Source organism: Mesorhizobium sp. IMUNJ 23033, assembly GCF_044778005.1.
Classification (GTDB): Bacteria; Pseudomonadota; Alphaproteobacteria; order Rhizobiales; family Rhizobiaceae; genus Mesorhizobium; species Mesorhizobium amorphae_A.
The window spans coordinates 111,174-158,569 of record NZ_JBJACT010000018.1 but is presented as its reverse complement, the minus strand read 5'-3'; the positions used below and the strand labels follow the sequence as shown (position 1 = coordinate 158,569).

Sequence of the window (47,396 nt, the reverse complement as noted above, 5' to 3'; positions counted from 1 at the left end):
TCCTGAACAGTACCCGGGCTGCAGTCCCAATAGGTGAGAAGGCCTACATGCGGAACAGTTGCGGCCAGCCCTTGGCTGGCCGCAAACGGTCCAACGAACAGTGCCAGCAGGTAGGCAAGAGCGAAATGCCTTTGACGCATTGGATCCACCCGATCGGTTTCGGATCGGCAGCCGATGTCAGGACCCTTCCCAAATGATGCGAATTTCACGCTTCGCCGGGGCTGCTCATCCAAAAAAAGTCGTTACCTACATCCAGCACTTGGTACCCAAATATAGCGCTATTTGATCCACTCAGAAAGCGACACCACTAGCTGCTGGGCGGAAAGCGCGAAAGAGACGCACATGACCCCGTTTCGACCGCGCGAAGGTCAGAAAATGGCGTCGAGAACCGTCATTCGCGGATATCGCATCAAACGACCGTTGTTGGCGCTAGCCCGCTCGTGGCGTCGCCACCGACGATGTCCGCTCATAGTGATGGACGGAGCCACCGTGAACGACCGACAAGAGGCGCAAAGCGGTCATCATCGCCTGAGCCCTTCATTGGCAGCTTCGGGTCACGACGAGAAGTCCGCGGTGACGGCGCCGGCATTCTCCTCAGGTCTCGATCCGACGGGGTCGCGGGTGCAACAAGCTGTTGCACAACTCTGCTATCCATAACGCCCATGCCTGACCCGAACTACCTCACCCCTGAAGAAGTCATCGCTCGCTATCGCGGACAGGTAAGCGAAGGGACTCTTCGCAACTGGCGTTGCATGCGGATCGGGCCATCGTTCCTCAAGATCGGCAAAGCAATCCTCTATCCGAGCGGCGAGTTGGATCGCTGGGACAAATCGATCCTCGTCGTCTGCAGGCCCACATGCGAACCGCCGCGGGAACAGGCGGCACCGCCAGAGTAGCAGAGAGGCAGTTCAGTCGTTCCGAGGTCGCTGGCTAGATAGATAAGCGTTCGGAATCCGTGGTTGATCGGGACGTCAGAGTACTGAGCAAATGCGATCATGCCCAAGCGTGGAAGATCACCAGTGGTCACTCGACACACGCCCCAGTTAACGGCCCCACCTCTTCAGCATGGGCATGCAAGCATTTGATAGATATGACGAATCTGATCATAGTATTTTGATGCACAACCACCCGTCGGGCGACCCGACGCCGTCGCGCGCCGACATCGAGATGACCAAGCTGATCATCGACACCGCCAAACCGCTCGGCATCGCCGTCCACGACCACATCATCATCGGCAAGAAAGGCAACGCCTCGATGAAGGGCCTGCTGCTGATTTGATCCCGAGACTGGACGCGGCAAAGTCGACATTTTCGCCTCATCCACAACCGGCTCTAGAATTTCGATCGCAAATCAAGCTATGATGCCCGTGGCATTTCCCCGGACGGCTTCGCGCCCCTGGAATGCCGGGAGGAACGGGACATGGCCGTAGCGCTTGTACTCGTTTTAGTCGTTGTGGGCTCAGTCTTGTTCCACTTGCTGAGCCCATGGTGGTGGACGCCGATTGCCTCGAACTGGGACTACATCGACCACACCATCATCATAACTTTCTGGATCACCGGCGTCGTCTTCGCCGCCGTCGTTCTATTCATGGCCTATTGCGTGTTCCGCTTCCGTCATCGGGAAGGCAACCGCGCAGCTTACGAGCCCGAGAACAAGCGGCTCGAATCGTGGCTGACGATCGTCACCGCGGTCGGGGTGACGGCCCTGCTCGTCCCCGGCCTGTTCGTCTGGAGCCGTTTCGTTAACGTTCCTAGCGACGCGACCGAGGTCGAAGTCGTCGGTCAGCAATGGCAGTGGAGCTTCCGCCTGCCCGGCAAGGACGGCAAGCTCGGCACATCCGACACCAGCAACGTCAGCGCTGAAAATCCGCTCGGCGTCATCGCCAGCGATCCCAATGGCCAGGATGATGTCGTGGTCGAGGCGGCCGATCTGCACCTGCCGGTCGGCAAGCCTGTCAAGATGCTGTTGCGCTCGATCGATGTGCTGCATGATTTCTACGTACCGGAATTCCGCGCCAAGATGGACATGATCCCCGGCTCGGTCACCTATTTCTGGTTCACCCCGACCAGGACTGGAACCTTCCAGGTCCTGTGCGCCGAGCTTTGCGGCCAAGGGCATCCTTTGATGAATGGCGTAGTCATGGTCGATACGCAGGAAGATTATGTCGCCTGGCTCGGCGAGCAGCAGACTTTCGCGCAATTGTCGGCGCCCCAGCAGACAGGATCGGCAGATCCGGCGCCGGCAGGAACCGTCGCGCCGGGTTCGAAGATTTCGGCAAAGCTCGAAACGGTCGAGGCCCGCTGAAAGGACACGGAGGTGTTCCTATGGTCGATATCACGCCTGCAGATGCAGTCCCGCCTGCCGAAGTCGGGGAAATGGAGCTTTACCACCCGCACAGCTGGTGGACGAAGTACGTTTTCTCACAGGACGCCAAGGTCATCGCCATCCAGTATTCGGCGACAGCGACGGCAATCGGCATGGTGGCGCTGGTGCTGTCGTGGCTGATGCGGCTGCAGCTTGGCTTCCCCGGCACCTTCGACTTCATCACCCCGGAAGCCTATTACCAGTTCATCACCATGCACGGCATGATCATGGTGATCTACCTGCTCACGGCGCTCTTCCTGGGCGGCTTCGGCAATTACCTGATCCCGCTGATGGTCGGCGCTCGCGACATGGTTTTTCCCTATGTCAACATGCTGAGCTACTGGATTTACCTGCTCGCCGTTCTGGTTCTGGTATCGAGTTTCTTTGCGCCGGGCGGACCGACGGGTGCCGGCTGGACGCTTTACCCGCCGCAAGCCATCATGACCGGCACGCCAGGCGGCCAGGACTGGGGCATCATCCTGATGCTGGTCTCGCTGATCCTGTTCATCATCGGCTTCACCATGGGCGGCCTGAACTATGTCGTGACGGTGCTGCAGGCCCGCACGCGCGGCATGACGCTGATGCGCCTGCCACTGACGGTCTGGGGCATCTTCACCGCCACCGTCATGGCGCTGCTCGCCTTCCCGGCGCTGTTCGTCGCCTGCGTGATGATGTTGTTCGACCGTGCGCTCGGCACCTCCTTCTTCATGCCGGCGATCGTCGAGATGGGCGAACAGCTGCAGCATAGCGGCGGCAGCCCGATCCTGTTCCAGCATCTGTTCTGGTTCTTCGGTCACCCCGAGGTCTACATCGTTGCACTGCCGGCCTTCGGCATAGTGTCCGACCTGATCAGTACCCATGCGCGCAAGAACATCTTCGGCTACCGGATGATGGTCTGGGCGATCGTCGGCATCGGCGCGCTGAGCTTCGTGGTCTGGGCGCACCACATGTATGTCAGCGGCATGCACCCTTATTTCGGGTTCTTCTTCGCCACCACGACATTGATCATCGCCGTGCCGACCGCCATCAAGGTCTACAATTGGGTGCTGACACTGTGGCGCGGCGACATCCATCTCACCATACCGATGCTCTTTGCCCTGGCCTTCATCGTCACCTTCGTCAATGGCGGGTTGACCGGCCTGTTTCTCGGCAACGTCGTCGTCGACGTTCCATTGTCGGACACGATGTTTGTCGTCGCCCATTTCCATATGGTCATGGGCGTCGCCCCGATCCTCGTGATTTTCGGCGCGATCTACCACTGGTACCCGAAGGTCACCGGTCGGATGCTGAACGAGGCGCTCGGCCAGTTCCATTTCTGGGTCACGTTCCTCGGCGCTTATCTGATTTTCTTCCCCATGCACTATCTTGGCCTGGTGGGCCTGCCACGGCGCTACGCCGAACTGACCGACATGACGATAATGACGGAATCGGCCCACCACCTGAACTCGTTCATCAGCATCATGGCCTTTATCGTCGGCTTTGCTCAGTTGGTGTTCCTGTTCAACCTGATCTGGAGCATCCGCCATGGCCGCGAGGCCGGCGGCAATCCCTGGCGCGCAACGACGCTGGAATGGCAGACATCCGAAACACCGCCGGTCCACGGCAATTTCGGCAAGGACCTGCCGATCGTCTATCGCTGGGCCTATGATTACAGTGTGCCGGGCGCCAAAGAGGATTTCATTCCGCAGAACGTGCCGGGCTCCTTCGGCACCTCCAAGGAGCCGGCATGAGCGTCATCCTGGTCTTCCTGCTCGTGGTCGTCGGCTTTGTCGGATGGTGGCTTTCCCATCAAAGGCTGATGTCGAAGCCATGGCTGGAGCAAAGCATGGCCGGGGATTTTGTCGCCCTCGACCGCTCGGCGCTGCCGACGGCAAAGATCGGCCTCGGTGTCTTCCTCGCCGTTGTCGGCTGTCTGTTTGCACTGTTCACCAGCGCCTACTTCATGCGCATGGCGCTGTCGGACTGGCAGCCGCTGCCGCTGCCGCGCCTGCTCTGGCTCAACACCGGCGTGCTGGTGCTCAGCAGCGTCGCGCTGCAATGCGCCTCGGTCGCGGCCCGCAGAGGTCAACTGGACACGGTCAAGCTCGGCCTCGTCACCGCCGGGATCACGGCGCTCGCCTTCCTTGTCGGGCAGCTCGTGGCATGGCGGGAACTGAGCACCGACGGCTATCTGCTGAGCTCCAATCCGGCCAACAGCTTTTTCTACCTGATAACCGGCATGCATGGCCTGCATATACTGGGAGGGCTGGTCGGTCTCGGTAGAACGACCGCGGGCGCCTGGAACGGAGCCCGGCCGGAGCGGCTGCGCCTCGGCGTCGAACTGTGCGCCATGTATTGGCATTTCCTGCTTTTCGTCTGGCTCGCCATCTTCGCGCTGCTGGCCGGCTGGGCCGCCACGTTCATCGACATTTGCCGACAATTGCTGACCTAAGGGATCAAGCAGATGGCAGAAACGACACTGACGCATATCGGCCAAACGGAGCCCCGGCCTGCGGGCTGGCAAGGCATTGCCGCCGACTGGTCCTCGGATCAGCGGGCGTTCAAGAATGTGTCCTGGGGCAAGGCCATGATGTGGATCTTCCTGCTCAGCGACACCTTCATCTTCGGCTGCTTCCTGCTCTCCTACATGACCGCGCGCATGTCGACGCGTGTGCCGTGGCCCAATCCGAGCGAGGTCTTTGCGCTGCACATAGGCGGCTCGAATGTTCCGCTGATCCTGATCGCCATCATGACCTTCGTGCTGATCTCGAGCAGCGGGACGATGGCCATGGCGGTCAATTTCGGCTATCGCCGCGACCGTCGCAAAACCGCAATCCTGATGCTTCTGACCGCGCTGTTGGGCGCGACCTTTGTCGGCATGCAAGCCTTCGAATGGACCAAGCTGATCACCGAAGGGGTCCGGCCCTGGGGCAATCCGTGGGGCGCAGCGCAGTTCGGCTCGACCTTTTTTATGATCACCGGCTTCCACGGCACGCATGTGACGATCGGGGTGATCTTCCTGATCATCGTGGCGCGCAAGGTCTGGCGCGGCGACTATGACATAGGACGGCCCGGCTTCTTCACCAGCCGCAAGGGTCACTACGAGAGCGTCGAGATCATGGGACTCTACTGGCACTTCGTCGACCTGGTCTGGGTGTTCATTTTCGCTTTCTTCTATCTTTGGTGAGAGGAAAATATGGCTGAAGCAACCGCAAACGGCCTCGGACAACACCACCTGAACGCGGGGCATGCGCATGGCGCAGCCGCTGCCGGCGTTGCCCCTGCCGAGGTCCATCAGGAACACCCGATCAAGCTCTATCTGGTGGTCTGGGCGTGGCTGTTCGTCCTCAGCGCCTGCTCCTACATGGTCGATTATTTTGGCCTTCACGGCTATCTCAGATGGTCGCTGATCCTGATCTTCATGATGCTCAAGGCAGGGCTGATCGTCGCCGTCTTCATGCATATGGCCTGGGAACGGCTGGCGCTGGCCTATGCGATCATCCTGCCGCCGATACTGGTGCTGGTGTTCGTGGCCATGATGGTCCTCGAAGCCGACTACACGCTTCTCACCCGGGTGACGTTTTTCGGAGCCGGACCCTGAAATCTAGAGCTCGGTGAGATCCAGCAGCCGCGACTTCAGTTGTGCGCGGATGCTGCTTGCCGTCCGGTTACCTTGAAACAACCGGCGGCTGGTCCATTTTCCAGGTATCGGAAGCGATATCGGGAGAATGACTGCTCTCGTTCCCCGCGCGCATCGCGAACTCCGGCAAGGGAGGCCCAAGATGACGATCGCCAACAGACTGAAGGACTATATCGACGGCAAGGGAATTTCCTACGACACCGTCGCGCATCACCGCACATCCACAACCAGGCAGTCCGCCATAGCTGCGCATGTGCCGGGCAGCATCATGGCCAAATCGGTGGTCGTTCACCACGAACTTGGCTATGCGCTGGCCGTGGTTCCAAGCACCCACAGGATCGAACTCGGCGCGTTGCAGGACGTCATGGACAGGCGTCTTGGTCTCGCCTCCGAAGACGAGGTGGTTTCGCTTTTCGCCGATTGCGACATCGGCGCCGTTCCGCCGATCGGCGCGGCCTACGATGTGCCCGTCATCGTCGATGAGAGCCTTGGTGCCGCCGACGATGTCTATTTCGAGGGCGGCGACCACAGGACGCTGGTGCATGTCAGCGGCAAGGATTTCCGCGACCTGACCGTGGACGCACGCCAAGCCCGCTTCAGCCATCCGGCTTACTGAAAGCTATCGCCCGCCAGCCAGCACCGGCCTTCTCGCCGGTGCTGGCTGGCGGGACGTCCTCAATCGGCAGGTCTGGCAGGCGGCGACGAATCCACCACCTTGCGATAGACATGCCAGGTGGCATGGCCAAGGACCGGCAGCACGACGGCCAGCCCCGCAAACACCGGCAGCGAGCCGATGATCAGCGCGACGGCGACAATCAGCCCCCACACAGCCATGACGATCGGGTTGGCCAGCACCACGCGAACCGAGGTGTGGATGGCTTCGTAGGCGCCGACGTCACGGTCGAGCAGCAGCGGGAAAGCAACCACCGTTGTGCACAACACGACCACGGCAAACGCGAAGCCGATGGCGTGCCCCAGGATGATCAGCGTCCAGCCGCGTCCGGTGGCGAATATTTCGTTGATGAAGCTGGATATCGATTCAGGCGGCGCCGGGCCGAACAGCTGTTGGTAGAACAGCTGCGCGGTCAAAAGCCAGGCGATGAAGATCGAAAACAGCATGATCCCGACCGCCGCGATGGCCGGCAGCGCCGGAGAATTCCTGACCTCGAAGGCGTGTCTCCACGAAGTATCGAGCCCGGCTTCCCGCCTGCGGCTGATCTCATAGAGGCCGATCGCCGCGAACGGGCCGATGAGCGCAAAGCCGGACACCAGCGGAAACAGCAGCGGCAACGCATTGGCGCCCGATGTCCAGGCGGCGAGCACGACGCCCACCAGCGGATAGATCAGGCAGAGAAAAACGATGTGCGACGGTTTGATCATGAAATCATCGACGCCACGCCTGAGCGCATCAAAAAGGTCGGAAACACCGATTTTTCGAATCTTGGTATGTTCCAGCGTTTCGCTGGCGCCTGCTATCACGTGAAAACTTGTCATGCCCGTTCCTCCAGACCAGGTCCGGTAAGGTCGCGGTTTCACGGTGCATCGTTCAGCGTGACTGGCCACGCGAACCGCAACCTGCACCGCAAACAACATACTCTCCTACAGGGGATTTGTCGCCCTTTGTTGAAGATGGCTGGGACGGCCACGCTAGCTCTGGAGGCTCTTCTTCGATATTCTATGCCGGTGAACGGTGAAGGTCATGTCATGGACACAAGGACTGTTCTCATACTGGGCCTCGGCATAGTGATTCTGTTGCTGCTGGGATTCTGCGCTCTGCCGATGTGACGTGAGCCGAATGCACGATCTTCATGCAGCAAGTGCCCGACCGGCACTACCGCTCGTGCCGTCAACCGCCGGCTGAAACAAGCGCGCGCGTCGCGATCGTGTCGGCAAGCAGCATCGCGAAGATCGCAAAGAGATAGAGGATCGAATAGGCAAATAGCGTCTTGGCGGGCCTCATCTCCTGGCCGGGAGCCGCCAGAACCTTCCACGCCTGCCAGATGAAGCCGGCGCCCAATGCGGCCGAAGCGATCCCGAAATAAAGGCTGGCGAAACCGAAGGGCCACGGCAGCACGCCGATCGGCGCCAGAACGAGCGAATAGACGAAGATCTGCTTTCGCGTCGACGCTTCGCCGGCAACGTTCGGCATCATGGGTATGCCCGCGGCGGCGTAGTCGCCGACTTTGAACAGCGCGAGCGCCCAGAAATGCGGCGGCGTCCAGAGGAAGATGATCAGGAACAGGATCAGGCTTTCGATGCCGACGGCGCCGGTGGCCGCCGCCCAGCCGATGACAGGAGGAAGTGCGCCCGCGGCGCCGCCTATGACGATGTTCTGCGGCGTCGAGCGTTTCAGCCACATCGTATAGATCACGACATAGAAGAAGATGGTGAAGGCCAGCAGCGACGCGGCAAGCCATCCCACCAGCACGCCGAGCGTTATGACCGACAGCGCCGAAAGCACCAGGCCGAAGCCAAGCGCTTCGCCTGGCCTAACACGGCCGGACGGCACCGGCCGCTTTGCGGTGCGCGACATCAACGCATCGATATCCGCGTCGTACCACATGTTGAGCGCCCCGGCGGCGCCGGCTCCAACCGCGATGGCGCTTATTGCGATCACCGCGATGACCGGGTTCATCATGACCGGCGCCACCATCAGGCCGACGAAAGCGGTGAAAACGGCAAGCGCCATGACGCGTGGTTTCAAAAGCGCGAAGAAATCCCCGGCCGTCGCTTCCGAGAGGTGGATGCCGGTATCCTCGATGTGGCTTTCCCGGGTCGACATGTCTGCCGGTGAAAGATCGGGGTTACGGGGAGAATTGCTTCAGATAGGCGATGACGTTGGCGACCTCCTCGTCCTTCTTGAGGCCGGGGAACGCCATCTTGGTGCCTTTGACCAGAGCCTTGGGATCGTGAAGGTAGGCCGCCAGCGTCGGTTCGTCCCATTTGACGCCGGATGTGCCGGCCGCGACCATGGCTTCGGAGTATTTGAAGTCCGGATGCGTGCCGGCAGTGCGGCCAATCACGCCGTGCAACGACGGACCAATCTTGTTCTTGTCCTCGTCCGCGACGTGGCAGGCCTTGCATTTCGTGAAGACTTTCTCGCCCGCCGCGACGTCCTGTGCCTGCGACTGGCTTGCGAAGAAGGTTGCGACGAAAACCACGACTAGAAACCCGACTGCGCGCATTAGCATTTCCTCCCTGATCGTCCTCCGACGATCTGCGCGTGCCAGTTCTTTCGCCGGCATGCACCTAGTTCGGCGGAGCGGAGTATCCGCGTCCCCCCTGTGGAATTGCGGCACCTACATACCACGGAATCTTCCCAGCAGGTAGAGAACTCAATCAATGGTTGGGGATACACGGTCAAGGCGGATCGGTGTTGCATATCCCGGCAATCTGGTCGACCGCCTCGCCAAGCCCGGCAAGGTCGAAGTCGGCCTCGCCCCTCCCCGCCAGCAGGCCGAACCGCCAGGAAAGCAGGAGCCGGTTTGCCGACACCAGCCGCTTCACACCGTCGGCGCCGTCCCTGACCAGCATCCTGCCGCGCGTGCCGACGGACCAGCTTTCATCGAATTTGCCGCCATCGTCGAGCGTGATCGACATGGTGATCTTGCGGCTGGCCGAGACGGCATCGTTGAGCTGCAGCCATTCGCTCCAGCGCGGTTCACCGCTGGCTCGACAGGCAATGGTCAGGACCGGGCTGTAGCTGAGCGCGCCGCCGCCGGTGATGAGCTTGTTGCTGGCATGGAGCGAGGCGGTCGCCACGCCGTCGCCGCCGGTGTCGAAACGCCAGTTGTCGAGGCCGGCCTCGGCCGTGTCGCACAGCGAAGCAAGAAGAACGAGCGCCGCAGCCACCACGCCGCCGATTTCGACGAACAGCCTCAACGATGCCTCCAACACCCACGGTTTGCAACAGAAGCGCAGATAATGATCAAGGTTTCCTATCGCCAGCCGGATGCCACCATTCGAGGGCGCCCCTGTTGCGCCGTGGCCACAGGGCGCAACAACGAAAAAGGCCGCCCGAAGGCGGCCTTTCGCGATTTGATCGGCGTGCCGAACTACTCGGCGTCCTTGGCCGCCTTTTTCTTCGGCGCGGCCTTCTTCTTGGGCTCTTCCGCGTCGGCGGCCGGCTCAGCCTTCTTTGCAGCGGCCTTCTTCGCCGGCTTGGCCTTGGCCGTCTCGGCCTCCTCGTCGTCGGCCATCAGCTCTTCCTTGCTGACCTTGACGTCGGTCACCGAGATCTGGCCGAGCAGATGGTCGACGACCTTCTCCTCGAACATCGGCGCACGCAGCGTGTTCAGCGCCTCGGGGTTGCTGCGGTAGAATTCGAAGGCTTCCTGCTGCTGGTTCGCCGGATAGCGGCGCACCTGCTCGAACAGGCCGCGCTGCAATTCCTCGTCCGAAACCGTGACGCCGGCCTTCTCGCCGATCTCGGCCAGGACCAGGCCGAGGCGCACCCGGCGCTCGGCAAGCCGCATATACTCGGCGCGCGCCTCTTCTTCCGTCGTCTCTTCGTCGGCGAAGGTGCGGCCGGCGGCTTCGAGATCGCGATTGACCTGGCTCCAGATGTTGTTGAACTCGGCCTCGACCAGCTTCGAGGGCGCCTCGAACGAATAGGAAGCATCTAGCTGATCGAGCAACTGGCGCTTGACCTTCTGGCGCGTCATCGAACCGAACTGGTTCTCGATCTGGCCGCGCACCACTTCGCGCAGGCGCTCCAGCGATTCCAGGCCGAGGTTCTTGGCCGTCTCGTCATTGATCTCCAGCGCGCCGGGCTGGGCCACTTCCTTGACGGTGACGTCGAAGGTGGCTTCCTTGCCGGCCAGATGCGCCGCCTGGTAATTCTCGGGGAAGGTCACGGTGACGAGCTTCGCGTCGCCGGCCTTGGCGCCGATCAGCTGGTCCTCGAAGCCCGGGATGAATTCCTTGGAGCCGAGCACCAGCGGCTGGTCGTTGCCGGCGCCGCCAGCGAAGGCCTCGCCGCCGATCTTGCCGACATAGTCAATGCTGACGCGGTCGCCCTCGGCGGCCTTGCCGGTTTTCGGCTCGTAGCTGCGTGCCGATTCGGCGATGCGCTTGACCTGCTCGTCGATCTCGGTGTCCGGAACGTCGAACACCTGGCGCGTCACCTTGATGTCGGAGAAATCCTTGATCTCGATCGCCGGGATGATCTCGTAGTTGAGGCGGAACTCGAAGTCGGCACCGCCGGCCAGGATCTTCTCGGCCTCTTTCTCGTCCTCGGTCATGATCACTTCGGGCTGCATGGCGGCCTTTTCGCCGCGCCCGGTGATGATCGAACGGGTCGAATCATTGAGGATCTCGTTGACCACCTCGGCCATGAACGACTTGCCGTAGACCTTGCGCAGGTGCTGCACCGGCACCTTGCCGGGACGGAAGCCGTTGATGCGAACCTTGTTGCGGGCGTCCGACAGCCGCGCCATCAACTTGGCTTCCATGTCACCGGCCGGCACGGTGATCTTGATCTCGCGCTTGAGACCGGAGTTGAGCGTTTCGGTGACCTGCATCGTAAAACCTTTGTTTTCACCAATGAGACTGCCACGGCCTCTGCCGTTCACAGCCTGCCGGTATAATCCTGCCGGAAATGGCTTTTGGTACGGAACCTGGCGATTTGACCGTGGTCAAATCCTCCCAAACTGCGCTCCAAAATGTGAATAAGTCTTTGTTTTTCCTACTTCTTATCACATTCTGCAGAAGCGGATCGTCGCATCCCGTCACATTCGACACGCCTTTTGTCACAGGCGAGGCTAATTTTCAACTCTCTTCGCGTTTCCGTGTTTGACCGACATTTTGGCTCTGACATTGACAGAATGATGGCTACATGGGATTGCCGGGCGACGCGGATGTGGCGGAATTGGTAGACGCCCTGGATTTAGGTTCCAGTGCCGAAAGGCGTGGGGGTTCGAGTCCCTTCATCCGCACCAAAAACAGAGCATTGGCTCGCCAAATGAAAACCCCCCTACGACTAGGCGACGCGCAAAACAGTGTCGACATTGATGTCGTGCCGGCGCCGTCAGTTCAATTGTCATACTTCACTCGAGTTCCAGACGAACGGTCACGGAGACTGGCGAAGAGCGACGAGCATGCGGCGCGACTGGCCGTGTCTAATAAAGCGGTTCCTCGAACAACGTCTTGTCGCCGTCCATCAGCGCCTTGATCTGCGGAGTGCCGTTGGCAGCGATTGCGACCCGGACGGCGAAAGGCCGCACCCGCATGTCGTTCTGGATTGCTATGCCCTCGCCTTCCGGCAGATAGAAGCGCTCTATGCCGTAGTCCGGCGCGATCGACCCTCCCTCTTCGCGCAAACTCCAACCCTCGCCAACATGTCCGACAATATCGGCTTCATCGGAGGCGGCAGCCGTCGGCGCCTGGCCAAACCAGGCCGCTGTCGGCTGCCAATAGCCGTCGGCGCCCTTTTTCAGCCTGACCACGATCGAGGTGTCGTCGCTCGAGAGTTTGTCGGCGGGGATGTCGGCGATCATTTTCACCGGAATACGCGATATCTCGTAGCCAAGGCGAATATAGTCGCCGCGCAAGAGGTCGCGCGGATCGATCGGCTCGACCTTCAAGAGCACTTCCTTGCCGTCGCGCAGGATCGCTGCCCTACCGGCGATGACCCAGCTCAAAAAGCCGATCTGGACGAGCGCCAGCACCAGCGCCGAGATGATTAGTCTTTTCCCGGTCATCACGCTGCCATTCCTTCGGCGCGCGGCGCCTTCATGCGTTTCTCGATGCGGATGATGACAAGCGCCAGGATGCCGAGAAGCACGGCAGCGGCCAGGAAGAAGCCTGCGGTGTCGAGCATCGACTGCAGCATCACCACATAGATGATGGCGAGTTCGAAGGCGAAGCCGGCATAGGCAACCCAGCGCAGGCCTCGGCTCTCGCGGCCGCCCAGCATGATCGCCGCGACGATACCCGCCAGTGCAACCGCCGAGGCAATGGCGAAGCCGCTGTTGTAGCTGGCATCGCCGGCGAGCTCCATCTGGAGCATCGCCAGTCCTGTGAGGAAGCCGATCAAGGCGTGCAAGGGCAACCGGCCGCCGAGTTGGACAATCCGGTCGACGGGCTCGGCGGCAAAGACCGCCACTGCAAAGAGCAGCGCCGAGACGATCGCCAACGGGATGGCGACCTGCAGCGTGTCATAGTCAATCACGAACAGCACGAGATAGCAGAGGACCGACAGGATGATCAGGTGCCGCGCCGCCTGACTGCGGGTCCAGAACGAAATGGCGAACAGCACGATGGCCATGACGACGAAGAAATGCGGAAATTCCGTACGCTTGAAATAGTCGAATCCTTTGACGAACAGCCAGGCATCGGCGATGCCGACGGAAGCGACGGTCAGCGGGTTCGAGCGCAATGCCACCGCCGCCAGCGCCGTGCCGGCACCCCAGGTGATCAGCGCCGACGCCTCGTCGCCGGTCAGATGGTACATCTGGCCGATCAGCGCGATCGACCCGCCGAACGCCGCCGCCGCGATGATCCAGAATGCCTCACCGATCGCCGCGTGGTCGCGGGTCTTCAGCAGCGCACCACCGACATATCCGGCAAGGATGATGGCGAAGAGTGCGGCGACCCGCGCCAGCCGCGGAATGGCCTCCCAGTTGGCGGCGACGAAGATCAGGATGGCGGCGCCAAACAACATGGCCGCCATCATCGCCAGGATCGAACCGAAGCTCAGCGACTTCCGTTCATTGGCTTCGACGTCGCGCCTCAGCGCATCGGCCGTCAGCCCGTCGATCAGCCCAGCCTCGAGCCATCTCGCAATGTCCGATTTGGCCCGCGACGCATAGCTCGCCATGTCTTTTCCCCCAGCTTGGTCTTTTTTTCAGCCGAGCCGGCCAAGCCGTTGACGCTACGGCATTTTCCGATTCGGGTTTGTTTGTGTTCAAGAGGTGAACGCGCGTTAATGGTGCATTGCACAATTTGCATTGCTGCCATGCAGCGATAGCGCTTTTAAATCGATATGACCCCACCTATCTTAACGGCATACAGAAAGACGGAATGATCCGAAAGAAAGACGAAACGAGACTACCATGAACCTGATCCGCAACTATCGCAACTGGCGCCGCTACCGGAACACCGTGTCCGAGCTGAGCCGCCTGTCGAACCGTGAACTGAACGACCTCGGCATCGGCCGCAGCGACATCCACTACGTCGCCCGCAAGGCGGTCTAATCCTCTTCGGGCCGCAAATGGTCCGAACCAGTTTGAAAAGAGAACGACAATGAACCTGATCCGTAACTATCGTAACTGGCGCGTTTACCGCGACACCGTTAACGAGCTGGGTCGCCTTTCGAACCGCCAGCTCCATGATCTCGGCATCATCCGCGACGAGATCAAGCACGTCGCCCGCAAGGCGCTCTGAAGTTAAGGAATTTCGCCAGGGTCGACCTCCTCCCCGACCCTGACGGATACGGTCAGCCTTCACCTCCTCCCGAGGGTTGACCACCAAAACGGCGCCCGCCGCACCTCCTCCCGCGGCGGGCGTTGTTTCCCTAAAAGGGTTTCGCCCCCCTTTCACGAAGCGAAAGAGATTTCGTCTTCAGGCGAAAAGAATTTCGTCAAAGCCGACCTCCTCCCCGGCGATGACGAATACGGTCGATCTTCACCTCCTCCCGAGGATCGACCACCAAAACGACACCCGCCGGACCTCCTCCCCCGGCGGGTGTTGTTGTTTTTCAGGTACTCCGAAAGCCGTTTTGGCGGGACGTCCCTGTCGTCAGTCCAGCGCACCACTTTGCAGCACGCCCCGCTCCTTCCACCGGCTCAGCGGAAAAATGTCCGGCGCGCCGCCCATCGCCGCATACCAGGAATCCACCACCCATTCGGTGCCGCCGCGGTCGCTGATCACCGCCGTCCAATGGGGATAGCGCCCGTCGACAAACAGGCCTCGCGAGGCATTGCCCTCTACCTTGTGAAACCTGAGCAATCTTCGCTCGGCAAGATAGACCAGCAGCGCATGCGTATTGGTCGATTCGTCGACACAATCCATCTGGCCCCTGATGCGCGATGCACCGAATTGCGACTGCGGCAGATCGCGAACGCCGGTGGCCCGCAAAATGCGCTGCTCGAAATAGCGCACAGCCTTCGAAATTGCGGAACGCTCGGCTTGGGCCGAGCCTGCACCCGCACGCAGGATAGCGCGGAAACGCGCGCCGTCAGCGGGGCCAAGCGCGAGTATCGTGCGATAGTTGCAACTGTAGCCGTGGCATATCGGGATCCGCTTGGAAGCCGTCGCGGCCAGTTCGCCGGCGGCCGTTGATCCGCCCATGGCGATCGCGACTGCCATAAATGTCGCTCTGGCAAAGAACCCGAGACTCCCGTCCATTCCCCGATCGTAGACAATTGCGGCGCCAAGCGGCAACAGCGTGTAATTGCAATCGCAGCTACAAGCGATTATTCCGGCGCTCATGAGCAAAAATCCCATTCACATCATCGGCGGCGGCCTCGCCGGTTCCGAAGCGGCGTGGCAAGCGGCGCAAGCCGGCGTGCCGGTCGTGCTGCATGAAATGCGCCCGGTTCGCGGCACCGATGCGCACAAGACCGACGGGCTGGCCGAGCTTGTCTGCTCCAATTCCTTCCGCTCCGACGATGCCGAAAACAACGCCGTCGGTCTGCTGCATGCCGAAATGCGGTTGGCCGGCTCGCTGATCATGAGCGCCGGCGACGCCAACCAGGTGCCCGCGGGTGGCGCGCTCGCCGTCGATCGCGACGGATTTTCCGAGGCCGTGACCAGGAAGCTCGAGGCGCATCCGCTGATAACCATCCAGCGCGAGGAAGTGCCGGGCCTGCCGCCGGCGGACTGGGACCAGGCGATCATCGCCACCGGCCCGTTGACCGCACCTGGGCTTGCCCAGTCGATTGCCGAGGCGACCGGCGCCGACGCGCTGGCCTTCTTCGACGCTATCGCGCCGATCGTGCATTTCGACACGATCGACATGGACATCTGCTGGTTCCAGTCGCGCTACGACAAGGTCGGCCCCGGCGGCACCGGCAAGGACTACATCAACTGTCCCCTGGACAAGGAGCAGTATCTGGCCTTCGTGCAGGCGCTGGTCGAGGGCCAGAAAACCGAATTCAAACAATGGGAAGGCACGCCCTATTTCGACGGCTGCCTGCCGATCGAGGTGATGGCCGAGCGCGGCGTCGAGACCCTGCGCTACGGACCGATGAAGCCGATGGGGCTGACCAATGCCCACAATCCGACGGTAAAAGCCCATGCCGTGGTGCAGTTGCGGCAGGACAATGCGCTGGGCACGCTCTACAACATGGTCGGTTTCCAGACCAAGCTGAAGCATGCCGAGCAGGTGCGCGTGTTTCGCACCATTCCCGGCCTGGAAAACGCCGACTTCGCCCGGTTGGGCGGCCTGCACCGCAACACCTACATCAATTCGCCGACCCTGCTCGATCAATCGCTGCAACTGAAGTCGCGGCCCGGCCTGCGCTTCGCCGGCCAGATCACCGGCTGCGAAGGCTACGTCGAGAGCGCCGCGATCGGTCTGCTGGCAGGACGCTTCGCTGCCGCCGAAAGGCTCGGCCATCAGCCATCGCTGCCGCCGCTGACCACTGCATTCGGCGCGCTGCTCAACCACATCACCGGCGGCCATATCGTTTCCGACGATGAGCCCGGAAAACGCTCCTTCCAGCCGATGAACGTCAATTTCGGGCTGTTTCCGCCGGTGGAAGCGCCGAAAGCCGAGGGCAAACGCCTGCGCGGCAAGGACAAGACCGTCGCCAAGCGGCGCGCCGTGACGTCGCGCGCAGTGGCAGACTGCAGGGAATGGCTGGGCTTGCCTGCGCGGGCGGCCGAAACGGCGGAGTAGCTACTCAGCCGGTTCGACACCCGCTGCCGGCAGGCCCGGCTTGCCCGCCTCACCAGGGTTTCGCCTGACATAGGCGGCCTTCAAACTCTCCGACGTCTCGCGCGAACCGTCATGGCTCCAGCCCGGTGGCTTGATCAGATAATTGAGACGCTGGCGCCGTGTCAGCCCCGGCGCGAAGGCATCCGCGAACATGCCGATCCACTCGTGAAAAGCCACTTTCAGCGGATTGAAGGTGCCGATGTTCTTGACGATGCCGTAGCGCGGCCGGTCCTCTTCCAGTTCCTCGACGAAGGTGCCGAACATGCGATCCCAGACGATCAGCGTGCCGGCAAAGTTAGCGTCGAGATAGCGCGGATTGGTGGCGTGATGGACGCGGTGATGCGAGGGCGTGTTGAAGATAAACTCGAACCAGCCCCACATCTTGCCGATCGCCTCGGTGTGGATCCAGAACTGCCAGACGAGGTTGAAGCCGAAGGTGAAGGCGATGACCGCCGGATGGAAGCCGAGCAGCACCAGCGGCGCCTGCATCACGAACATGAAGGTAAACAGGCCGGTCCAGCTCTGCCTGAGTGCGGTCGACAGATTGTAGTGCTGGCTGGAATGGTGGTTGACGTGTTCGGCCCACACCCAGCGCACCCGGTGCGCGATGCGGTGGTAGACATAGTAGCGCAGATCATCGAGCAGGAAGGCCGCCAAAAAGACCCAGGCCGACAAGCCCAGATTGAAGAACCGGAATTGCCAGAGCCACAGCAGCGCCCAATAGGAGACGACGCCGAGCAGCAGCCCGGCAACGACATTGCCTGTCCCCATCATCAAACTGGTCAACGTATCGCGCGTCTCGAACGATCCCTTGGCGCGGCCGGTGCGCACCAGCCACAATTCGATCAGGATCGCGCCGACGAAGAACGGAATGGCAAGCTGGGTGACCTGCGGGAAATTGTAGTCGTCCATCACGCGGCCTCCCTGGCCAGCCCCGGATTGTCCAGCCCAAGCGCCGCTGCGACGCTCTTGGCATCAGTGCTGTCGGCGAAGGCAAAGCGGCCGCCCTCCCAGGTGAAGTCTGCGAGCTTGAGCAGGATGGCGCCGCTGTCGTCGACATCCAGGGCAACAATGTCGCTGGCTGTGACGATGCGGGTCAAAAAGCAGTCGCCGATGCTGTGGACGATGCCGGTGCGCCCATTCCCAAGATCGAGAAACCCCGTCCTGGCGTCCGCCGTCAGCCGAACCAACGTCGCCACTTCATCGGGAAAGTCCTCCGCGAAACGGCTCAATGCCTGATCGGCACCGGCGAGCGTCGCTGTCTTTGTGCCGCCCGTGAAATGCACGGCCGCGACCGACAGCGCAATGCCGAAGACGACAAGTGCGACCAGCACAGGCAGGCTCATGAAGCGATCTCCTCCAGGCCGGCGGATGTTTTCGCACTCGGTTTCGACCCGGCGGGAGTCCTACCATGATTGACGTTTACGTCAAAGGGGCGGCCAGCCTTTCGAGGCACGGCGCAGCAGCAGCCAGTGCCGGCGCAAGGCTGGCAGCCGCACCACGCCATCGAGCGGTGAGTGCCTTTCCATCCTGTCGAGATAGGTGCGTGTCAGGGCAAGCGGCAGGAAGGCCGGGCGCAGCGACGCCGGCAAGGCCTGAGCGCCCTGTTCGAAAGCCGCAAGATGCTCGCGCGCCAGCGCGATCATCGCTGCCACGGCGCGTTGCGCGCTGGGACCGCCGTCGCCTTTGACGAACTCTTCCGGCGAGGAGCCCGCCGCCGCAAGCACATCCATCGGCACGAAGCACTGCCCACGCTTGCGATGCAATGGCAACAGCAGCAAAAGACCGGTCATTGCCTGCGCACAGCCGGCCCGGCCCGCGAGTTCTGCAAAACGCGGCGCCTCAACCGGATAGAGCACCATCGCCGCGAACTGAATCAGCGCCGCTGCCGTCTCGCCGCAATAGCCTTCGAGGTCGGTACGCGACGGCATCGGATCGTCGTAGAGATCGAAAATGCGCGCTTCGAGCATGTTGTCGAAGGCGGATTTCGGCAAGCGGTGGGCGGAAATCGTCGCCTTCAGCGCATCGGCGAGCGGGTTGCCGGTGACTTCGCCCTCAGCGGCGATGACGTCGCGCCACCATTGCAGCCGCACTTCGCCGGGAAGCGGCTCGTGGATGCGGTCGCGGACACCAGCGATCTCGGCATTGAAGGCATAGAGCGAAAACAGCGCGTCGCGCCTGTCCGCCGGCGCGTAGAGCGCACTGACATAGCGGTCATGGTCGGCGGCGCGCACCGCGTCCATGACGATTTTGGCGGTATCGGACACGGTCAGTCGACGGCGATGAGCGCTGCGGCTACGGCGCGCTCCTCGGCCAAAAGCACATTGTAGGTCCGCACGGCAGCCCCCGTCGACATCGGGTCCGCCGAAATACCGGCCTCCTTCAGCGCCGCGCGCAGGGCTGCCGGCAGTGGCCTCAGATCCTTGCCGGTGCCGACCAGCAGGATCTCGACCTTGCCGGCCTCGGCCAGGAGCTTGTCGAAATCAGCCGCCGTCAGCGCCAGCGGATCGGCCGGCTCCCAGCCATGGATGCCGGACGGCAGGCACAGCAGCGAGCCACGATGCGACATATCGGCGAAGCGGAAGCCGCCATTGCCATAGGCCTCGATCGGCGCCCGGCCAGGGAAATGCGCCTCGCGGATTACGATCCCCTTGGCCACTGGCGTGGCCGTCAGGTCGCCACGGCTTTGCCGCCGTTCACCGGCTTCTCCTCGTCGGCGGTCGCGGCCTGCGGCCGCAACTTGAACAGGATCAGCAGCGGCGCGGCGATGAAGATCGACGAATAGGTGCCGAAGACCACGCCGAACAGCATCGCCAGCGTGAACGACCGGATCACCTCGCCGCCGAACAGCACCAGCGCCAGAAGCGCCAGGATCGTCGTCACCGCTGTCAGCGTCGTTCTCGACAGCGTCTCGTTGATGGCGTTGTTCAACAAATGCGGCAACGGCATCTTCTTGTATTTTCGCAGATCCTCGCGGACACGGTCATAAACGACGATCGTATCGTTCAACGAATAGCCGATGATGGTCAGGATCGCCGCCAGCGACGACTGGTTAAACTCGAGACCGGTGATGACGAAGAAGCCAAGTGTCATGACGATATCGTGCACGGTGGCAATGATGGCGCCGACCGCGAACTGCCATTCGAAGCGGAACCAGACATAGATCAGGATGCCGAACAGCGCGACAAGCATCGCGATGGTGCCCTGCTTGGCGAGTTCGCCGGAGACAGTCGGCCCCACCACTTCGACGCGGCGGAAATCATACTGGTCCTGCAGTTCGCCACGCACCTTGTCGATAACCGTCTGTTCGGCGTTCTCGCCGCCGTCCTGCGTGCCGACGCGTATAAGCACGTCGGTCGGCTCGCCGAACTGCTGCACCTGCACCTCGCCGATGTTCAGCTCCGTCAGCCTGCCCCGGATATCGGCAAGATCGGCGTTGCCATTCTTGGCCTGCACCTCGATCAGCGAGCCGCCCTTGAAGTCGATGCCGTAATTGATGTCGACGGTCATGAACAGCACGACAGACAGGATCGACAGCACCGTCGACAGCGCGAACGTCCAGCGGCGGATGCCCATGAACGGTATTTTCGTGCCGGGCGGAACGAAGGTCACCGGTGCCCGCGGCAATTCCTTCGGGCGGGCGCGGCGAAGCCAGATCGACACCAGCAGCCGGGTGAAGGTGAAGGCGGTGAAGACAGTGGTCAGAATGCCGATGGCGAAGGTGATGGCAAACCCTTTCACCGGTCCGGTGCCGATCCAGAACAGCACCACAGTCGCGATCAGCGCCGTGACGTTCGAATCGACGATGGTCGCCAGAGCCTTGGTGAAACCGGTGTCGATCGCCTGGATCACCGAGCGGCCGCTTCGTCGCTCCTCGCGAATGCGCTCATAGATGAGAACGTTGGAATCGACTGCCATGCCGATGGTCAGCACGATGCCGGCGATGCCAGGCAAGGTCAGTGTGGCGCCTAGCAACGACAACAGCGCGATGATCATCGCCACATGCACGGCCAGCGCGATGTTGGCGAGGAAGCCGAGGAAGCCATAGGCGACGAACATGAACGCCACCACCAGGATCGAACCGATGATACCGGCAACCTTGCCGGCATGGATGGAATCCTGACCGAGGCCCGGACCGACGGTGCGCTCTTCGATTACGGTCAGTGTCGCCGGCAGCGCGCCGGCGCGCAGCAGCACTGCCAGATCGTTGGCGCTTTGGGCCGTGAAATTGCCGGAAATCTGTCCGGAACCGCCCAGGATCGGCTCACGGATCACTGGCGCCGAGATCACCTGATTGTCGAGGACAATGGCAAACGGCTTGCCGACATTCTGGGATGTCGCCTGGCCGAAGCGCGACGCGCCCTTGGAATCGAAGGTGAACGAAACCACCGGCTCGTTGGTCTGGGAGTTGAACGTCGCTTGCGCATCGGCCAGGTTCTCACCTGAGACGATGACGCGGTTCTCGATCAGATAGGGAACCGGCGGATCGTCCTGCGAATAGAGGACCGTGGAGCCAGCCGGCGGACGGCCGTTGAGCGCATCCTGCACCGGCATCGACTGGTCGACCAACTGGAAGGTCAGCTTGGCGGTCTGGCCGAGGATTTCCTTCAGCCGCTGCGGATCCTGCAGGCCCGGCACCTGGACCAGGATGCGGTCGTCGCCTTGCCGCTGGACGATCGGCTCCGTCGTGCCGAGTTCGTTGACGCGGCGCTCGACGACCTCGATCGACTGCGTCAGCGCCGTCGACGTGCGGTATTTGATGCCGGCGTCGGTGACCGAGAATTTGAGCAGGCCGGGCTCGGAGTCATCCAGCGTCATCTCCTGGACGGAGCCGCCGGTGAACAGACCCGCCGCCACCGGAGTGGTCAATGGCTTCAGCGCCGTCTTGGCGGCATCGATCTGAGCGGGATCGGAGATGCGGACCTGCACGGTGCGGCCCGATCCGGACAGGCCGGTATAGCCGACCTTGGCGTCGCGCAGCAGCGTCCTGATCTCGTCACGTGTCGTCTGCAGCCTGTCCTTGATCAGATCGTTCGGATCCATCCTGAGCAGGATGTGCGAGCCACCCTGCAGATCGAGGCCGAGCGTCATCTGCCGCTTCGGCACCCAGTCGGGCAGCTTGGCCAATGTGCTGGCAGGGAACAGATTGGGCGCGGCGAGGACCACGGTGGCGGCCACGGCCAGCCAGATCAGGATCATCTTCAGGCGCGAGAAATAGAGCATGTCTGTCGTCCGTTCAGGCGTACAAGCGGCAGCGTTCCGCCTGGAATTGGATTATTTCTTGGCGTTCTGGTTCGCCACCGGCTCGCCCTTGACGCGCACGTCGGCGATCGTCGAACGCAATGCGGTCACCTTGGTGCCGCCGAGGTCGATCTCGAGCTCGTTATCGTCGATCACCTTGGTCACCTTGCCGACGAAACCGCCGCCGGTCACGACCGTATCGCCGCGGCGCACCGCCGCGAGCATTTCCTGGCGCTTCTTCAGCTGCGTGCGCTGCGGCCGGATGATTAGAAAATACATGATCACGAAAATCAGGACAAACGGCAAAATGCTGATGAACATGTCTGGCGAGGCGCCGACGCCCTGGGCGTATGCCGGTGTAACGAACATCAAGAACTCCTGGATGATGAAAACCGCCACAAGGCGGCCCCGCGAAATTTGGCCGGAATATAGTCGGTAAAGTTCCCAATGCAACTGCGCTAGCGGGCAAATCCGCCGCTTTTCCGGCCGTTGGCCCCGTGTTAGAGCATGGTCGCCGAAAGCCGGACGCGACTTCTGGAAAAGATCATGCTCCGACAGAAGGTTGGAACCGGTTCTTATCCCGCCGCGAAAGAGTGGATTTTGTGCTCTGCATGCTCCCTGAAGCCAGAACAAAAAGACCAGACATGACCGACAGCACCATTGACGCCCTGAACCGGAAGCTCGACCGCCTGATCGAGGCGGTCGCCCGCCTCGCCCCGCCGCCGGTGCCGCAGACGGATATTGCCGCCGCAGATTGCTTCGTCTGGCAGGCCGATCCCGGCTATCTGGAGCCGGTGCGCAAGGTCAATCGCGTCGACATCGGCCTGATCCGTGGCGTCGACCGCGTGCGCGACATCCTTGTCGACAACACCGAGCGCTTCGCCGCCGGCTTTGCCGCCAACAACGTGCTGCTGTGGGGCGCGCGCGGAATGGGCAAGTCCTCGCTGGTCAAGGCGGTGCATGCCGAGATCAACGCCAAAGCCAAGTCCGACCTGCCGCTGAAGCTCATCGAGATCCACCGCGAAGACATCGACACGCTGCCCAAGCTGATGGGCCTGCTGAAGGCGGCGCCTTTCCGCGTCATCCTGTTTTGCGACGACTTGTCGTTCGATCATGACGACACGTCCTACAAGTCGCTGAAGGCGGCGCTCGAAGGCGGCGTCGAGGGCCGCCCGGCCAATGTCATCTTCTATGCGACGTCAAATCGGCGGCATCTGTTGCCGCGCGACATGATCGACAATGAGCGTTCCACCGCCATCAACCCGTCCGAAGCGGTCGAGGAAAAGGTCTCGCTCTCCGATCGTTTCGGCCTCTGGCTCGGCTTCCACAAATGCTCGCAGGACGAATATCTCGACATGATCGACGGCTATGTCCGCCATCATGGGCTGACAATCGATCCCGACACGCTGCGCGCCGAAGCGCTGGAATGGGCAACCACGCGCGGCAGCCGCTCGGGCCGCGTCGCCTGGCAATTCACCCAGGACCTGGCCGGCCGGCTCGGCAAGCCGCTCAAGGACTAGTGACGGTTATCCGAAACCGAAGGCAGGCGGCCAGGCTGTCACAAGCGCCTGAGGCTGCACCAATGTTCTTTATTTGTTCCAGGTCTTGTGCCATTTTCCATCAGGCTCCGGCGACTCGAAGGCTGAAGGGGATGCAATTGGAAAGCAAGGGCGCAGTGTTTCGCAGGCTTCATGAGGAACCGGGCGCGTTCGTCATTCCCAATCCCTGGGATATCGGCACGGCACGGATTCTGGCAGCCATGGGTTTTCGTGCCCTCGCCACCACCAGCGCCGGCATGGCGTTCTCCCTTGGCGTCGCCGAGGGGCAGGTGTCGCGAGAGGACACTCTAAGCCATTGCCGGGCCATCGTGGCGGCGACACCGCTACCTGTCTCGGCCGATCTCGAAAAAGGCTTCGGCGACAGTCCGCAAAGTGCCGTCGAGACGATCCAGGCCGCTGCCAGCATTGGCCTGGCCGGATGTTCCCTCGAAGATCATACTGGCAGACGCGAGGATCCGATCTACGGCTTTGAGCTCGCCGTCGAGCGGATCGAGGCTGCGGCGCAGGCGCGTCGCGCACTGTCGGATGATTTCGTCCTGACGGCGCGCTGCGAGAACTTCCTGTGGGGGCGCCCCGATCTGGATGACACCGTTTTGAGATTGCAGGCTTTCGAGAAGGCGGGAGCCGATGTGCTCTATGCGCCCGGCCTGCATGACCTCGGCATGATCCGCACCGTCTGCGGCGCCGTGACGAAACCGGTCAATGTCGTGATGGGCATGCCGGGCGCGACGTTTGGCGTGGCCGAACTGGCGGACGCCGGAGTCAAGCGCATCAGTGTCGGCTCAGCGCTGGCGAGGCTCGCCTTCGGCAGCTTCGTCCGCGCCGCGCGCGAGATGAGATCGGCAGGCACCTTCCGGTTTTCCGAACAAGCCATGGGCTTCGCCGAACTGGAGGGCTTCTTCACCGGATCGACGAAGGCTTGAGAGTCGCCGAGGATCTGTCGCGAAACTGCGTTTTGCCCAATGCGGCTCCGATGCCGTCTGCCACTGAAAAAGCCCGCCCCTTGCGGAGCGGGCTGAGCCGGCAAGCCGGACTGGAGGTCAGACGGCCCGCAATCGTTTATTGTTCTATTCCAGATAGCCCGACGGATCGACCGGGGCCGAGTTCTTGCGCACTTCGAAGTGCAGCTTCGGCGAGTCGGTGGTGCCGCTCATGCCGGACAGCGCGATCTCCTGGCCGCGCTTAACCTTCTGGCCGCGCTGCACCTCGATCGAGCTGGCATGGCCGTAGACGGTGACCAGCCCGTTTTCGTGGCGCACCAGGACAGTGTTGCCGAATTCCTTAAGCCCGTCGCCGGCATAGATGACGACGCCGTTCTCGGCCGCCTTGACTGGCGTGCCCTCGGGAACCGCGATGTCGACGCCGTCCTTGCCGGAACCGAAGCTGGAGATCACGCGGCCGCGCACCGGCCAGCGCATCTTGCCGATGCCCGTTGCATTCGGCGCCACCGCGTCGTCATCCTCGGCCTGCTGGATGACCTTGGCATCCTTCTTCGGCGGCGTGTAGGACGCCAGCGTTTCGGTCGGCTTGGCCGCCGGCTGCGTGGTCGCGGTCGTCACCGGGTCGACCTTGACCGGCTTGGCGGCGGCGACTGTCACTGTCCCGCCGGCCGGAACCTTCAGCGTCTGGCCGATCTTGAGCAGGCCGTCCTGCATGCCGTTCGCCTGCTTGAGCGCGGTCACGCTGACGCCGGTCTTCCTGGCAATGGCAGACAGCGAGTCGCCTTGCTGGACCGTATAGATGCCGCCGGCGCCTGCCGGCTTGGCCGCGGCCACCTGCGTTGCAGGCTTGGCGTTCTTCGGGTCACTCGCGGCGGCCGATGCGTCGACCTGCGCGGCGGACTTGCCGTCCTTGAGTTTCGGCTGCTGCGGCAGCACGGCGAGCTTCTCCGGCGCGGTAGCCGGCGGCTTGGGGCTGTTCGCCGGCTTGGTGTCGGCAACTTTCGACTGCGTCGCTTTGCTTGAATAGGCATAGGCCGGGATGACCAGCTTCTGGCCCGTCTTCAATCCCTTGGTCGCGCTCAGCCCGTTGACCTTCATGATCACATCGGCCGGCACCTTATAGCGCTGCGCCAGGCCGGAAATCGTCTCGCCGTCCCTGACCACGATCTCGGTTGCATGCGGCGTACCGCCCGCCGTCGCCATTTTCGGCGCATCGGGCTGCGCGTCCTTGAACGGCTTTGCCGCCGGGGCGACAGTGCCGGTGGTCGTCCTGTCGACATGCGTGGCGGGAGGCGCCAGCACCGGGGCCGAGGCGGTGCGCACCGGCTTTGCGGCGGGCGACAGTGCCGGGGCGGGCTGCGAGACCGGCGGCAACTGCTGCACCGAGACCGGTTCCAGGCTGGAGCGGCTGACCGACTGGGTGTGGCTACCATCGACCGGTGCGGGAGATGCCGCGACATCGCCCGGATAAGGCTGGGCGGCGTCCTGTTTGTCGATGATGGCGCGCTGGTTGTTGGTCGAGGAGGTGAAGACGTCGTCGACACCGTTGAATCGCGCCACCTGGGAACTGCATCCCGCGGCGGCGCCTGCAATCATGAGGACGGCGCAGCCACGCGCCAGATTGCGTCCGTTTGCCTTCAAAACACTGAATTGCATCGCACTAACCCGCACAGACCCGGTACAAACTAGGCATGATTAAAGCGCGTTAATGTTACTGGCCGGTTAACCCCTTAGAATCTGGCGAAAATTTTCTTAAAATATTAGAGCAGGCGTCGAGCCTGTCGAGATTTCCGTCAGCCCTCCTAGAGCGAAGCTCCGTCGCGAAGACCCTAGGATGACGAAACGACAGGCTTCGGTCTCCCGAGAGCGCGATGCGCCGGGGAATCAAATGACGGCGGCGACGCTGCGCAGTATCGGCTGCAGCCGCACGATGCCGATGTCCTCGCGCTCGAAACGGCTGCCGACCTTGGTCAGCTTGGCTACCACCTGCTCACCCTCTTCCGGGCCGATCGGCGCGATGACGATGCCGCCGCTCGACAGTTGGTCGAGCAGGAAGCGTGGCAGGCTGTCGAAGGCCGCCCAGGCGACGATGCGATCGAACGGTCCCTCATTGGCCAATCCATTGGAACCGTCCGCCTGCCGGGCAACGACATTGCCGATGGCGAGCGCCTCGAAGCGCTGCCTGGCCTGCTCGGTCAGCGTCTTGTAGCGGTCGATGGTGACGATGCGCGCTGCCAGCCGCGACATCACCGCTGCCGTGTAGCCCGATCCGGTGCCGATCTCGAGCACCCGGTTGCCCGGCTCGATGGCCAAAGCCGCGATCACTGCGGCCTGGAGGTCAGCGCCCTCGATCGCCTCGCCGCACTCGATCGGCAGCATGCCGTCCGACCAAGCGATGGAATGAAACTGTCCGGAGAGGAAGCCGCGCCGCGGCGTCGCCTCGAAAGCCGCGATCAATGCCTTCGGCACCGCGCCCCGGCCGCGCAAGCGCAGCAGGAAGGCGGCAAAACCTTCGCGGTCGTCGAGTGGCAGGGTCATGAAAGTGCCTTGGTCAGTTGGTCGCGGATTTCGTGGGCGGTGAGATCGAGCTGCAGCGGCGTCACCGACACCAGCCGGTTGCGCATGGCGTAGAGATCGGTGCCCTTCTTGCCTTCGACCGGCTCGCGGCCGAAGCGCAGCCAGTAGTAAGGCAGGCCGCGTCCGTCACGGCGCTCGTCGACCCACAGGCTGTGCACGAGCTTGCCTTGCGAGGTCACGACGGTGCCGGCGACTTCTTCGGGAAGGCAATTCGGAAAATTGACGTTGAGCAGCACGCCATCCGGCAGAGGCAAGGCGACAAGCTTGTTGAGGAGCGCCGGCGCCAGCGTCTCGGTGGTCTCGTAGGGAACGACGCGATCCTCGCCGACATAGGAGTAGGCCTGGCTGAGCGCGATCGAGCGGATGCCAAGCAGCGCGCCTTCCATGGCCCCGGCGACGGTGCCGGAATAGGTGACGTCGTCAGCGATGTTGGCGCCCGAATTGACGCCGGACAGGATCAGGTCCGGCGCTCCCGGCAGGATCTTCTTCACGCCCATGATGACGCAATCGGTCGGCGTGCCGCGCACGGCAAAGTGCTTTTCGCCGATCTTGCGCAGCCGCAGCGGCTCCGAGATCGACAGCGAATGCGCGTAGCCGGACTGGTCCTGCTCCGGCGCCACCACCCAGACATCGTCCGACAGCGTGCGGGCAATGCGCTCGAGCGACGCCAGGCCCTCGGCATGGATGCCGTCGTCATTGGTGAGCAGGATGCGCATTATTTCGATTCGATCTTTGCCAGACCGCCCATGTAAGGCCGAAGCGCTTCAGGAATGGTTACGCTGCCATCCTCATTCTGGTAGTTCTCGATGACAGCAATAAGAGCGCGGCCGACGGCGGTGCCCGAGCCGTTCAGCGTGTGGACGAAGCGGTTGCCCTTGCCGTCCCTGTCCTTGTAGCGCGCGTCCATGCGCCTGGCCTGGAAATCGCCGCAGACCGAGCAGGACGAGATTTCGCGATAGGCGTTCTGGCCGGGCAGCCAGACCTCGATGTCGTAAGTCTTGCGCGCGCCAAAACCCATATCGCCGGTGCACAGCGTCATGGTGCGGAACGGCAGGCCGAGCCGCTTCAGCACCTCCTCGGCGCACGCGGTCATCCGCTCATGCTCGGCGTTTGCTGACTCCTGATCGGTGATCGACACCAGCTCAACCTTGTAGAACTGGTGCTGCCGCAGCATGCCGCGCGTATCACGCCCAGCCGAGCCTGCTTCTGAACGGAAGCACGGCGTCAGCGCCGTATAGCGCAGCGGCAGTTTTTCATGCGCGGTTATGTCCTCGCGTACGAGGTTGGTGAGCGGGACTTCGGCGGTGGGGATCAAGCCCAGCCTGCCGTCTCCGTGCGGCGTAAAGAACAGGTCATCCTCAAATTTCGGCAGCTGCCCGGTGCCATAGAGAACCTCGTCGCGCACCATCAGCGGCGGGATCACTTCCTCATAGCCGTGCTCGGTCGTGTGCAGGTCGAGCATGAACTGGCCGAGCGCACGCTCCATGCGCGCCAGCCCGCTCTTCAGCACCGTGAAGCGCGAACCCGACAGCTTTGCTGCCCGTTCGAAATCCATCATGCCGAGCGCTTCGCCGATCTCGAAATGCTCCTTCACCCAGTTCGGCCGCGTCGGCACCTTGCCGACAGTGCGCTTGACGACATTGTCGTGCTCGTCCTTGCCGACCGGCACGTCGTCGAGCGGCACATTGGGCAGCACCGCCAACACATCGTTCAGCGCCTTGTCGAGTTCGCGTTCGCGTGCCTCGCCATTCTGGATGAAGGCCTTGATCTCGCCGACCTCGGCCTTCAGCTTTTCGGCAAGCGCCGCGTCGCCCGAACGCATGGCATTGCCGATCTCTTTCGAGGCGGCGTTGCGGCGTTCCTGCCTGGTCTGCAGTTCTGTCAGATGCTCGCGCCGCGCCTCATCCCTGGCGATCAGGTCATCGACGGTGGATTGCGCGTCATCACCCGACCACGAGCGCTTCACCAGCGCCTCGACAAGGGTCTTCGGGTTGTCGCGAATCCATTTGATGTCAAGCATGGTCTGAACGCTCCTGAGCTAGGCTCGTGGGCGTAAACCGCATCCTTGATCGATGCAAGATCGGGCTTGGCGTCTTTTTCCGGAAGCCTAGGAGGGAGCCTGCGTCGAGGACGCGTCCGCCGCCTTCTCCGCCACTTCCGCCGCGGCGTCCTGTTTCTCGCGCGCCAGGCGGTCCCGTTCCTTGCTGCGTTCGATCAGCCGCGCCGACCAGATGGCGACCTCGTAGAGCAGGATGGTCGGAATGGCGAGGCCGATCTGGCTCATCGGATCCGGCGGCGTCAGCACGGCCGCTACCACGAACGCGATGACGATCGCCCATCTGCGCTTCTCGACCAACGCCTTGGACGACAGCATGCCGACGCGTGTCATCAGGCTGGTCACCACCGGCAGCTGGAACACCAGGCCGAAGGAGAAGATCAGCGTCATGATCAGGCTGAGATATTCCGACACTTTCGGCAACAGCGATATCTGTACCTGGTCGTCGGTGCCGGCTTGCTGCATGGCGAGGAAGAACCACATCACCATCGGCGTGAAGAAGAAATAGACCAGCGACGCGCCCATCAGGAACAGGATCGGCGAGGCGATCAGAAACGGCAGGAAGGCGTTGCGCTCGTTCTTGTAGAGGCCAGGCGCGATGAATTTGTAGATCTGCGTGGCGATCAGTGGAAAGGCGATGACCATGCCGCCAAACATGGCGAGCTTGACCTGGGTGAAGAAGAATTCCTGCGGCGCCGTGTAGATCAGCTCGACCTTGTGCGGGTCGAGCCCCGCCCATTGCGTCGCCCATTTGAACGGGACGACCAGAAGGTTGAACAACCGCTTGGCGAAGAAGAAGCAAACGAGGAAGGCGACGAAGAAGCCGCCGATCGACCAGATCAGCCGCCGCCGCAACTCGATCAGGTGCTCCATCAGCGGAGCCGACGACTTTTCGATCTCGTCCTTTTCCGTATCCGAAACGCTCACTTGGCGGCTCCCGCCGTCTTCTTGCCCGCCGGCTTTTTCGCCGGCGCAGGCTTCGGCTCAGCCTTTGTCGCCGCCTTGGCGGCTGCAGGCTTGGTAACTTTTGCAAGCGCTGGCTTTGCCGGTGCTGCCTTGGTTGTGGCCGCCGGAGCCTTCGCTTGCTTCGATACCACCGCCTTCTTTGCCGGCGCCTTTTGCGGCGCCGGCGTTGCAGCTGCTGCCGGCGCCACCACCGCATCGTCGGTCATCGCCGGAAAGATCGGAGCGGCCGGCGCCGTTTCCGGTCCGTTGACGCCGGGCATCACTGTGGCGCCGTTCTTCAGCGGCTCGGCAGCCTGCGGCGTCTCCGCCACCGGCGTTGCAGGATCAACGGCCGGCTTCGGCTTCATTGCCGCGTCGACGCCGGCGCGGACATCGGCTGCCGCCTGCTCGAACGGGTTGAGCTGCTTGCGGATCTCGGCCGCCGGATTGAGGCTCCGAAGGGAATCGACCGACTTCTTAACGTCGTCGAGTTCGGCTTCCTTCAGCGCCTCGTTGAACTGCTTCTGGAAGTCGGCGGCCATGGCGCGCAGCTTTGCCGTCGTGCGGCCGAAAGTGCGCAGCATATTGGGCAAATCCTTCGGCCCGACGACCACAATCATGACGATCGCGATCACCAGCATCTCGGTCCAGCCGACTTCAAACATGGCAATCTGTTCCGACTAATGCATGTCGCTCAAAAGTGCGACGCGGTTTTGGGACAACGACATGCACAAAGCAACAACCTTAGGCTCAGCTCTTGCTGGCTTTTTCCTTCGCCGCCGAAACGGTTTCGTCGGCCCGGTGCTCGACGGTGCGCTTGTCGTCGGCAACTTCGTCGTCGGCCATGCCCTTCTTGAAGCTCTTGATGCCCTTGGCCATGTCGCCCATCAGCTCGGGAATCTTGCCGCGGCCGAAAACCAGCAGCACGATCACCAGCACGATCAGCCAGTGCCAAATCGAAAATGAACCCATTGCATATCTCTCTCGAATGTTTTCCCTGGCGATGATCTATGCGCATTCGCGTTGGGATTCAAACAGAACCACGACAAACTTTATGAAGGCGCGCCGGATGTCACGCATTTTCGGCGGTTCGGCCCGCTACCAATCGGCGCATCTACAGGCGGAAAGCGGCTTTTGACAGCGGCTTGCGGTCAATCTTCCGTGACGCGCGGCGTCAGCAGGCCGAGTTCCTCGAGGTCGATGTCGGTCAGCGGATCCTCGTCCTCGGTCAGCGCATCCGGGTCCGCCGGCGGCAGCGGCACCGAGAAATTCGACGGCATACGGGTGGAAAGCAGCCCGGCGCCCTTCAGTTCCTCCATGCCGGGAAGATCGCGGATCTCCTCCAGCGCGAAATGGTCGAGGAAGCTCTCGGTGGTGCCGTAGGTCACGGGACGGCCGGGCGTCTTGCGCCGGCCGCGCATCCGCACCCACTCCGTCTCCATCAGCGTGTCCAGCGTGCCCTTTGACGTTTCGACGCCTCTGATGTCTTCTATCTCGGCGCGCGTCACCGGCTGGTGGTAGGCGATGATCGCCAGCACTTCGAGCGCCGCGCGCGAAAGCTTCCTCTGCTGAACGGTATCGCGGCTCATCAGGAAGGCGAGGTCGCCGGCGGTGCGGAAGGCCCAGGCATCGCCGACGCGCACCAGATTGACGCCGCGCTTGGCGTAGATCTGCTGCAGATCGGCCATCGCCGCGGCAATGCTGATGCCGTCCGGCAGGCGCGCGGCCAGTTGTTTTTCGCTGACCGGTTGGGCGCTGGCGAAGATGATCGCCTCGGCCATGCGCACGGCTTCCGACAGAAGCAGTCGCTCGGCCGGGTTCTCGACCGTCCCCTGCTCGACGGCGCCTTCCTCGGTCTCGTCGTCGACCTTGAACGGAATGACCGAAGCGTTGGCGCGTTCGCTCATGTTACCACCTCGACTGCCTTGATGCCTTGCGCGCGGCCCCGCAGATAGAGCGGCGCGAACACCTGGTCCTGCCGCATCTCCATCTTGCCTTCACGCACCAGTTCGAGCGTCGCGGCAAACGAACTGGCGACCGCCGTGCGCCGATCTTCCGGGGTGGACAGATACTCGATCAGGAAGGAGTCCAGCGCGGTCCAGTCACGCAGCGTCCCGACCAGCCTGATCAGGATGTCGCGCGCGTCCTTGAGTGACCACACGCCGCGCCTGGCGATCGTCACATTGTTGATCGCCTGCTTCTGGCGCTGCTGCGCATAGGCGGTCAAGAGATCGTAGAGCGAGGCCGAATAGGCGTTGCGCTTCTCGATGATGACCATTTCCGGCATGCCGCGCGCAAACACGTCGCGGCCGAGCCGGTTGCGGTTGACCAGCCTCGCCGAGGCGTCGCGCATGGCTTCCAGCCGCTTCAGCCGGAACTGCAGCACCGCCGCCAGTTCCTCGCCGCTTTCGCCTTCCTCGCCCGGCTGCTTGGGGATCAGAAGCTTCGACTTGAGGAAGGCAAGCCATGCCGCCATCACCAGATAGTCGGCGGCAAGCTCGAGCCGCAGCGCCCTCACCTTCTCGACGAAGGCCAGATATTGCTCGGCCAGCGCCAGGATCGAGATGCGCGCCAGGTCGACCTTCTGGTTGCGCGCCAGATGCAGAAGCAGATCGAGCGGGCCTTCGAAGCCGGCAACGTCGACGACCAGCGACGGATCGCCGGTCAGCCGGGAATCGTCGTTCTCGGCCCACAGACGGTCCATCGGTGCGGCCTTCGCGGCCTTGCTGTCCAATGTTTCCGCCACTGCCTTTGTCTCTTCCTCTGCTTAGGCCACCGCATCGAAATAGGTGGCAAACTCGGCGCGTATCGCGGTTTCTTCAGCCGCGTCGCGGTCCTTTATATAGGTCAGTGCCCGCTCCGCGCGCGCAAGCGACCTTCCTTGAAGCCCCGTGGTCCGCGATGCAATGCCGGACATCTCTTCGAAAACACCATTGCAGTGAAGGACGAGATCGCAGCCCGCCGCAAGGATCGCGGCCGCCTTTGTCGGGAAATCCCCAGAAAGTGCCTTCATCGAGGTGTCGTCGCTCATCAACAGCCCGTCGAAGCCGATGTCGCCGCGGATAATGTCGTTGACGACCTTGCCCGAGGTCGTCGCCGGATTGCTCGGATCGATGGCGCTGTAGACGACATGCGCCGTCATCGCCATCGGCAGATGGTTGAGCGCCTTGAACGGGGCGAAATCATGCCGCCGCAACTCGTCCATGGGCGTATCGACGGTCGGCAGTTCGAAATGCGTGTCGGCAAAGGCCCGCCCGTGCCCGGGAATGTGCTTCATCACCGGCAGCACACCGCCCGACATCAGGCCTTCGGCGGCCGCGCGGCCAAGCTCGATGACGGCGCCTGGCTCCTTGCCATAGGCGCGCGCGCCGATGACGTCGCTGGCGCCCTCGATCGGCACGTCGAGCACCGGCAGGCAGTCGGCGGTGATGCCGAGGCGGAGCAGATCGAAAGCATGGAGCCGCGCCATCAGCCAGGCTGCGCGCGTGCCCGCGTCACGGTCGTTCCGCCACAGTGCGCCAAGCGCGCCGCCGGCCGGATAGTTCGGCGCCAGCGGCGGCCGCAGGCGCTGCACCCGGCCGCCTTCCTGGTCGATGAACACCGGCGCGTCCGGACGCCCGATGCAGTCGCGCATCGAGGCGACCAGATCGCGGATCTGTTCGGGCTCGCCGATGTTGCGGGCAAACAGGATGAAACCCCAGGGCCGCTCGCCGCGGTAGAAGCGGATTTCGTCTGGGGTCAGCGATTTCCCGGCACAGCCGAGGATCATGGATTTTGATTCGGTCATGACAACAAGCTTAGAGCTACATGCGGACAAAGGGAATCATCCCGGATCGCCCGCCTCGGAATGCCCGGGAGCTTCCACATGAAAAAAACCGGCGCGGCCATTCGGCTGCGCCGGTTTTCGTGTGGTTTCAACTGATCAGCGCGACACGAAGCAGTTGCCGCCGGCCGCCTTGTAGCTGGTGCACAGATTGATCGCATCGTTGCGCGACTGCGCCGGAACGCGAACCCGGTAGAAGGTTCCCTTGCCGGCGATCTCGGCCTTGACGATGTTGGCGGTGCGGCCGGAAAGCACGCTGCCATAGCGGCGCTGCAGGTCCTGATAGGTCGACTGGGCGCTCTCGACCGTCGGCTGCGAAGCGATCTGCATCGACCACGAACCACCGCCTGTCGCTGCTGCGGTCGGCGATATGGAGGCGACCTGGTCGGGCTTGACCTCGCCGACCACGTCGACCGGCTGATCGGACGGGCGCTGCGGCGGCACGGGAACCGTGGCCGACGTATTCGCCGATTGCGCGCTGGCGGACTGGGCCTTGGCTTCGGCCTTCGGCGTGGGGGCTGCCGCCGACTCGAGCGGCTTGGCGGTCTCGGCCTGATCGGTAGCAGCCTGATCGGTCGGCTGATCGCTTGCCTGATCGGTCGCGGGCGCCACGGTGCCGGTCTGCTCCGCGTCGGACTGCACCGCCGGAGCGACAAGTTGCGGTGCTGGATCGGTCGGCTCGGCTGCGGCAACCTGCGGCGCCGCCTGCGCCGGATCCTCACGCGGAACCAGCGAGCCGTCGGGCTTGACCATCATGGTCCTGACCTTGCGCGGCGCAACGGCGGCGACTTCCGGGTTGGTACCCTTGTCGGCCTCCTGAAGAACCTGCGCGATGCGGTCCTCGGATTTCGGCGCCGGCGCGGCATCGGCATTCCCGGACGTATCCACGCCTGGCATCGCGACCGCGGGGGCATTACCCGCTGCATCCGCGCCGGGAGCGGCATCGGTATCGTCGGGTGAAAGATCGACGACGCGGCTTTCCGGCTCCTTGGCTTTCACGTCCACCGGCTCTTCGGTGTTGGTGACCAGCTTCTCCTGCACAGGCTCAGCCGGCTTGGTGCCCTTGGCCACCGCGTCATAGACCTTGTTGTCCTGGTTCGGCACCACGGCGCCGCCCGGGTTTTCCGGCTTGACCTTGATCGGCGCGTTGTCGGCCTTGACGATCACGGGCGCTTCGCTGCCGCCCTTGCCGCCGAGCGACAAGGCAAAGGCGCCGAGGCCACCGGCGATCGCCACCGCGCCGACGATCGCGGCGACCATCAGGCCGCGACTGCGCGGCTTTGCAGCCTCGCGCTCGGCCAGACCGGGCACCGACATCGCCTCGTCCAGTTCAGGATCGTAGTCGAGCTCGTCGACGGCGAAGTCGTCAGCCTGCGAAACCGGCTTGCTGCCGGGCAGATTGTCCATGTCGAAGCTGCTCGCGGCAGCAGCGTGGGAAGCGGTCGCCGTCGCGGCAAGCACTTCGGCCGGCTTCGCCGCATAGGCGGGTGCCTCGTCGCGGTCATAGCCCGGCTTGAACCCGGCACTGTAGGTGTCGTCTTCATAGGCCGTGCTGCGCGCCGGCGTCGCGGCCACCTCGGGGGCGTTCATCTCGGTCAGCAGACCGGCGAATTCGGCTTCGAGGTCGTCATAGGCGGACGCAGCCGGCTGATCTTCCTCGAAATTGAGCTCGGGAATATCGAGGTCGTCGGCCAGCGCGACGACGCGCTCCGGCACATCGACCGTCTCGACATCGGGCATCTCGTCATAGCGAGGCTGTTCGTGCCGCACCGGCTCGGGCTCGACTTGGGCGGCGACCTCTTCGACCGGCTCCTGCTGGTACGCGGGCGTGGCGGAAGCCGGCGCTGAAGCAACAGGTGGCGCCGAGGCCATAGGCTGGGCCGAGAACGAGGCCTGCACCGGAGGCGCGGCGACCGGAGTCACCCGGCTCCACGAACGGGCCGGTTCTGGCGGCGTCGAGCGCATCCAGTCCGCCGAATGGGCAAAACCTTCCCCGACAGCGGTGCGTCCCGCTTCATCGTGACCAAGGTCCGATTTATCGTGACCACGGTCCGATTCATCGTGACCAGGGTCCGATACATCGTGACCACGGTCCGATTCGTGGCCAAGGTTGATACCCTTGGCAAAGGCGGCATCGAACGCCTCGTCGTCGAACGCGACGTCGGCAGCTGCCACAGTCTCAGCCCTGAAATCCTCACCATCGAGCTCGCCGGCGAGATCAATGTCGAGATCGGCGTTGGCAGCCTGGGCCGCCTCATGATGCTGCTGCGTCTCTGCAGGCTCATGTTCGTCAAGATCCCAATCGAGTTCTTCGATGGGATCGGCCTGCTGGGCAGCGGCCGTTTCCGCCACGACTGCTGGCTGTTGAACCGGCTCGGGCTCCTTCGCGGCGACGGGAACCGGCCGCGCGGTCATGGCGCCAAGCAGCGCGTTCAGTTCGTCTTCCAGGCTCCGATCGTCTGCGGCAACCGGTTTTGCCGGCTCGGCCGCAACCGCGGCGGGCGCCGTCGGCTCCGCGGCGGCGCTTTCGGCAACCTGCTCTTCGGCCGTCTCGGCCGGCCCCTCGTCGATGCCGAGGTCGAAATCGTCGTCAAACGCGTCCCGCGCGGCAAGCTTAGGAACATCGTCATTGTCGGCTTCGGCGACATAAGCCGCTTCGACAGATGCTTCGACAGCCTCGACAGGCGCTTCGACAGCCAGAGGCTCATCGATTTCGGTCGGTTCTTCGGCACGGACATCGAAATCCATATCGACGTCGGCAATATCCATATCGACATCGGCCATCGCCTCGTCGAAATGGTCGGAAAACTCCGCTTCGGGAATCTGGCGGTCGGCTTCCTCGGCAATCTGGACCGGCGCCGGATGTTCGACAGCGGCAGCAGTTGCGTGATGATCTTCCGCCGGCACTTCATCGTCGAACGGCGCGTGATCGTCGAGTGTCAGCTCGTCCTCAAGCAACAGGGATACGGCATTGTCCAAATCGTCATCGAATGCGGCTTCGACCGCCGGCGCGACCTGCTCCGCGGCGGCGTGCTCTGCTTCATGTTCGGCCGTGTCGGTCGTGGGATGATCGTCGAGCTGGAATTCCTGATCGAGCGAAGCGGCAAGCTCGGCGTCCATCGGCCTGTCGTCGTCGAGCGGCGACACGTCTTCCAGCGAGCTAGCGACCGCCTGATCGAAATCATCACCGAAGGCAGCCTCGACCTGCGGCGCGGCAACCTCGGCGACGGGCGCAAAGTGATCCGCCGGGTCGTCGAATACGAAATCCTGTTCGAGCGATGCCGCAAGCTCGTCGTTCATCCTGGCGGCAACAGATTCGAAAGCCGGCTCCTGGCGCTGCGCGGCGGCCTCATCGGCGCCGAATTCGCCCATCAGCTCCTTCTCGAGGTCGATATCGAAATCGCCCTCTTCGGCAAGCTGGTCGGCCGGAGCAGCCTTCGGCGCTGCTGCAGGCGCCTGCGGCTTTACCGGCTGGCGCGGGTCGAAACCCATGATCCGGGTCAGTTCCGCGAACGGATCATCGTCAGCGATGTCGTTATGGTCGGCTGTTCTCAGCTGGGTTCTGTCTGCCATTATTGTTCCCGAACTCGCACACATTCGGACGCCATGGACGTCGCGCAGGGTTGGCCCATACCAGCGCAATGTGGGCAAAAGGTGACAGGTTTTTTAGTCAAACCTAACGCATTTCCGTGGGCGCATCAGCCCCAATAAGCGTTAGGCCGGACGTCAAGACGTCCGATACAGCCTGCACCAGCCCTAGTCTGGCATACGTCAATTGTCGGTCGTTAACCTTAACAAAACGTAAGTCGGGATTGTCAGTGCCCCGGTTCCAATGTCCATGGAAGCTGGACGCCAGATCGTAGAGGTAGAATGCCAGCCTGTGCGGCTCCAGCGCAAGGGCCGCGGATTCGATTAGTCGGGGATATTCAGCCAGCTTCCGGATCAGGCCGATTTCGCCCTCGTCGGTCAGCGACGCCACTGCCGCGGCCAGCCGGTTGCGGTCGAAATTGGCCTCGCCCAGCTGCTCGCTCGCCTGCCGGAAGACCGAATGGCAGCGCGCCGAGGCGTACTGCACGTAGAACACCGGATTGTCCTTGGACTGCTCGGTCACCTTGGCGAAATCAAAATCGAGCGGTGCATCGTTCTTGCGGTAGAGCATCATGAAGCGGATCGGGTCGCGGCCGACCTCCTCCACCACTTCGCGCAGCGTCACGAAATCGCCCGACCGCTTCGACATGCGCACCGGTTCGCCGTCGCGGAACAGCTTCACCAGCTGACACAGCAGCACGGTGAGCTTGACCTCGTCGCCGGCAACCGCGCGCGCCAGCGCTTCGAGCCGCTTGACGTAGCCGCCATGGTCGGCGCCGAGCACGTAGATCAGGTCGACGAAGCCGCGGTCGACCTTGTCCTTGAGGTAGGCGACGTCGGCGGCGAAATAGGTGAACGAGCCGTCGGACTTGACCAGCGCCCGGTCCATGTCGTCGCCGACCGCGGTCGAGCGGAACAGCGTCTGCTCGCGGTCTTCCCAGTCGTCCGGCTTCTCGCCCTTGGGCGGCGGCAGTTTGCCCTTGTAGATATGCCCCTTCAGCGTCAGATCGCTGATCGCCGCGCGGATCTTCCTGGCATTGTCGGCATGCAGCGTGCGCTCGGAGAAGAACACGTCGTGATGCACGTTGAGCAACGCCAGATCCGAGCGGATCATCGCCATCATGGCGTCGATCGTGCGGTCCTTGACGATGGCCAGCGCCTCGTCCTCCGGCATCTGCAGTAGCTTGCGGCCGAATTCCGCTACCAGCGCCTGACCGACCGGCACCAGGTAGTCGCCGGGATAGAGACCGGCCGGTATCTCGCCAATATCGTCGCCCAGCGCTTCGCGGTAGCGCATGAAGACCGAACGGCCGAGCACGTCGATCTGCGAGCCGGCATCGTTGATGACATATTCCTTGGTCACGTCGTAGCCGGCGAAGGCCATCAGATTAGCCAGCGTGTCGCCGACAACGGCGCCGCGGCAGTGGCCGACATGCATCGGGCCGGTCGGGTTGGCCGAGACATACTCGACATTGGCCTTCCTGTTGCCGCCGATGGTCGAGCGGCCATAATTACGGCCTTCGCCAAGCAAGGCCGTGAGATGCGCCTGCCAGAATCCGTCCTTGAGCCGGAGATTGACGAAGCCGGGACCGGCGACGTCGGCAGCCGAGACGTCGGCATCGGTGCGCAGCGCCTCGGCCAGTCTTTCGGCCAGCGCGCGCGGGTTCTGCCCGGTGGGCTTCGCCAGCACCATCGCCGCATTGGTCGCGAGATCGCCATGGCTGGGGTCGCGCGGCGGCTCGACGGCGATACGCGACAGGTCGGGCGATGCGCCCTCCTTGTCTTTCAAATCAAGCGCTTCGACAGCTTTGATGATTCGCGCGGTGAAATCGGCGAAGATGTTCATGGGTATGGCTCTGGCGGCTTTGCGGGGTGACCGGCTCGTTGGCCGGCAAAATCGCGCCCGCCCTAGCTTAAATCCGGCGTATGGTCAAACAAACGGCGGTGTTCCTTCAAGGCATAGGTGTCGGTCATGCCCGCCAGGAAATCGGCGACGCTGCGCGCCTTGATGCGGTCCTGCGCCCTATCGAGCCCTTCGCGCCAGCCATCGGGCATGGCACGCGGGTCGGCGAAATAGACGTCGAACAGGTCCCTGACGATCTGTTCGGCGTCGCCACGCACGCGCATCACCTCGCTGTGACGGTAGAGATGCTTATAGAGGAAGGCCTTCAGTCCCTTCTCGGTCGCCGCCATATCGGCCGAGAACGTCACCATCGTCTCTCCCGCCGCCCGCACCGCATCAGCGCTTTCCGGCTTCAGGCGCTTGAGATTGGCGGTGGTGGAGGCAATCACGTCCTCGACCATCATGGTGATCTGCCGGCGCATCAGCTCGTGCCCGGTGCGCACATCATCGAGCGCCGGGTAGCGCGCGCGTACGCTTTTCAGGATCGAGCCCGGCAGGGTTACGTCTTCCAGCTTGTCCAGCGTCAGGAAGCCCGATCTCAGGCCATCGTCGATGTCATGGGTGTTGTAAGCAATGTCGTCGGCAATCGCCGCGCATTGCGCCTCGATGCCGGCGAAGCGGTCGAGTTCCAAGTCATGCAACTCCGAATAGTCGCGGATCGCTTGCGGCACCAGGCCCTTGAGGCCCTGCCCCTTGGCATCCGTCAGCGGGCCATTGTGCTTGACCAGCCCTTCCAGCGTTTCCCAGGTCAGGTTCAGCCCGTCGAATTCGGCATAGCGCCGCTCGAGCCGCGTCACCACGCGCAGCGACTGCGCATTGTGGTCGAAGCCGCCCCAGGCGGCCATCTTCTCGTTGAGCGCCTCCTCGCCCGTGTGGCCGAAGGGCGTGTGGCCGAAATCATGCACCAGCGCCACCGCCTCGGCGAGGTCCTCGTCGCCGCGCAGCGCCCGCGCGAGCGCCCGCGCGATCTGCGCCACCTCGATCGAATGCGTCAGCCTTGTGCGGTAATGGTCGCCTTCATGGGCAACGAATACCTGCGTCTTGTGCTTCAGCCGACGAAAGGCCGTCGAATGTATGATGCGGTCGCGGTCGCGCTGGAACGGCGTGCGGGTCGGGCTCTCGACCTCGTCGAACAGCCGCCCGCGCGACTGTGCCGGATCGCTGGCATAGACCGCGCGCGGCCGATATCCGAAGCCGATGTCGCCAAGCTCATTTGTCATGGCTGATGCCGCCGCAGTTGACTTGCCCCTTCCCGCTTCATACCTATCATGTGAAACCGAAAGCAAGGTGACGCCCATGGGCGCGGATGCCAAGACTGCCATGAAAGTCGAGATGACCGACGCCGCTGCCAGGCGGATCGCCAAGATCGTTTCGGGCGAAGCCGGCAAGACGGCGTTGCGTGTGTCCGTCGAAGGCGGCGGCTGCTCCGGCTTTTCCTACAAGTTCGACCTGGTCGACATCCGCAACGACGACGACGTTGCCATCGAGAAGGACGGCGCCACCGTGCTGATCGACGATCTGTCGCTGGTCTATATGGGCGGCTCGGTGATCGATTTCGTCGACGACCTGATGGGCCAGTCGTTCCAGATCAGGAACCCGAACGCGGTCGCCTCCTGCGGCTGCGGCACGAGCTTCAGCATTTGAAGATATGAAGCCGTTTCTCGAGGGCCATGAGGATCCAATTACGGTCCTCGTCGCTCGCGAGATGGAAGCCATTTCCGATGCCGATATTGTCGGTTGGGCTGGCCGCCATGCGGCGCCCCCGATCTATGCCGACGACAGCGACTACCTCCAACTGGTTCGGTGCAACCCGAGAAACGCTTTGGCTCTCGGGAAGGCGCACGACCACCTGAAGTTGCTGGTCGCGCGACGGTTTCCCGATTTCAACGACGCATCCGCAGAAGCCAGGGAAATAGCGCGCAAGGTTTTCCTGCGACGCCTCCGCACCTACCTCCATAGCGACATCGAACCGCTCCAAATCTGCCGCATGGTCTCTCCCGTCGAGGAAAAATACGACTATCCGCACTGGCTCGGCAGCCTCTACGACGCTTGCGACTGGATGGACGAACGCACCACGCGCGAACAGGCCACACATCTCAGGGATGAGATCGAACAGATACTCTCGGACAATGGCGAGAGCCTGCTTCCCGGAGCCATAGAATGAGCGGCGTCGGCGCGGTCCGTCAGGTCGCGCTCTCGGCCGGGCGCGACCTCGACACCACGCTCGCCTTCTGGCGCGACGTGCTTGGCATGAGCGTTCACGCCCGCTACGATCCACCCGGCATCGCCTTCATCATGGCCGGCGACGTGCGCCTGTTCTTCACCGATGGCGTGCCGGCAGGGATTGTCTATCTCGACATAGCGGGCCTCGAAGCCTTCCACGCCGAGGCAAAGGTATCAGGCATCCCCTTCACCGCGCCGCCGGCGCTCGTCCATCGCGATACGGAGGGCCAGTTCGGGCCGGCAGGGGAAAGCGAATGGATGGCCTTTCTAAAGGACCCGGCAGGCAATACGATCGGCCTTGTCGAACGTCTTCCGCCGGATTCCTGAGGCTGCCATGAAAATCGTCACCTGGAATATCAACGGCGTTCGCGCCCGCATCGGCAACCTCACCCATTGGCTCACGGAAAGTGCGCCCGACATCGTCTGCCTGCAGGAGATCAAGACCGTCGACGAACAGTTCCCGCGCGCCGAGATCGAGGCGCTGGGCTACAATGTCGAGACCCATGGCCAGAAGGGTTTCAACGGCGTCGCCATCCTGTCGAAGCTGCGCTTCGACGAGGTTGTCAGGGGCCTGCCGGGCGACGATGCGGACGAGCAGGCGCGTTTCATCGAAGGTGTGTTCTCGACCGACAAGGGCGCCTTGCGCGTTGCCTCGCTCTATCTGCCGAACGGCAATCCGATCGATGACGAGAAGAAGTTTCCCTACAAGCTGTCCTGGATGGCGCGGCTGGAGCGCTGGGCCGAGCAGCGGCTTTTGCTGGAAGAGGCGCTGGTGCTCGCCGGAGACTACAACGTCATCCCTGAGCCGATCGACGCAAAATTCCCGGAAAACTGGCTGGGCGACGCGCTGTTCCAGCCCGAGACCCGGCAGGCCTTCCGCCGGCTGAAGAACCTCGGCTTCACCGAAGCAGTACGTGCGGTCACCGACTCTGGCGATGCCTACACCTTCTGGGATTATCAGGCCGGCGCCTGGCAGAAGAACAACGGCATCCGCATCGACCATCTGCTCCTGTCGCCCGAAGCTGCCAATCGTTTCTCCTCAGCCTCGATCGAGAAACACGTGCGCGCCTGGGAAAAGCCATCCGACCATGTGCCGGTGGCGATCGATCTGGCGCTGCAGCCGGCCTGAGCGGTCCGGCCGGGCGCCGGCAAGCACGACCCAAGCGGACCTCTTATCGCCACAAATCGCGCGTTTGATGCGAAATCATCATGGTGGCCGGGGTTCCCATGACTATCCGATCCGTTCTCTGTCCGATCGCCTGCGGGATTGCGATGGCAAACGCCACGCTTGCGATGGCAATAGCCGCGCTTGCGATGGCAAGCGCCACGCCGGCTTTTGCCGCCCCTGAATGCCTTGCCAATGGAAAATCGTTCCAGGTCGGCCAGGTCGCTTGCCTGACGCTGGGTGAGAAGAGCCACCTTGCACGCTGCGAGATGGTGCTCAACAACACCTCGTGGACCAAGATCCACGACGATTGCCCGGCAACCAAGCCGCCGCTGCACCCCACGTCGATCTCGACACCAGCGCCAAGCATGGTGCCGGCGGAACCGACCGAGAACTGATTTCCAGCGAGTGAGAAGTGGACGTCCTGGACCAGCGGCAGCCCGCTTACTGGTCGCCGCCGCCCTTGGTGAGGATGTCGTCGGCCAGCGAGATGGCCGTCCGGCGGTCGGCCTCACCGGCCGCGGCAAACGCCTCTTCCTGCATGTTGCGGATCCAAGGCTGGTCGGCCGGTGCCGCGCGTTCAAGCGCGGCCGTCATCATCGCCAGCCCACGCACGATCTTGCCGCTCTGGAACAGGAGGTTGCCGAGCGTCGCCTGGGCGCCGGCATGGCCTTTTTCGGCGGCGAGCTGGAACCAGCGTCCGGCCTGCTTGACGCTTGCCTTGACGCCGCCCTCGCCTTTCAGGAACATCTGGCCCATCTCGAACTGGGCGTTCGGATTGCGGTAATTGGCGGCCGCGCGCATGTAATATTCCTGCGCCGCTATTTCGTTTTCCTCGACCGGGCTGCCGGGAATGCCTTTCCGCAAATAGTCGCCCAGCGCCACCAGGGCGTCCGACACGTAGCTTTCCTCGGGCGAGCCCGGCTCGACATCCTGGTCGACGATCTCTGAGAAGAACTTGAAGGCCGCATAGTCGTCGCGCGTCACGCCGTCGCCCTCGGCATACATGCGTGCGAGCTTCCAGGTGGCGCCGATCTGGCCGTTCTCGGCAGCGTACTTATAGGCCTCGACCGCCTGCTCCTTGTGGCCGCTCTTGTAGGCGGAGAAGCCGAACTGGAACACCGCCCATGGGCTGGATTGCGGCTTCACGCCGGTCTTGTCGTCGAACACCTTGTCGTCGAAGGCCATGGCCTGGCCCACGGCGCCCAAGGTCGCTACCGCGACCAGTGCCGAAAAGACAGACGACCTCAACACCTCAGATATCCGCATAGCAATGTGTTTCTTTCGCACCGCCGGGATGGGTGACCGCGCCGTCGCGAGCCGACCCAACCGTCTGCGCATACTTCCAGATCGCGCCCGACTGATAGTCGGTCGTGCGCGCCTTCCAACTCTTCGCCCTCGTCTCCAGTTCCGCATCGGACAGATCGACCTCGATCGTGCCGTTGACCGCATCGATCGAGATCACGTCGCCGTCCTTCAGCAACCCGATCGGTCCGCCCACGGCCGCTTCCGGCCCGACATGGCCGATGCAGAAGCCACGCGTCGCGCCCGAAAAGCGTCCGTCGGTGATCAGGGCCACCTTGCCGCCCATGCCCTGGCCGTAGAGAGCCGCCGTCGTCGACAGCATCTCGCGCATGCCCGGACCGCCGCGCGGCCCCTCGTAGCGGATGACGAGAACCTCGCCTTCCTTGTAATTGCGCTGCGTGACCGCTTCGAAGCACTCCTCTTCCGAATCGAAGCAACGCGCCGGACCCGAGAATTTCAGTTCCGACATGCCCGCGACCTTCACGATCGCGCCTTCGGGGGCAAGGTTGCCCTTCAAGCCCACAACACCGCCCGTCTGGGTGATTGGCCGGTTGGCGGGACGGACCACATCCTGGCTGTCATTCCAGGCAACATGCTGCATATTTTCGGCCAAAGTGCGGCCAGTCACCGTCAGGCAATCGCCATGCAGATAGCCGTGGTCGAGCAGCGTCTTCATCAAGAGCGGAATGCCGCCGGCCTCGAACATGTCCTTGGCGACATATTTGCCGCCCGGCTTGAGGTCGGCGATATAGGGCGTCTTCTCGAAGATCGCGGCGACGTCGAACAGGTCGAACTTGATCCCGGCCTCATGCGCGATCGCCGGCAGGTGTAGCGCCGCATTGGTCGAACCGCCGGTGGCAGACACCACGGTCGCCGCGTTCTCCAGCGCCTTCAGCGTGACGATGTCGCGCGGCCGGATGTTTTTGGCGATCAGCTCCACGATCTTTTCGCCGGAGGCGAAATTGAAGCGGTCGCGCATCTCGTAAGGCGCCGGCGCGCCGCAGGAATAGGGCAGTGCCAAGCCGATCGCCTCGGCGACGGTGGCCATGGTGTTGGCGGTGAACTGGGCGCCGCAGGAGCCAGCCGAAGGACAGGCAACCTGTTCGATCTCGAGAAGCTCTGCGTCACTGATCGCGCCGACCGAATGCTGGCCGACGGCCTCGAAAACATCCTGCACGGTGATCTGCCGGCCGCGATAGCTGCCGGGCAGGATCGAGCCGCCATAGATGAAGATCGACGGCACGTTGAGCCGCACCATGGCCATCATCATGCCGGGCAGCGACTTGTCGCAGCCGGCGAGGCCGACCAGTGCATCGTAGCAATGGCCGCGCATGGTGAGTTCGACGGAATCGGCAATGACCTCGCGCGACACCAGCGACGACTTCATGCCCTGGTGGCCCATGGCGATGCCGTCGGTGACGGTGATGGTGCAGAATTCGCGCGGCGTGCCGCTGGCGGCCGCCACGCCCTTCTTGACCACCTGCGCCTGGCGCATCAGCGAGATGTTGCAGGGCGCCGCCTCGTTCCAGCAAGAGGCGACGCCGACCAGCGGCTGCGCGATCTCGGCGGCCGACAATCCCATCGCGTAGAGATAGGAACGATGCGGCGCACGCTCCGGACCGACGGTCACGTGGCGACTGGGAAGCTTGGCCTTGGAGATTACCTTGGCGTCCATACTCGTCCTTGCCGCGGGCGGCGCGGCCTGCCCCATCGCCGAGCCTTTTGGCGCGTGTCCCGAGACATATTCGAGGTGCGCCGGGTTTATGGCGGGAAATGGGCAATGCCTCTGAGCGGAACTGTAGCGCGGGGGTTGTTCATAAACTGTTGCTAAAACGTCACAATCGCAGGAGGCGGCGATGGTGCGGCGCATTTGCAACGCAGGCGCTTGCCGGCACTGTCCAGCGTCACCTCTTCAAACGAAAAGGCCGGGCGATGCCCGGCCTTTTAGTCGAATTTTCAGTGACTTAGAACTTGATCTTGACACCACCCGAAATTGCCGTGACCAGATCGTTGCCGAAATCATAGCTGACGTCCGTGCCGGCTACATAGCCGTTCTCGCCAGCCACCGTCCCCGAATGGCCGCTGGTCAGCACACCGATCGCGCCGGCCAGACGAATTTCGACGTTCGCTGTCGGCGTGTAGGCAACGCCACCACCCACCGTCCAGGTATCGGTCTGCGAACCGTAGCCGTGCGAAGTGCCGCGATCCCAGGAAAGCTGGCCGGCAGCGCTCCACTGATCATTGAACTTGTGGCCGACACCGCCCGTGACCGTCCAGCCATCGCGGTACATCAGGTCGAGCGAGGTAACCTGGGACGAACCAGAAACAGCATTGCCCGTAAAGCATGTCGATGCGGGAAAACCTACCGGACAGATCGGAACGCTTTGCAGCACACTCCAGTTGACCCACTTGAGCGAACCGAAAGCGAGCCAGCCAGGCGCGATGCCCGACTGCAATTTCAACTCCACCACATCCGGCATATACTGTGTTGAGCCGTAGATCGGAATAACGGCCCCACCAACGTTCGTCAGGTCCAGCGTACCTGAGATGTTGTCGAGCTTAACTTTCGAATTGTAGACAAGGCTTGCACGCAGCGCGATTTCGGGAATCTCGTAAGCGAGGCCGGCGCGCCAACCCCAGCCCGTGGTCGACAGATCGACGCGGCCCGTGCCGCCGAAATCGGGCACCAGCGGCGACACAAGGCTTTCCTTGAAGCCGTAGATCTTCTGGTAGAATACACCGCCGATAAAGCGAAGCTGACCTTTACCAGCGTCCATCTTGTAGGAGCAGGTCGCAGCGTAGTTGTCGCTCTTGATGTCGGTTTCCATGTTGGACTGGGCGCCTGCCCAGAGACCCGGATTTGTGTGCGCGCCCCAGGGCTGCGAATAGTCGACCATGCAATCGACGCCCTTGACGACCTCGGCCTTGACGCCGATGCGCGGCACCCAATAGTCCACGCTTTCCTTCGTGCTGCTGCCCAGAGCCGTCACGTTGCCGTCAAAGGGGTCAGTATCCACCGCGTTCTTGACCTTGCGGTCCGGCATCACGAAGGTCGCTTCCGCTTCCGAGGCGAACGGCGCCGGATCGAATAGAAGATCGATGTCGTAGCCGCCACGCTCCAAGCCGCCGGCGTGCGCCGAGCCGATCAAAGCCATCGACAAGCACCCTGCCCCCAGCAGTGCTTTGAGACGCAAATAGTTCATGA

At 62.8% G+C, this 47,396-nt stretch carries 47 protein-coding genes, 1 tRNA gene and 1 pseudogene; 19 read left to right on the top strand and 30 right to left on the bottom strand.

Annotated features, from left to right (window positions below; translation table 11 throughout):
* Window positions 1-662 precede the first annotated feature (662 nt).
* From ACFX5Q_RS19895 to ACFX5Q_RS19860, 8 genes and pseudogenes are all read left to right on the top strand, one after another.
* The gene (locus tag ACFX5Q_RS19895) at window positions 663-896 is read left to right on the top strand and encodes a helix-turn-helix domain-containing protein (protein ID WP_404280700.1); all 234 of its coding nucleotides are present in this window, start codon (window positions 663-665) and stop codon (window positions 894-896) included.
* A gap of 214 nt (window positions 897-1,110) precedes the next feature.
* Window positions 1,111-1,278 (top strand): annotated as a pseudogene (locus ACFX5Q_RS19890) (JAB domain-containing protein); the annotation flags it as partial.
* Between the two features lie 141 nt (window positions 1,279-1,419).
* Window positions 1,420-2,304, top strand: a complete 885-nt coding sequence (coxB, locus tag ACFX5Q_RS19885; RefSeq protein WP_404280698.1) for a cytochrome c oxidase subunit II — start codon at window positions 1,420-1,422, stop codon at window positions 2,302-2,304.
* Window positions 2,305-2,324: 20 nt separating this feature from the next.
* Window positions 2,325-4,094, top strand: coding sequence for a cytochrome c oxidase subunit I (gene ctaD / locus ACFX5Q_RS19880; protein WP_404280697.1), 1,770 nt, complete (start codon window positions 2,325-2,327; stop codon window positions 4,092-4,094).
* Window positions 4,091-4,795: a cytochrome c oxidase subunit 3 gene (locus ACFX5Q_RS19875; protein ID WP_404280695.1), complete on the top strand. Its 705-nt coding sequence runs from the start codon at window positions 4,091-4,093 to the stop codon at window positions 4,793-4,795. The genes ctaD and ACFX5Q_RS19875 overlap by 4 nt, the downstream gene beginning before the upstream one ends.
* Window positions 4,796-4,807: 12 nt before the next feature.
* Entirely contained in the window at window positions 4,808-5,530 is a 723-nt protein-coding gene (locus ACFX5Q_RS19870; protein WP_404280693.1) for a heme-copper oxidase subunit III family protein, read from the top strand.
* 9 nt (window positions 5,531-5,539) lie between these two features.
* Entirely contained in the window at window positions 5,540-5,944 is a 405-nt protein-coding gene (locus ACFX5Q_RS19865; protein WP_404280691.1) for a cytochrome C oxidase subunit IV family protein, read from the top strand.
* 181 nt (window positions 5,945-6,125) lie between these two features.
* Window positions 6,126-6,599 carry an aminoacyl-tRNA deacylase gene (locus tag ACFX5Q_RS19860; protein WP_404280690.1) on the top strand — a complete coding sequence of 158 codons (474 nt, stop codon included), beginning with the start codon at window positions 6,126-6,128 and terminating at the stop codon, window positions 6,597-6,599.
* 59 nt (window positions 6,600-6,658) lie between these two features.
* Here the strand turns inward: ACFX5Q_RS19860 and ACFX5Q_RS19855 are convergent, their stop codons facing one another.
* The 5 genes from ACFX5Q_RS19855 to tig all read right to left on the bottom strand — a co-directional run bounded on the left by ACFX5Q_RS19855 (window position 6,659) and on the right by tig (window position 11,505).
* Window positions 6,659-7,477 carry a DUF2189 domain-containing protein gene (locus ACFX5Q_RS19855; protein WP_404280687.1) on the bottom strand — a complete coding sequence of 273 codons (819 nt, stop codon included), beginning with the start codon at window positions 7,475-7,477 and terminating at the stop codon, window positions 6,659-6,661.
* 352 nt (window positions 7,478-7,829) lie between these two features.
* The gene (locus ACFX5Q_RS19850; RefSeq protein ID WP_404280685.1) at window positions 7,830-8,765 is read right to left on the bottom strand and encodes a heme o synthase; all 936 of its coding nucleotides are present in this window, start codon (window positions 8,763-8,765) and stop codon (window positions 7,830-7,832) included.
* 22 nt (window positions 8,766-8,787) lie between these two features.
* Complete coding sequence (locus ACFX5Q_RS19845) at window positions 8,788-9,168, bottom strand: c-type cytochrome (RefSeq protein ID WP_404280683.1); 381 nt, start codon at window positions 9,166-9,168, stop codon at window positions 8,788-8,790.
* Between the two features lie 175 nt (window positions 9,169-9,343).
* Window positions 9,344-9,865, bottom strand: a complete 522-nt coding sequence (locus ACFX5Q_RS19840) for a hypothetical protein (protein ID WP_404280681.1) — start codon at window positions 9,863-9,865, stop codon at window positions 9,344-9,346.
* Between the two features lie 173 nt (window positions 9,866-10,038).
* Window positions 10,039-11,505: a trigger factor gene (gene tig / locus ACFX5Q_RS19835; protein WP_404280679.1), complete on the bottom strand. Its 1,467-nt coding sequence runs from the start codon at window positions 11,503-11,505 to the stop codon at window positions 10,039-10,041.
* 332 nt (window positions 11,506-11,837) lie between these two features.
* Here tig and ACFX5Q_RS19830 point away from each other — a divergent pair.
* A tRNA-Leu gene (locus ACFX5Q_RS19830) sits at window positions 11,838-11,922 on the top strand.
* A gap of 180 nt (window positions 11,923-12,102) precedes the next feature.
* Here ACFX5Q_RS19830 and ACFX5Q_RS19825 read toward each other — a convergent pair.
* Both ACFX5Q_RS19825 and ACFX5Q_RS19820 read right to left on the bottom strand, forming a co-directional pair.
* The gene (locus tag ACFX5Q_RS19825; protein ID WP_404280677.1) at window positions 12,103-12,687 is read right to left on the bottom strand and encodes a GDYXXLXY domain-containing protein; all 585 of its coding nucleotides are present in this window, start codon (window positions 12,685-12,687) and stop codon (window positions 12,103-12,105) included.
* Window positions 12,684-13,802, bottom strand: a complete 1,119-nt coding sequence (locus ACFX5Q_RS19820) for a DUF2157 domain-containing protein (RefSeq protein ID WP_404280675.1) — start codon at window positions 13,800-13,802, stop codon at window positions 12,684-12,686. The genes ACFX5Q_RS19825 and ACFX5Q_RS19820 overlap by 4 nt, the downstream gene beginning before the upstream one ends.
* A gap of 235 nt (window positions 13,803-14,037) precedes the next feature.
* On the opposite strand from ACFX5Q_RS19820, the gene ACFX5Q_RS19815 reads away from it, so the two are divergent.
* Window positions 14,038-14,178, top strand: coding sequence for a DUF1127 domain-containing protein (locus ACFX5Q_RS19815; RefSeq protein ID WP_006203483.1), 141 nt, complete (start codon window positions 14,038-14,040; stop codon window positions 14,176-14,178).
* Window positions 14,179-14,227: 49 nt separating this feature from the next.
* Window positions 14,228-14,368, top strand: a complete 141-nt coding sequence (locus ACFX5Q_RS19810) for a DUF1127 domain-containing protein (RefSeq protein WP_258601318.1) — start codon at window positions 14,228-14,230, stop codon at window positions 14,366-14,368.
* A 354-nt stretch (window positions 14,369-14,722) separates the two neighbouring features.
* On the opposite strand, the gene ACFX5Q_RS19805 is transcribed toward ACFX5Q_RS19810, so the two are convergent.
* Window positions 14,723-15,367, bottom strand: coding sequence for a hypothetical protein (locus ACFX5Q_RS19805; RefSeq protein WP_404280674.1), 645 nt, complete (start codon window positions 15,365-15,367; stop codon window positions 14,723-14,725).
* 46 nt (window positions 15,368-15,413) lie between these two features.
* Between ACFX5Q_RS19805 and trmFO the strand changes: the two genes are divergently transcribed.
* Window positions 15,414-16,826: a methylenetetrahydrofolate--tRNA-(uracil(54)-C(5))-methyltransferase (FADH(2)-oxidizing) TrmFO gene (gene trmFO / locus ACFX5Q_RS19800; protein ID WP_404280672.1), complete on the top strand. Its 1,413-nt coding sequence runs from the start codon at window positions 15,414-15,416 to the stop codon at window positions 16,824-16,826.
* Here the strand turns inward: trmFO and ACFX5Q_RS19795 are convergent, their stop codons facing one another.
* From ACFX5Q_RS19795 to yajC, 6 genes are all read right to left on the bottom strand, one after another.
* The gene (locus ACFX5Q_RS19795; protein ID WP_404280670.1) at window positions 16,827-17,777 is read right to left on the bottom strand and encodes a sterol desaturase family protein; all 951 of its coding nucleotides are present in this window, start codon (window positions 17,775-17,777) and stop codon (window positions 16,827-16,829) included. It abuts the gene before it with no gap.
* Window positions 17,777-18,211: a hypothetical protein gene (locus ACFX5Q_RS19790; protein WP_404280669.1), complete on the bottom strand. Its 435-nt coding sequence runs from the start codon at window positions 18,209-18,211 to the stop codon at window positions 17,777-17,779. Before ACFX5Q_RS19790 ends, ACFX5Q_RS19795 begins: the two co-directional genes overlap by 1 nt.
* A gap of 81 nt (window positions 18,212-18,292) precedes the next feature.
* Window positions 18,293-19,108, bottom strand: a complete 816-nt coding sequence (locus ACFX5Q_RS19785) for a phytoene/squalene synthase family protein (protein WP_404280709.1) — start codon at window positions 19,106-19,108, stop codon at window positions 18,293-18,295.
* Window positions 19,109-19,134: 26 nt separating this feature from the next.
* Entirely contained in the window at window positions 19,135-19,524 is a 390-nt protein-coding gene (locus tag ACFX5Q_RS19780; RefSeq protein WP_006203476.1) for an Mth938-like domain-containing protein, read from the bottom strand.
* Window positions 19,525-19,535: 11 nt separating this feature from the next.
* A complete protein-coding gene (gene secDF, locus ACFX5Q_RS19775; RefSeq protein WP_404280666.1) occupies window positions 19,536-22,088 on the bottom strand; it encodes a protein translocase subunit SecDF in 2,553 nt (850 codons plus the stop codon).
* 51 nt (window positions 22,089-22,139) lie between these two features.
* Window positions 22,140-22,475, bottom strand: a complete 336-nt coding sequence (gene yajC, locus ACFX5Q_RS19770) for a preprotein translocase subunit YajC (protein WP_120017843.1) — start codon at window positions 22,473-22,475, stop codon at window positions 22,140-22,142.
* A gap of 275 nt (window positions 22,476-22,750) precedes the next feature.
* Here yajC and ACFX5Q_RS19765 point away from each other — a divergent pair, with 275 nt between their 5' ends.
* Together ACFX5Q_RS19765 and ACFX5Q_RS19760 are read left to right on the top strand one after the other, a co-directional pair.
* Window positions 22,751-23,626 carry an ATP-binding protein gene (locus ACFX5Q_RS19765; RefSeq protein WP_192177732.1) on the top strand — a complete coding sequence of 292 codons (876 nt, stop codon included), beginning with the start codon at window positions 22,751-22,753 and terminating at the stop codon, window positions 23,624-23,626.
* A 131-nt stretch (window positions 23,627-23,757) separates the two neighbouring features.
* Complete coding sequence (locus ACFX5Q_RS19760) at window positions 23,758-24,588, top strand: oxaloacetate decarboxylase (protein WP_404280664.1); 831 nt, start codon at window positions 23,758-23,760, stop codon at window positions 24,586-24,588.
* A gap of 144 nt (window positions 24,589-24,732) precedes the next feature.
* Here the strand turns inward: ACFX5Q_RS19760 and ACFX5Q_RS19755 are convergent, their stop codons facing one another.
* From ACFX5Q_RS19755 to ACFX5Q_RS19695, 13 genes are all read right to left on the bottom strand, one after another.
* Complete coding sequence (locus ACFX5Q_RS19755; RefSeq protein WP_404280663.1) at window positions 24,733-26,262, bottom strand: peptidoglycan DD-metalloendopeptidase family protein; 1,530 nt, start codon at window positions 26,260-26,262, stop codon at window positions 24,733-24,735.
* A gap of 228 nt (window positions 26,263-26,490) precedes the next feature.
* Complete coding sequence (locus tag ACFX5Q_RS19750; protein ID WP_192177485.1) at window positions 26,491-27,144, bottom strand: protein-L-isoaspartate(D-aspartate) O-methyltransferase; 654 nt, start codon at window positions 27,142-27,144, stop codon at window positions 26,491-26,493.
* Window positions 27,141-27,899: a 5'/3'-nucleotidase SurE gene (gene surE / locus ACFX5Q_RS19745; protein ID WP_404280662.1), complete on the bottom strand. Its 759-nt coding sequence runs from the start codon at window positions 27,897-27,899 to the stop codon at window positions 27,141-27,143. Before surE ends, ACFX5Q_RS19750 begins: the two co-directional genes overlap by 4 nt.
* A complete protein-coding gene (gene serS, locus ACFX5Q_RS19740) occupies window positions 27,899-29,203 on the bottom strand; it encodes a serine--tRNA ligase (protein WP_404280660.1) in 1,305 nt (434 codons plus the stop codon). The genes surE and serS overlap by 1 nt, the downstream gene beginning before the upstream one ends.
* Before the next feature lie 87 nt (window positions 29,204-29,290).
* Complete coding sequence (tatC, locus tag ACFX5Q_RS19735) at window positions 29,291-30,166, bottom strand: twin-arginine translocase subunit TatC (protein ID WP_404280658.1); 876 nt, start codon at window positions 30,164-30,166, stop codon at window positions 29,291-29,293.
* The gene (gene tatB / locus ACFX5Q_RS19730) at window positions 30,163-30,849 is read right to left on the bottom strand and encodes a Sec-independent protein translocase protein TatB (RefSeq protein WP_404280656.1); all 687 of its coding nucleotides are present in this window, start codon (window positions 30,847-30,849) and stop codon (window positions 30,163-30,165) included. The genes tatC and tatB overlap by 4 nt, the downstream gene beginning before the upstream one ends.
* 85 nt (window positions 30,850-30,934) lie before the next feature.
* Window positions 30,935-31,156: a twin-arginine translocase TatA/TatE family subunit gene (locus tag ACFX5Q_RS19725; protein ID WP_006203465.1), complete on the bottom strand. Its 222-nt coding sequence runs from the start codon at window positions 31,154-31,156 to the stop codon at window positions 30,935-30,937.
* Window positions 31,157-31,335: 179 nt separating this feature from the next.
* A complete protein-coding gene (gene scpB / locus ACFX5Q_RS19720) occupies window positions 31,336-32,091 on the bottom strand; it encodes an SMC-Scp complex subunit ScpB (RefSeq protein WP_192177480.1) in 756 nt (251 codons plus the stop codon).
* The gene (locus ACFX5Q_RS19715) at window positions 32,088-32,888 is read right to left on the bottom strand and encodes a segregation and condensation protein A (protein WP_404280707.1); all 801 of its coding nucleotides are present in this window, start codon (window positions 32,886-32,888) and stop codon (window positions 32,088-32,090) included. The genes scpB and ACFX5Q_RS19715 overlap by 4 nt, the downstream gene beginning before the upstream one ends.
* A gap of 63 nt (window positions 32,889-32,951) precedes the next feature.
* Window positions 32,952-33,971, bottom strand: a complete 1,020-nt coding sequence (gene nagZ, locus ACFX5Q_RS19710; RefSeq protein ID WP_192177479.1) for a beta-N-acetylhexosaminidase — start codon at window positions 33,969-33,971, stop codon at window positions 32,952-32,954.
* A gap of 135 nt (window positions 33,972-34,106) precedes the next feature.
* Window positions 34,107-37,580 (bottom strand): SPOR domain-containing protein, encoded by a 3,474-nt coding sequence (locus ACFX5Q_RS19705; RefSeq protein WP_404280653.1) that lies wholly within the window; start codon window positions 37,578-37,580, stop codon window positions 34,107-34,109.
* Between the two features lie 103 nt (window positions 37,581-37,683).
* Window positions 37,684-39,441 carry an arginine--tRNA ligase gene (argS, locus tag ACFX5Q_RS19700; protein ID WP_404280650.1) on the bottom strand — a complete coding sequence of 586 codons (1,758 nt, stop codon included), beginning with the start codon at window positions 39,439-39,441 and terminating at the stop codon, window positions 37,684-37,686.
* Window positions 39,442-39,503: 62 nt separating this feature from the next.
* Entirely contained in the window at window positions 39,504-40,718 is a 1,215-nt protein-coding gene (locus ACFX5Q_RS19695) for a deoxyguanosinetriphosphate triphosphohydrolase (RefSeq protein ID WP_404280647.1), read from the bottom strand.
* A 76-nt stretch (window positions 40,719-40,794) separates the two neighbouring features.
* On the opposite strand from ACFX5Q_RS19695, the gene erpA reads away from it, so the two are divergent.
* The 5 genes from erpA (at window position 40,795) to ACFX5Q_RS19670 (ending at window position 43,284) form a co-directional block, all read left to right on the top strand.
* A complete protein-coding gene (gene erpA / locus ACFX5Q_RS19690; protein WP_404280646.1) occupies window positions 40,795-41,142 on the top strand; it encodes an iron-sulfur cluster insertion protein ErpA in 348 nt (115 codons plus the stop codon).
* Window positions 41,143-41,146: 4 nt separating this feature from the next.
* Window positions 41,147-41,662: a hypothetical protein gene (locus ACFX5Q_RS19685; RefSeq protein ID WP_404280644.1), complete on the top strand. Its 516-nt coding sequence runs from the start codon at window positions 41,147-41,149 to the stop codon at window positions 41,660-41,662.
* A complete protein-coding gene (locus ACFX5Q_RS19680; protein ID WP_404280642.1) occupies window positions 41,659-42,048 on the top strand; it encodes a VOC family protein in 390 nt (129 codons plus the stop codon). Before ACFX5Q_RS19685 ends, ACFX5Q_RS19680 begins: the two co-directional genes overlap by 4 nt.
* Before the next feature lie 7 nt (window positions 42,049-42,055).
* On the top strand, window positions 42,056-42,850 hold the full coding sequence (gene xth / locus ACFX5Q_RS19675; RefSeq protein ID WP_404280641.1) for an exodeoxyribonuclease III: 795 nt from the start codon (window positions 42,056-42,058) through the stop codon (window positions 42,848-42,850).
* Between the two features lie 80 nt (window positions 42,851-42,930).
* On the top strand, window positions 42,931-43,284 hold the full coding sequence (locus ACFX5Q_RS19670) for a hypothetical protein (RefSeq protein ID WP_404280639.1): 354 nt from the start codon (window positions 42,931-42,933) through the stop codon (window positions 43,282-43,284).
* 46 nt (window positions 43,285-43,330) lie between these two features.
* Here the strand turns inward: ACFX5Q_RS19670 and ACFX5Q_RS19665 are convergent, their stop codons facing one another.
* The 3 genes from ACFX5Q_RS19665 to ACFX5Q_RS19655 form a co-directional block, all read right to left on the bottom strand.
* A complete protein-coding gene (locus tag ACFX5Q_RS19665) occupies window positions 43,331-44,155 on the bottom strand; it encodes a tetratricopeptide repeat protein (RefSeq protein WP_404280638.1) in 825 nt (274 codons plus the stop codon).
* Window positions 44,142-45,866, bottom strand: coding sequence for a dihydroxy-acid dehydratase (ilvD, locus tag ACFX5Q_RS19660; protein ID WP_404280637.1), 1,725 nt, complete (start codon window positions 45,864-45,866; stop codon window positions 44,142-44,144). The genes ACFX5Q_RS19665 and ilvD overlap by 14 nt, the downstream gene beginning before the upstream one ends.
* Before the next feature lie 289 nt (window positions 45,867-46,155).
* On the bottom strand, window positions 46,156-47,394 hold the full coding sequence (locus ACFX5Q_RS19655) for an outer membrane protein transport protein (protein WP_404280636.1): 1,239 nt from the start codon (window positions 47,392-47,394) through the stop codon (window positions 46,156-46,158).
* Window positions 47,395-47,396 lie beyond the last annotated feature (2 nt).

Bases quoted from the DNA above. Each gene is read 5' to 3' on its own strand.
- ACFX5Q_RS19665 (WP_404280638.1), bottom strand. From the start codon at position 44,155: ATGCGGATATCTGAGGTGTTGAGGTCGTCTGTCTTTTCGGCACTGGTC.
- trmFO (WP_404280672.1), top strand. From the start codon at position 15,414: ATGAGCAAAAATCCCATTCACATCATCGGCGGCGGCCTCGCCGGTTCC.
- ACFX5Q_RS19785 (WP_404280709.1), bottom strand. From the start codon at position 19,108: ATGGACGCGGTGCGCGCCGCCGACCATGACCGCTATGTCAGTGCGCTC.
- yajC (WP_120017843.1), bottom strand. From the start codon at position 22,475: ATGTTCGTTACACCGGCATACGCCCAGGGCGTCGGCGCCTCGCCAGAC.
- ACFX5Q_RS19850 (WP_404280685.1), bottom strand. From the start codon at position 8,765: ATGTCGACCCGGGAAAGCCACATCGAGGATACCGGCATCCACCTCTCG.
- erpA (WP_404280646.1), top strand. From the start codon at position 40,795: ATGGGCGCGGATGCCAAGACTGCCATGAAAGTCGAGATGACCGACGCC.
- ACFX5Q_RS19810 (WP_258601318.1), top strand. From the start codon at position 14,228: ATGAACCTGATCCGTAACTATCGTAACTGGCGCGTTTACCGCGACACC.
- argS (WP_404280650.1), bottom strand. From the start codon at position 39,441: ATGAACATCTTCGCCGATTTCACCGCGCGAATCATCAAAGCTGTCGAA.
- ACFX5Q_RS19655 (WP_404280636.1), bottom strand. From the start codon at position 47,394: ATGAACTATTTGCGTCTCAAAGCACTGCTGGGGGCAGGGTGCTTGTCG.
- ACFX5Q_RS19760 (WP_404280664.1), top strand. From the start codon at position 23,758: ATGCAATTGGAAAGCAAGGGCGCAGTGTTTCGCAGGCTTCATGAGGAA.
- ACFX5Q_RS19755 (WP_404280663.1), bottom strand. From the start codon at position 26,262: ATGCAATTCAGTGTTTTGAAGGCAAACGGACGCAATCTGGCGCGTGGC.
- coxB (WP_404280698.1), top strand. From the start codon at position 1,420: ATGGCCGTAGCGCTTGTACTCGTTTTAGTCGTTGTGGGCTCAGTCTTG.
- ACFX5Q_RS19855 (WP_404280687.1), bottom strand. From the start codon at position 7,477: ATGACAAGTTTTCACGTGATAGCAGGCGCCAGCGAAACGCTGGAACAT.
- ACFX5Q_RS19815 (WP_006203483.1), top strand. From the start codon at position 14,038: ATGAACCTGATCCGCAACTATCGCAACTGGCGCCGCTACCGGAACACC.
- ACFX5Q_RS19725 (WP_006203465.1), bottom strand. From the start codon at position 31,156: ATGGGTTCATTTTCGATTTGGCACTGGCTGATCGTGCTGGTGATCGTG.
- ACFX5Q_RS19765 (WP_192177732.1), top strand. From the start codon at position 22,751: ATGACCGACAGCACCATTGACGCCCTGAACCGGAAGCTCGACCGCCTG.
- serS (WP_404280660.1), bottom strand. From the start codon at position 29,203: ATGCTTGACATCAAATGGATTCGCGACAACCCGAAGACCCTTGTCGAG.
- ACFX5Q_RS19865 (WP_404280691.1), top strand. From the start codon at position 5,540: ATGGCTGAAGCAACCGCAAACGGCCTCGGACAACACCACCTGAACGCG.
- ilvD (WP_404280637.1), bottom strand. From the start codon at position 45,866: ATGGACGCCAAGGTAATCTCCAAGGCCAAGCTTCCCAGTCGCCACGTG.
- ACFX5Q_RS19685 (WP_404280644.1), top strand. From the start codon at position 41,147: ATGAAGCCGTTTCTCGAGGGCCATGAGGATCCAATTACGGTCCTCGTC.
- tatB (WP_404280656.1), bottom strand. From the start codon at position 30,849: ATGTTTGAAGTCGGCTGGACCGAGATGCTGGTGATCGCGATCGTCATG.
- ACFX5Q_RS19790 (WP_404280669.1), bottom strand. From the start codon at position 18,211: ATGAGCCTGCCTGTGCTGGTCGCACTTGTCGTCTTCGGCATTGCGCTG.
- ACFX5Q_RS19870 (WP_404280693.1), top strand. From the start codon at position 4,808: ATGGCAGAAACGACACTGACGCATATCGGCCAAACGGAGCCCCGGCCT.
- scpB (WP_192177480.1), bottom strand. From the start codon at position 32,091: ATGAGCGAACGCGCCAACGCTTCGGTCATTCCGTTCAAGGTCGACGAC.
- ACFX5Q_RS19860 (WP_404280690.1), top strand. From the start codon at position 6,126: ATGACGATCGCCAACAGACTGAAGGACTATATCGACGGCAAGGGAATT.
- ACFX5Q_RS19820 (WP_404280675.1), bottom strand. From the start codon at position 13,802: ATGGCGAGCTATGCGTCGCGGGCCAAATCGGACATTGCGAGATGGCTC.
- ACFX5Q_RS19750 (WP_192177485.1), bottom strand. From the start codon at position 27,144: ATGACCCTGCCACTCGACGACCGCGAAGGTTTTGCCGCCTTCCTGCTG.
- nagZ (WP_192177479.1), bottom strand. From the start codon at position 33,971: ATGACCGAATCAAAATCCATGATCCTCGGCTGTGCCGGGAAATCGCTG.
- ACFX5Q_RS19845 (WP_404280683.1), bottom strand. From the start codon at position 9,168: ATGCGCGCAGTCGGGTTTCTAGTCGTGGTTTTCGTCGCAACCTTCTTC.
- ACFX5Q_RS19875 (WP_404280695.1), top strand. From the start codon at position 4,091: ATGAGCGTCATCCTGGTCTTCCTGCTCGTGGTCGTCGGCTTTGTCGGA.
- ACFX5Q_RS19795 (WP_404280670.1), bottom strand. From the start codon at position 17,777: ATGGACGACTACAATTTCCCGCAGGTCACCCAGCTTGCCATTCCGTTC.
- ACFX5Q_RS19715 (WP_404280707.1), bottom strand. From the start codon at position 32,888: ATGGACCGTCTGTGGGCCGAGAACGACGATTCCCGGCTGACCGGCGAT.
- ACFX5Q_RS19680 (WP_404280642.1), top strand. From the start codon at position 41,659: ATGAGCGGCGTCGGCGCGGTCCGTCAGGTCGCGCTCTCGGCCGGGCGC.
- ACFX5Q_RS19670 (WP_404280639.1), top strand. From the start codon at position 42,931: ATGGTGGCCGGGGTTCCCATGACTATCCGATCCGTTCTCTGTCCGATC.
- tig (WP_404280679.1), bottom strand. From the start codon at position 11,505: ATGCAGGTCACCGAAACGCTCAACTCCGGTCTCAAGCGCGAGATCAAG.
- secDF (WP_404280666.1), bottom strand. From the start codon at position 22,088: ATGCTCTATTTCTCGCGCCTGAAGATGATCCTGATCTGGCTGGCCGTG.
- ACFX5Q_RS19895 (WP_404280700.1), top strand. From the start codon at position 663: ATGCCTGACCCGAACTACCTCACCCCTGAAGAAGTCATCGCTCGCTAT.
- ACFX5Q_RS19695 (WP_404280647.1), bottom strand. From the start codon at position 40,718: ATGACAAATGAGCTTGGCGACATCGGCTTCGGATATCGGCCGCGCGCG.
- xth (WP_404280641.1), top strand. From the start codon at position 42,056: ATGAAAATCGTCACCTGGAATATCAACGGCGTTCGCGCCCGCATCGGC.
- ctaD (WP_404280697.1), top strand. From the start codon at position 2,325: ATGGTCGATATCACGCCTGCAGATGCAGTCCCGCCTGCCGAAGTCGGG.
- ACFX5Q_RS19705 (WP_404280653.1), bottom strand. From the start codon at position 37,580: ATGGCAGACAGAACCCAGCTGAGAACAGCCGACCATAACGACATCGCT.
- surE (WP_404280662.1), bottom strand. From the start codon at position 27,899: ATGCGCATCCTGCTCACCAATGACGACGGCATCCATGCCGAGGGCCTG.